Source organism: Microbacterium shimangi (genome assembly GCF_043556445.1).
Classification (GTDB): Bacteria; Actinomycetota; Actinomycetes; order Actinomycetales; family Microbacteriaceae; genus Microbacterium.
This window is the reverse complement of sequence record NZ_JBIGII010000004.1, coordinates 1,074,626-1,130,775: the sequence shown is the minus strand read 5'-3', so window position 1 is coordinate 1,130,775 and position 56,150 is coordinate 1,074,626. Positions and strand designations below refer to the sequence as shown.

General features: G+C 68.2%; 54 protein-coding genes (2 of these 54 running past the window's edge). 28 read left to right on the top strand and 26 right to left on the bottom strand.

The genetic code is table 11. From position 1 onward, the window contains the following. The 3 genes from ACFXQA_RS12455 to ACFXQA_RS12445 form a co-directional block, all read right to left on the bottom strand. On the bottom strand, window positions 1-158 hold the 5' portion of the coding sequence (locus ACFXQA_RS12455; RefSeq protein ID WP_394520164.1) for an aquaporin. 649 nt of this gene lie to the left of the window's left edge; 158 of the gene's 807 nt are visible here — the first part of the coding sequence; it begins with the start codon at window positions 156-158; the stop codon falls past the left edge of the window. Between the two features lie 128 nt (window positions 159-286). Further along, window positions 287-1,936, bottom strand: coding sequence for an MFS transporter (locus tag ACFXQA_RS12450; RefSeq protein WP_394520163.1), 1,650 nt, complete (start codon window positions 1,934-1,936; stop codon window positions 287-289). Beyond that, window positions 1,929-2,654 carry an alpha/beta hydrolase gene (locus ACFXQA_RS12445; protein WP_394520233.1) on the bottom strand — a complete coding sequence of 242 codons (726 nt, stop codon included), beginning with the start codon at window positions 2,652-2,654 and terminating at the stop codon, window positions 1,929-1,931. The genes ACFXQA_RS12450 and ACFXQA_RS12445 overlap by 8 nt, the downstream gene beginning before the upstream one ends. A gap of 261 nt (window positions 2,655-2,915) precedes the next feature. On the opposite strand from ACFXQA_RS12445, the gene ACFXQA_RS12440 reads away from it, so the two are divergent. The 3 genes from ACFXQA_RS12440 to ACFXQA_RS12430 all read left to right on the top strand — a co-directional run bounded on the left by ACFXQA_RS12440 (window position 2,916) and on the right by ACFXQA_RS12430 (window position 5,496). Continuing rightward, window positions 2,916-3,992 carry a helix-turn-helix domain-containing protein gene (locus tag ACFXQA_RS12440; protein ID WP_394520162.1) on the top strand — a complete coding sequence of 359 codons (1,077 nt, stop codon included), beginning with the start codon at window positions 2,916-2,918 and terminating at the stop codon, window positions 3,990-3,992. Between the two features lie 93 nt (window positions 3,993-4,085). Then, window positions 4,086-5,213, top strand: coding sequence for an FAD binding domain-containing protein (locus tag ACFXQA_RS12435; protein ID WP_394520161.1), 1,128 nt, complete (start codon window positions 4,086-4,088; stop codon window positions 5,211-5,213). Between the two features lie 22 nt (window positions 5,214-5,235). Continuing rightward, on the top strand, window positions 5,236-5,496 hold the full coding sequence (locus ACFXQA_RS12430) for a hypothetical protein (protein WP_394520160.1): 261 nt from the start codon (window positions 5,236-5,238) through the stop codon (window positions 5,494-5,496). Window positions 5,497-5,499: 3 nt separating this feature from the next. Here ACFXQA_RS12430 and ACFXQA_RS12425 read toward each other — a convergent pair whose 3' ends face one another. The 3 genes from ACFXQA_RS12425 to ACFXQA_RS12415 form a co-directional block, all read right to left on the bottom strand. Further along, the gene (locus tag ACFXQA_RS12425; RefSeq protein WP_394520159.1) at window positions 5,500-7,782 is read right to left on the bottom strand and encodes a helix-turn-helix domain-containing protein; all 2,283 of its coding nucleotides are present in this window, start codon (window positions 7,780-7,782) and stop codon (window positions 5,500-5,502) included. 93 nt (window positions 7,783-7,875) lie between these two features. Beyond that, on the bottom strand, window positions 7,876-8,382 hold the full coding sequence (locus ACFXQA_RS12420; RefSeq protein ID WP_394520158.1) for a DsbA family protein: 507 nt from the start codon (window positions 8,380-8,382) through the stop codon (window positions 7,876-7,878). Window positions 8,383-8,414: 32 nt separating this feature from the next. Beyond that, window positions 8,415-8,924: a redoxin domain-containing protein gene (locus ACFXQA_RS12415; protein WP_394520157.1), complete on the bottom strand. Its 510-nt coding sequence runs from the start codon at window positions 8,922-8,924 to the stop codon at window positions 8,415-8,417. A gap of 301 nt (window positions 8,925-9,225) precedes the next feature. On the opposite strand from ACFXQA_RS12415, the gene ACFXQA_RS12410 reads away from it, so the two are divergent. Beyond that, window positions 9,226-10,062: an alpha/beta fold hydrolase gene (locus tag ACFXQA_RS12410; RefSeq protein WP_394520156.1), complete on the top strand. Its 837-nt coding sequence runs from the start codon at window positions 9,226-9,228 to the stop codon at window positions 10,060-10,062. Between the two features lie 144 nt (window positions 10,063-10,206). After that, entirely contained in the window at window positions 10,207-10,401 is a 195-nt protein-coding gene (locus ACFXQA_RS12405; RefSeq protein ID WP_394520154.1) for a hypothetical protein, read from the top strand. A gap of 67 nt (window positions 10,402-10,468) precedes the next feature. Here ACFXQA_RS12405 and ACFXQA_RS12400 read toward each other — a convergent pair whose 3' ends face one another. Continuing rightward, a complete protein-coding gene (locus tag ACFXQA_RS12400) occupies window positions 10,469-11,089 on the bottom strand; it encodes a peptidase M23 (RefSeq protein ID WP_394520153.1) in 621 nt (206 codons plus the stop codon). A 321-nt stretch (window positions 11,090-11,410) separates the two neighbouring features. Between ACFXQA_RS12400 and ACFXQA_RS12395 the strand changes: the two genes are divergently transcribed. Together ACFXQA_RS12395 and ACFXQA_RS12390 are read left to right on the top strand one after the other, a co-directional pair. Next, window positions 11,411-11,569: a hypothetical protein gene (locus tag ACFXQA_RS12395; protein WP_394520152.1), complete on the top strand. Its 159-nt coding sequence runs from the start codon at window positions 11,411-11,413 to the stop codon at window positions 11,567-11,569. A 27-nt stretch (window positions 11,570-11,596) separates the two neighbouring features. Continuing rightward, on the top strand, window positions 11,597-12,436 hold the full coding sequence (locus ACFXQA_RS12390; RefSeq protein ID WP_394520150.1) for an aldo/keto reductase: 840 nt from the start codon (window positions 11,597-11,599) through the stop codon (window positions 12,434-12,436). Window positions 12,437-12,448: 12 nt separating this feature from the next. Here ACFXQA_RS12390 and ACFXQA_RS12385 read toward each other — a convergent pair whose 3' ends face one another. After that, window positions 12,449-15,019: an excinuclease ABC subunit UvrA gene (locus ACFXQA_RS12385; RefSeq protein ID WP_394520149.1), complete on the bottom strand. Its 2,571-nt coding sequence runs from the start codon at window positions 15,017-15,019 to the stop codon at window positions 12,449-12,451. 125 nt (window positions 15,020-15,144) lie between these two features. Between ACFXQA_RS12385 and ACFXQA_RS12380 the strand changes: the two genes are divergently transcribed. Both ACFXQA_RS12380 and ACFXQA_RS12375 read left to right on the top strand, forming a co-directional pair. Beyond that, window positions 15,145-16,074 carry a lipase family alpha/beta hydrolase gene (locus tag ACFXQA_RS12380; protein ID WP_394520147.1) on the top strand — a complete coding sequence of 310 codons (930 nt, stop codon included), beginning with the start codon at window positions 15,145-15,147 and terminating at the stop codon, window positions 16,072-16,074. Then, window positions 16,071-16,730: a DUF1345 domain-containing protein gene (locus ACFXQA_RS12375; protein ID WP_394520146.1), complete on the top strand. Its 660-nt coding sequence runs from the start codon at window positions 16,071-16,073 to the stop codon at window positions 16,728-16,730. The genes ACFXQA_RS12380 and ACFXQA_RS12375 overlap by 4 nt, the downstream gene beginning before the upstream one ends. Window positions 16,731-16,761: 31 nt before the next feature. Here ACFXQA_RS12375 and ACFXQA_RS12370 read toward each other — a convergent pair whose 3' ends face one another. The 13 genes from ACFXQA_RS12370 to ACFXQA_RS12310 all read right to left on the bottom strand — a co-directional run bounded on the left by ACFXQA_RS12370 (window position 16,762) and on the right by ACFXQA_RS12310 (window position 30,554). Beyond that, the gene (locus tag ACFXQA_RS12370; protein ID WP_394520145.1) at window positions 16,762-17,091 is read right to left on the bottom strand and encodes a PASTA domain-containing protein; all 330 of its coding nucleotides are present in this window, start codon (window positions 17,089-17,091) and stop codon (window positions 16,762-16,764) included. 41 nt (window positions 17,092-17,132) lie between these two features. Then, on the bottom strand, window positions 17,133-17,462 hold the full coding sequence (locus tag ACFXQA_RS12365) for a hypothetical protein (RefSeq protein WP_394520144.1): 330 nt from the start codon (window positions 17,460-17,462) through the stop codon (window positions 17,133-17,135). A gap of 13 nt (window positions 17,463-17,475) precedes the next feature. Then, complete coding sequence (locus tag ACFXQA_RS12360) at window positions 17,476-18,180, bottom strand: spermidine synthase (protein ID WP_394520143.1); 705 nt, start codon at window positions 18,178-18,180, stop codon at window positions 17,476-17,478. 73 nt (window positions 18,181-18,253) lie between these two features. After that, window positions 18,254-19,174 (bottom strand): ROK family protein, encoded by a 921-nt coding sequence (locus ACFXQA_RS12355; protein WP_394520142.1) that lies wholly within the window; start codon window positions 19,172-19,174, stop codon window positions 18,254-18,256. Continuing rightward, window positions 19,171-20,274: a Gfo/Idh/MocA family protein gene (locus ACFXQA_RS12350; RefSeq protein WP_394520141.1), complete on the bottom strand. Its 1,104-nt coding sequence runs from the start codon at window positions 20,272-20,274 to the stop codon at window positions 19,171-19,173. Before ACFXQA_RS12350 ends, ACFXQA_RS12355 begins: the two co-directional genes overlap by 4 nt. Window positions 20,275-20,291: 17 nt before the next feature. Continuing rightward, window positions 20,292-21,350 carry a Gfo/Idh/MocA family protein gene (locus ACFXQA_RS12345; RefSeq protein WP_394520139.1) on the bottom strand — a complete coding sequence of 353 codons (1,059 nt, stop codon included), beginning with the start codon at window positions 21,348-21,350 and terminating at the stop codon, window positions 20,292-20,294. Next, on the bottom strand, window positions 21,347-22,237 hold the full coding sequence (locus ACFXQA_RS12340) for a sugar phosphate isomerase/epimerase family protein (protein WP_394520138.1): 891 nt from the start codon (window positions 22,235-22,237) through the stop codon (window positions 21,347-21,349). Before ACFXQA_RS12340 ends, ACFXQA_RS12345 begins: the two co-directional genes overlap by 4 nt. 7 nt (window positions 22,238-22,244) lie before the next feature. Further along, entirely contained in the window at window positions 22,245-23,084 is an 840-nt protein-coding gene (locus tag ACFXQA_RS12335; RefSeq protein ID WP_394520137.1) for an ATP-binding cassette domain-containing protein, read from the bottom strand. After that, a complete protein-coding gene (locus ACFXQA_RS12330) occupies window positions 23,081-24,907 on the bottom strand; it encodes a dipeptide/oligopeptide/nickel ABC transporter permease/ATP-binding protein (RefSeq protein WP_394520136.1) in 1,827 nt (608 codons plus the stop codon). The genes ACFXQA_RS12335 and ACFXQA_RS12330 overlap by 4 nt, the downstream gene beginning before the upstream one ends. Beyond that, window positions 24,904-25,845 (bottom strand): ABC transporter permease, encoded by a 942-nt coding sequence (locus tag ACFXQA_RS12325; RefSeq protein ID WP_394520135.1) that lies wholly within the window; start codon window positions 25,843-25,845, stop codon window positions 24,904-24,906. The genes ACFXQA_RS12330 and ACFXQA_RS12325 overlap by 4 nt, the downstream gene beginning before the upstream one ends. A 58-nt stretch (window positions 25,846-25,903) precedes the next feature. Then, window positions 25,904-27,436, bottom strand: coding sequence for an ABC transporter substrate-binding protein (locus ACFXQA_RS12320; protein WP_394520134.1), 1,533 nt, complete (start codon window positions 27,434-27,436; stop codon window positions 25,904-25,906). A 65-nt stretch (window positions 27,437-27,501) separates the two neighbouring features. Then, window positions 27,502-28,638, bottom strand: a complete 1,137-nt coding sequence (locus ACFXQA_RS12315) for an ROK family protein (RefSeq protein ID WP_394520133.1) — start codon at window positions 28,636-28,638, stop codon at window positions 27,502-27,504. Window positions 28,639-28,796: 158 nt separating this feature from the next. Beyond that, complete coding sequence (locus tag ACFXQA_RS12310; protein ID WP_394520132.1) at window positions 28,797-30,554, bottom strand: DEAD/DEAH box helicase; 1,758 nt, start codon at window positions 30,552-30,554, stop codon at window positions 28,797-28,799. Window positions 30,555-30,672: 118 nt separating this feature from the next. Between ACFXQA_RS12310 and ACFXQA_RS12305 the strand changes: the two genes are divergently transcribed. The 4 genes from ACFXQA_RS12305 to ACFXQA_RS12290 all read left to right on the top strand — a co-directional run bounded on the left by ACFXQA_RS12305 (window position 30,673) and on the right by ACFXQA_RS12290 (window position 33,920). Beyond that, entirely contained in the window at window positions 30,673-31,863 is a 1,191-nt protein-coding gene (locus ACFXQA_RS12305; protein WP_394520131.1) for an OmpA family protein, read from the top strand. Window positions 31,864-31,955: 92 nt separating this feature from the next. Continuing rightward, window positions 31,956-32,459, top strand: a complete 504-nt coding sequence (locus ACFXQA_RS12300) for a cupin domain-containing protein (RefSeq protein WP_394520130.1) — start codon at window positions 31,956-31,958, stop codon at window positions 32,457-32,459. Next, entirely contained in the window at window positions 32,449-32,901 is a 453-nt protein-coding gene (locus tag ACFXQA_RS12295; RefSeq protein WP_394520129.1) for a ribosomal maturation YjgA family protein, read from the top strand. The genes ACFXQA_RS12300 and ACFXQA_RS12295 overlap by 11 nt, the downstream gene beginning before the upstream one ends. After that, window positions 32,898-33,920, top strand: a complete 1,023-nt coding sequence (locus tag ACFXQA_RS12290) for an NADPH:quinone reductase (protein WP_394520128.1) — start codon at window positions 32,898-32,900, stop codon at window positions 33,918-33,920. The genes ACFXQA_RS12295 and ACFXQA_RS12290 overlap by 4 nt, the downstream gene beginning before the upstream one ends. A gap of 13 nt (window positions 33,921-33,933) precedes the next feature. On the opposite strand, the gene ACFXQA_RS12285 is transcribed toward ACFXQA_RS12290, so the two are convergent. After that, window positions 33,934-34,572 carry a type 1 periplasmic-binding domain-containing protein gene (locus ACFXQA_RS12285; protein ID WP_394520127.1) on the bottom strand — a complete coding sequence of 213 codons (639 nt, stop codon included), beginning with the start codon at window positions 34,570-34,572 and terminating at the stop codon, window positions 33,934-33,936. Between the two features lie 236 nt (window positions 34,573-34,808). Between ACFXQA_RS12285 and ACFXQA_RS12280 the strand changes: the two genes are divergently transcribed. The 8 genes from ACFXQA_RS12280 (at window position 34,809) to ACFXQA_RS12245 (ending at window position 43,589) form a co-directional block, all read left to right on the top strand. Next, window positions 34,809-37,238 (top strand): purple acid phosphatase family protein, encoded by a 2,430-nt coding sequence (locus ACFXQA_RS12280; protein ID WP_394520126.1) that lies wholly within the window; start codon window positions 34,809-34,811, stop codon window positions 37,236-37,238. Window positions 37,239-37,317: 79 nt separating this feature from the next. Further along, window positions 37,318-38,388 carry a WxL protein peptidoglycan domain-containing protein gene (locus tag ACFXQA_RS12275; RefSeq protein WP_394520125.1) on the top strand — a complete coding sequence of 357 codons (1,071 nt, stop codon included), beginning with the start codon at window positions 37,318-37,320 and terminating at the stop codon, window positions 38,386-38,388. A 58-nt stretch (window positions 38,389-38,446) separates the two neighbouring features. Then, a complete protein-coding gene (locus ACFXQA_RS12270; RefSeq protein ID WP_394520124.1) occupies window positions 38,447-39,364 on the top strand; it encodes a L,D-transpeptidase in 918 nt (305 codons plus the stop codon). Between the two features lie 4 nt (window positions 39,365-39,368). Continuing rightward, window positions 39,369-39,668, top strand: a complete 300-nt coding sequence (locus ACFXQA_RS12265) for a DUF1905 domain-containing protein (protein WP_394520123.1) — start codon at window positions 39,369-39,371, stop codon at window positions 39,666-39,668. Then, window positions 39,665-40,162 (top strand): prepilin peptidase, encoded by a 498-nt coding sequence (locus ACFXQA_RS12260; protein WP_394520122.1) that lies wholly within the window; start codon window positions 39,665-39,667, stop codon window positions 40,160-40,162. The genes ACFXQA_RS12265 and ACFXQA_RS12260 overlap by 4 nt, the downstream gene beginning before the upstream one ends. 56 nt (window positions 40,163-40,218) lie before the next feature. After that, window positions 40,219-41,217, top strand: coding sequence for a YhjD/YihY/BrkB family envelope integrity protein (locus tag ACFXQA_RS12255; protein ID WP_394520121.1), 999 nt, complete (start codon window positions 40,219-40,221; stop codon window positions 41,215-41,217). Between the two features lie 20 nt (window positions 41,218-41,237). Then, a complete protein-coding gene (locus ACFXQA_RS12250) occupies window positions 41,238-42,827 on the top strand; it encodes a cellulase family glycosylhydrolase (protein WP_394520120.1) in 1,590 nt (529 codons plus the stop codon). 51 nt (window positions 42,828-42,878) lie between these two features. After that, on the top strand, window positions 42,879-43,589 hold the full coding sequence (locus tag ACFXQA_RS12245) for an NAD(P)H-hydrate epimerase (RefSeq protein WP_394520119.1): 711 nt from the start codon (window positions 42,879-42,881) through the stop codon (window positions 43,587-43,589). A gap of 21 nt (window positions 43,590-43,610) precedes the next feature. On the opposite strand, the gene glgP is transcribed toward ACFXQA_RS12245, so the two are convergent. Then, a complete protein-coding gene (glgP, locus tag ACFXQA_RS12240) occupies window positions 43,611-46,157 on the bottom strand; it encodes an alpha-glucan family phosphorylase (protein WP_394520118.1) in 2,547 nt (848 codons plus the stop codon). A gap of 77 nt (window positions 46,158-46,234) precedes the next feature. On the opposite strand from glgP, the gene ACFXQA_RS12235 reads away from it, so the two are divergent. Both ACFXQA_RS12235 and ACFXQA_RS12230 read left to right on the top strand, forming a co-directional pair. Next, window positions 46,235-46,462, top strand: a complete 228-nt coding sequence (locus ACFXQA_RS12235) for a response regulator (RefSeq protein ID WP_394520117.1) — start codon at window positions 46,235-46,237, stop codon at window positions 46,460-46,462. Beyond that, on the top strand, window positions 46,459-47,094 hold the full coding sequence (locus ACFXQA_RS12230) for a CYTH domain-containing protein (protein WP_394520116.1): 636 nt from the start codon (window positions 46,459-46,461) through the stop codon (window positions 47,092-47,094). Before ACFXQA_RS12235 ends, ACFXQA_RS12230 begins: the two co-directional genes overlap by 4 nt. A gap of 152 nt (window positions 47,095-47,246) precedes the next feature. Here the strand turns inward: ACFXQA_RS12230 and lpdA are convergent, their stop codons facing one another. Continuing rightward, complete coding sequence (gene lpdA / locus ACFXQA_RS12225; protein ID WP_394520115.1) at window positions 47,247-48,644, bottom strand: dihydrolipoyl dehydrogenase; 1,398 nt, start codon at window positions 48,642-48,644, stop codon at window positions 47,247-47,249. A gap of 9 nt (window positions 48,645-48,653) precedes the next feature. Next, entirely contained in the window at window positions 48,654-49,322 is a 669-nt protein-coding gene (locus tag ACFXQA_RS12220; protein WP_394520114.1) for a copper resistance CopC family protein, read from the bottom strand. Window positions 49,323-49,404: 82 nt separating this feature from the next. On the opposite strand from ACFXQA_RS12220, the gene ACFXQA_RS12215 reads away from it, so the two are divergent. The 3 genes from ACFXQA_RS12215 to ACFXQA_RS12205 all read left to right on the top strand — a co-directional run bounded on the left by ACFXQA_RS12215 (window position 49,405) and on the right by ACFXQA_RS12205 (window position 51,251). Then, window positions 49,405-49,905: an FHA domain-containing protein gene (locus ACFXQA_RS12215; RefSeq protein ID WP_394520113.1), complete on the top strand. Its 501-nt coding sequence runs from the start codon at window positions 49,405-49,407 to the stop codon at window positions 49,903-49,905. Continuing rightward, window positions 49,905-50,594: a transcriptional regulator FtsR gene (gene ftsR, locus ACFXQA_RS12210; RefSeq protein WP_394520112.1), complete on the top strand. Its 690-nt coding sequence runs from the start codon at window positions 49,905-49,907 to the stop codon at window positions 50,592-50,594. Before ACFXQA_RS12215 ends, ftsR begins: the two co-directional genes overlap by 1 nt. Window positions 50,595-50,705: 111 nt before the next feature. Continuing rightward, window positions 50,706-51,251 (top strand): MerR family transcriptional regulator, encoded by a 546-nt coding sequence (locus ACFXQA_RS12205; protein WP_394520111.1) that lies wholly within the window; start codon window positions 50,706-50,708, stop codon window positions 51,249-51,251. A 156-nt stretch (window positions 51,252-51,407) separates the two neighbouring features. Here the strand turns inward: ACFXQA_RS12205 and ACFXQA_RS12200 are convergent, their stop codons facing one another. Then, entirely contained in the window at window positions 51,408-52,217 is an 810-nt protein-coding gene (locus ACFXQA_RS12200; RefSeq protein WP_394520110.1) for a ParA family protein, read from the bottom strand. A gap of 74 nt (window positions 52,218-52,291) precedes the next feature. Between ACFXQA_RS12200 and ACFXQA_RS12195 the strand changes: the two genes are divergently transcribed. Further along, window positions 52,292-55,699: a pyruvate carboxylase gene (locus ACFXQA_RS12195; protein ID WP_394520109.1), complete on the top strand. Its 3,408-nt coding sequence runs from the start codon at window positions 52,292-52,294 to the stop codon at window positions 55,697-55,699. 47 nt (window positions 55,700-55,746) lie between these two features. Next, window positions 55,747-56,150, top strand: partial view of a MinD/ParA family ATP-binding protein gene (locus ACFXQA_RS12190; protein WP_394520108.1) — the 5' end (the start) only. It continues 1,339 nt past the right edge of the window; the window shows 404 of its 1,743 coding nt (coding positions 1-404); it begins with the start codon at window positions 55,747-55,749; the stop codon falls past the right edge of the window.

Sequence of the window (56,150 nt, the reverse complement as noted above, 5' to 3'; positions counted from 1 at the left end):
ACGCCCAGAATGCCGATGTTCAGCCCGCCGTCGCCGGAGTCGAACGCGGCGCTGAATATTGCCGCCCCGATGACGCCAAGGACCAGGAGGAACGTCCCGACGAACTCTGCCGCGTAGCGCAACGCGACTGCAGGTGGAGCGGGGATTTCAGTAGTCATCGCGGCGGCTCCTCAGGGGTGTCTGAGGCCGAATGTAACGACAACGCGAACTTCCGTTCTTCGACTTCCGTCGTGACGTTTTCCACGGGTTCTTCGCGAAACGCCCCAAGCCACTGTCGAACCTGCGCTCAGGCCTTGTCCGGATGCCGGTGAGAGTGAAGACCAGTGCGCTGTATCGCGAGAAGGTGCGTCGCGGTGGGGGCGACAGTGCTCAGAGCCCTGGCGCGGGAGATGAGTTCGCCGTCGAACTCGGTCGTGCGTCCCTCGTGTTGGCTGACATGCTCCCGCCAGGAACCGACTTGATAGGTCTCGACAACGACGTCTGGGTCATCCGCATCGGAGTAGACCTGCCATTCGCGAGCGCCAGTGCGAAAGCGTGTCTGTTGAACCTGCGACATCAAAGTCAGAAATTCAGTTCGTCGGTCCTGGGGGACGGTGTAGCGAATGAGGACGAGCACGGCCGCGTCATCATTGCCGTCCGCTCGCGGTTCGTCGTGGACCCCGGGGATCTCGACGATGTCTCGTCCTATGCCTGTCGTCTTGGGCAGGGGCCACAGGAGCAGTGAGAGACCACCTAGGCCGCAGAGAATCCCCGCGCCGACGACCACGAGTCCGGAATCCCAGACAGCCGCGAGCACGCCCGCGATGACGGATCCGGCCGCCGTGCACCCGTAGAGAACGAGCTGGTAGAAGGACAGGCCTCGCGTTCGCACCCAGACGGGAAGGAAGGCCTGAATGGTGCCGTTGATGGTTGCGATCACGCCGATCCACGCGAGGCCCGTGGCAACCAGCACGGGGAACGTCAACCACAACGTGGGCGAGATGACGAGAACGACGAGCCCCCCACCGAAGACGAGCGAGGACGCGAGGACGACTCCGTTGAAGGCGGCGACGCGCCGGGCCCAGGGGAGCACGAACGCGCCGATGATGGAACCTGCGCCGAGAGCAGCCAACAGGAGACCGTACCCGCTTGCGGTGAGCCCGAGGGAGTCGTTGGCAATGGTCGGAAGCAACGCCCAGAGTGCGTTTGCGGGGATGAGGAAGATCGCCAGCCGCATCAGGATGTGTCGCACGATTCGCGAGTGCAGGACATAGCGAGTACCCGCCCGGGTGGCGTCGACAAAGGGTTCATGTCGCGCCAGCGGTGGCTTGTAGGTCTTCCAGAACAGCAGTACGCCCAAGAACACGACGAAGGATGCCGCGTTGAGGAGGAAGACCGCCGCGACCCCGAACTGCGCGACGACGAGACCGGCGATAGCCGGTCCCACCGCCCGTGCGATGTTCACCCCGATCGAGGAAAGGCTTGCTGCGTCGACGAGGAGGTTCCGCGGGACGATGTCGGGCACCAGCGCCTGGAAGGCGGGGAGTTGGATGGCCGAGATGGTTCCGAGTACAAATGTCGACGCCAGCAGAATCGTTGTGGTCGTCTGACCGGTCCAGGTCAGGTAGGTCAGCGCGAGGACTACGAGGAGCTGAACCGCCTGCGAGTAGAGCAGCACAAGCCGGCGGTTGAGAAACTCGCCGATGACGCCTGAGGGGATGGCGAATATCAACACCGGTGCGGCGGAAGCCGTTTGGACCAACGCCACCAGCAAGGCGGAACTGTCTTCCTGTACCAGGAGCCACTGGGCGCCGACGGTCTGCATCCAGCTACCGATGTTGCTGATGATGGATGCGAGCCACACCAATCGGAAGATCGGAACGGCCAGCGGCGAGAACCCTGAGGCCCATTCGCGGCGGTTTCCGGTGCTTGTCGGTTTGATCTGCGGGTCAGCCATCCGCGGCTATCTCTCTGAGGATGGCGCCGATGAAGCTCACGATCTCAGCGGCGTGGGTTTGAACGACCAGGTGCGGCGCGTCAAACGCCGCCACCTCCCGACATCGCGCCCGCCGATACCCGAAGCGTTGCAGCTCGGGGTTGATCGTCAAGTCCTCCGTCGAAACCACCCCCCAGCTCGGTTTGGTACGCCAGGCCTCCCCGCTTGCACGTTCATTGAGTACGGAGACCGAGATCGGCCGTTGCGAAACAGCGAGCACGGACGCCTCATCTGCAGGTAATCCCTCGGCCAGAAGGTGTGGGAATTCTTCGGGGGCGACCGCGATCTCGGTGCCTGGTAGCCCGTCGTGGTCGTGGAACGTCGCTGCGACGAGGTATCGAGTGATCTCCGCCGCGGCGAACGAGTCCTGCATCTCGCTGATGCTCTCTCCCCTTTCGGGGGCGTACCCGGCGATGAAGAGCAGTCCCATGACGTTTGCCGCGTCTCCTGCGACCGTCACGACCGCCGCACCATAGCCATGACCGACGAGCAGGACCTGCCCATCAATGCGCTCGACGAAGGTCTTGATGTAATCGCAGTCGCTGTCGAAGCTGCGGCCGATGATGGGAGGGGCGAGAACGCGGTGTCCGGCGCCGAGCAGACGCAGAACCACCGGCCACCAGATGGATGCATCCGTGAACGCTCCGTGGACGAGGACGACCGTGATGCTTGTTGTCATGTGATTCCTCGTGGTCGTTCCATTGCGCTGCAACGAATCTAGGAACGAGTGCGGCAACAACCTTCCGACACCAGTCGGAGACGCCGTACGGGGCCGTGCGCTACTCGCCGTCCTGGCGGCGCATGCCGTCATTCCTGCCTGCTTTCTTCCTGGTCTTCACGCTCCAACAGCGGTCCCATGGTGTGACTCGATCTCGCTGGGCCTCCCTCGCAGCATTGGCTGGCGCTGGCGAATGAGCGACCCCGATCTAGGAGCGCACGCATGAAAATCAGCGATACCGTATCGGCCACCTCGCACCGGACGTTGCAGGGCATCGCTGAACAGCTCGCGGTCTCCGTCAACCGTCCGGTGGTCATCCGGGAGCAGGTCAGCTCCGAGATCGGCAGCGATGGGATGCGAACACGCCGCGCACCCGCATCCAAGGGGTTCTTCGAGGTGCCCGTTGAGAGCGAAGGCGCCGTCGTCGCCCACATCGTCTTGCCCACGAATGGACAGCCATCACTGACTGCGGCTGACTTCCAGGCCATCGATGCGGCGTCCGCCCTCGTGCGGAATTCTCTGCTCGCTGACCTCGCCGTTCACGGCACGGACCGCGAGTCAGTGCTGCGGGACCTGTTGAGCGACGACCAGATGGTTCGACGCGCGGCCTTCAGCCGTGCGGTCATGAACAGGTGGTTGCACCGCGAGCAGGGAACGGTCGTTCGCGCGCTCATCATCGACAATGCCGTGAGCGACATTCAAAGGGTCGCGTTCGCGCGGCAGCTGGCGCATCTGCGTCCCGTCCCCTCCCACTTCCTGACGCTGCGGGCCGGCATGGTGATGCTGGTCGGTCAGCCTGCAGACAGCGGCTACGAAGGCCTCATCTTCCAGGAGGCCGCCAAGCGCAGCATCCGGATCCTTGGAATCGGCTCGGCGTCGCCCTCGCGAGGCGCCGACGATCTCCGCGTCGCGGCCGACGAGGCGGCCATTGCGGCATCCCTCGCCGCTGCGCTGCCGCAGTTCCATCCGGTCGCGGACGCAAGTGAGCTGGGCGGATGGCTGCTGCTGGCTTCGGCGTCAGCGAACCCCGCGCAGTTGCACGTCATCTCCCCGGCCGCGCACGCCCTGTACTCGCGTGGTGACGAGAACCAACGTGTGACCATCGAGACGTATCTGGATGTGGGAGCGAATGTCGTGTCGGCCTGCCAGATCCTCTTCGTGCACCGGACCACTCTTTACTATCGCCTCGAGCGCATGCCCGAGGTCGTGAAGAGTGCTCTCAACGATGGCATCAAGCGCAGCACGCTGCACATGGCGTTGAAGCTCATCCGGCTCTGGGAAGCCACAGGGCGCGTCTGAACTCGCAGGCGGTGCGGACTTTCGGCGAATGTCGAAGCGCCGTCTGCGCACCGCTGGATACCGTCACCTCATGTACCGTCCAGGAGGCGCCCGATGATCATCACTCCTTTGCGCGTAGGGATTGTCGGAGGGTCCCTTGGGGGCCTCTTCACCGCGGCGCTGCTGCATCAGGCTGGCCATGAAGTGACGATCCTCGAACGGTCGCAGGTCGGGTTGGCGCGACGTGGGGCCGGGCTCGTCGGACAGCAGGACCTGTTCGACATCCTTGCCCGTTTGGACCTGACGGATGTCACAAGTTCTGGTGTCGAGGCCCGCGAACGCATCACACTAGACCGGCGGGGTGACGTGCTGTATCGCGATCCGACACCGCAGACCCAGTTCTCGTGGGACTACCTGTACGACGGGCTGCGGTCCCTCATCCCGGACAGCCGCTACCTGCTGGGAAACGCTGTCACCGCGGTTCGTTCCGAGGGTCGCGAAGCGGTTGCGTTCCTGGAGGAAGAGAGGGAGCTGACGTTCGATCTCGTCGTCGGCGCGGACGGCCTCAATTCTGTCGTCCGCGAGGCTGTCGCTCCCTTGCAATCCACTAACCGATACGTCGGATACGTGACGTGGCGGGGACTGGTCCCGGAGGACGTACTCCCGGAGACGGCGGCGGGTGTCCTCCTCGAGCGGTTCGCCTTCTACACGGCCGCGCGCGCACACATGCTGGGATACCTGGTGCCCGGGCCTGACGGCCAAACGACCCCGGGCCTTCGGCGATACAACTGGGTGTGGTACCGCTCGTTGTCCATCGCCGCTTTGGAACGCCTCATGGGCGAATGCGGGCACAGCGCCACGAGCACGTCACTCGCGCCGGGGGACCTGACCACGGATCTTCGAGAGTCCCTGGTGAAGGCGGCGGCGGCAGAGCTGCCGGAAGCGTTCGCGCAGGCGGTCGCGGCGGAGCCACAGCCCTTTCTCCAGGCGATCTACGACTACGTTCCTCCGCGGATGTCGACGAGTACTGTCGCGCTCGTCGGCGACGCTGCGGTTGTCGTCCGACCGCATACCGCGATGGGGGCAGCCAAAGCGGCGGGCGACGCCATGGCGCTGGCTGACCTCCTCAACAGAGAGCTCTCCGTCTCCGACGCGCTCGCCCAGTACAACCGAGACCGGCTTCCTGTCGGCCGATCCATCTCTCGATATGGGCAGCAGCTGGGCCACTCGCTTCCGCTATGAGCCGAACTAGGAGGACGAAATCATGGACACGACGCTGACCCACGACGCGCAACGCACACTGTTCCAGATCATTCACCACCCGACGTCGCACAACGTGAGCTGGGACGGGTTGGTTCGATTGCTCATGCAGGTGGCGGATGTCGAGAAAATACAGGACGGCGGACAGATCGTCGTCCGTCTCAATGAGGAGCGGCTCACCCTCCACCGCCCGAAAGGCACCGCCGTTCCCGAGCAGCCGCTTCTCGAGCTGCGCCGGATACTCAAGGACGCCGGTATTGCCTGACTCTCACCAATCGGGATACGGATCGAGCCGCTCTCCCGCTCGAATGCGGGGGATCTCTTTACGGAACCGGGAGAACACGAACGCTTCGCTGCTGCCCGGCCCGAGAAGCCGCAGAGCTTCTTCGACCTCAGCCATCGCTTCATCTGAGTTCCCGGCTTGGATGAGAGCGCGAATGTGGCGGCGCATCATGAGAACGACCCGCATGTCATCCTTCAGCGAGCGAGCGATACGTATGCCGATCCTGCCCGCGCGTACTGCGTCCTCGTTCCGGCCGACGGCGAGATACGAGTCGTTGAGATCGAAATACGCGCCGTACTGTGCGATGAGACTGAGGAAGCTGTCGGCATCCGGGGCAGATTGGAGTCGAGCCAGAGTGCCCTCCATCTTCTCAATGGCCGCAAGGTGCTCACCGCGCGTGTTCTGGATCATCGTCATCAGGAGCTGCGCGTTCTCCAACCCCGCCCTGTCGTTCGCGCCCGTGAAGGCGCGGATTGCGGCGTCGGCAGCCGCGGCTCCCTCGATGACCCGGCTGAGTAACCAACTCGCCCAGCCGATGTAGTAATTCGCCCAACCTTCTTGCGTGGTGTCACCGGCCCGCTGCGCCGCCGAGAGGGCTGCGTGTCCGGTCAGCACCGCGCGTTCGCGCTCTCCGGTTTCGACGATTTCGGCCCACGCGACGTATCCGAGTTGCGTGGCCTCCATCTTCGGGTCTCCCAGGTTCTGCGCGGCCGTCACGGCGAGGGAAAAGAACCTGTGCCAGTGTCCCCAGGTGACCCACACATCGGAGTACCAGTGCAGCGCATCGGCGACATCCACGACCACCTCGTCTTCGCCGAGTTCCGCCGCTTCCACATATGCCGACCACCAGTGCTCGGCGTCGGCGCGGATCCACGATGCCGCCGCATCCGCGCTGGTGAACCCGCGGCCCGCACGGCCGACCACCTGGGGGTCTCGCCGCGGCTCGTACCATGCACCCGCCCGCTCCAGGCTCCCCAGGAGCCAAGACCGGATGTGAGCCCGGCGCCGCTCCAGCTCATCGGCTCCGCTCGTCTCGCGGAGCTTGCTCAACCCGAACAAGCGCATCAGATCGTGAAGGCGATAGCGGTCGCCACCGTGCGCTTCGAGCAGCCCCAGGTCTGTCAAGTCATCCAGGCGAAACTCCACCTCCCCGTGGTCACTGGAGCGGACAGCCGCGGCCCCGAGATGCGCGTCGAAGGTCTTCCCGTCGATGAGTGATATCCATCGGAATAGAGCGGCGGTGCGAGGGTCCAGCTCCTCGTAGGAGAGGGATATGGCCGCTTCCACCGCCAAGTCGCCGGCGACCAGCAGCCGTAGTCGGCCCTCACTGGTACGAAGCCGACTCAACAGATCCTCGACGGTCCATGCGGGTCGGCTGGCGATGCGGTTACCGATGACGCGGAGGGCCAGGGGAACGTCATCGCACAGTCCGGCGATTTCGTCTAAGGCGGTGAGCTCCGTCCCTGCCTGCGGAATGAGGCGCCGGAGGAGTGTGATGCTTTCGTCGCGCTTCAGGGGTCCGAACCGCATGCGACGTACACCCTCGAGGCCGGCGAGACTGCGCCGGGATGTAACCACGATGACGTCACCGCCGCAGATGGCCAGTATGGGACGGACCTGAGCTTCGTTCGCCGCATTATCGAGGAGGACGCGAACCGGGATGACGTCGGCAGCGGCGCGCCACTGCTTCGCGGCCGCGTCGAGGTTGCCCGGTGGTTTCTGCTCGGTGCCAGGCAGTTGACGAAGCATCGCGGTGATGATCTGCAGGGGAGTGAGCGGAGAGGCGTTGAACCCGTCCAAACCCACGAAAATGGTGGGATTCGACGCTGATCGGCCGCGCGCGAGAATCTCGATTGCCCCGGTCGTCTTGCCGATGCCGGGAGCGCCGCTGATGACCAGCGCGGGGCGCTGGGATCCTCCAGGCAGTTCGCCCTCGAGGATGTCAACGGCTTCCGCAATCTCAGTGTCGCGACCGGAGAAGTCGAACACGCGGAGGGGTGTGACCGCCTGCAGTGCATCCGTCGAACCGATGGGCCGATTCTTTGAGCGCGCCGCGCGAAGGAAGGCATGTTGGGCGGCGACGTCGAGGCCGAGCCCGTCGGCAAGCGCATCGACCGTCCGACGTTGCGGGGAACTGCTCGCACCCCGTTCTAAGTCTCCGATGGTCCGGACGCTTACACCTGATTTGGCGGAGAGTGATTCGAGCGTCAGGTTCTGACCTAACCGAAGAGAACGAAGAAGCAACCCGAATGGTGACGGCTCGGTCACGACGCCCCCTTTCATTGTGGCCATCTTGGCAGGTGCGTCCTCAGGCTGCGCGGCTCGGCGCCGGCGAGGCAGCGGCCCGGCACGTCCGTCGAATCAGGCCCCGTCCGCAAGCTTGACCCGGATCGCATCCGCAAGGCCCGCTGTGCCGGCTTCGACGATGGCCCCGTCGAGGAAGAACGTCGGCGTCCCGTTCACTCCGCTGCGGATGCCGCCCTCTTCATCTGCCTTGATCCGGGCGGCGTAGGTGTTCTCCTTGGCCGCCGCTTGGAGGTCGGCGAAACTGAGACCGAGCGCCTCACAGATCTGCTGGTAGAGGTGCAGGCCCAGCTCCGCCTGGTTCTCGTAGAGCAAGTCGTGCGCCTTCCAGAACTCGCCATGCGCCGCAGCGAACTCGGCGACGAAAGCCGCATCGACGGCCTCGGGGTGGATCTCAGCGATGGGGAAGTTCCGGAAGATGAAGCGGATCTTGCCGTCGTACTCCGCGAGGAGCTGCTTCACGACGGGGAAAGCTTCGCCGCAGTAAGGGCACTGGTAATCGCCGTATTCGACGAGCGTTATCGGTGCGTCGGCGGGGCCGAAGGTGTGGTCGTGGTCGGACACGGGGACTCGAAGATGCGACATGGCTGGTCCAATCAGCTCGAGGGTGCGGTGTGGGGTTTCAGGGCATCAAGGGCATCCAGAACGCCGTCAACGCCCGGATTCACGTCGTTGGGCGACAGGTAGCTCCATGCGATGGCACCGAATTCATCGATGACGAAGAGCGCCCGCTTGCTGGTGCCCGTGTGGAAGTCGTATGCGCCGTACTGCTTGGAGACCTCGCCTTTCGGCTCGAAGTCGCTGAGTAAGTCGAATCGGAGCTCACGGTCGGCAGCGAATGCCTGGTGCGACCAGACGCCGTCGACCGAGATGCCGAGCACGACAGCCTTTTCGTCCTCGAGGAGCGATTGCGCCTCGTTGAAGACATTGAGCTCATCCCCGCAGACCGCGCTCCAGTCCGCGGGATAGAACACCAGAACCACGGGCTGTCCACGAAGGTCCGAAAGGGTAACGGTGTTCTCGGACGTGCGATGCAAGGTGAAGTTCGGCGAAGTGCTTCCTGCGCCCAGGATGTCCCTCGGATGGTGGTCGACATAACCGGTCACCGGATGCTCCCTCGTTCGCTGCGGCGCAGGTGCGCTCCGCGCGACGCTACTGGCAGACGTTCGTTGGGGCACAGGACAGATGTCGAAAGGATTCACACAGCGCAGCGGGGTCAGCCCAGCTGCATCGCCGGCCCCACAGATCTCTAATGTCCCGACGGGGTGCCGAGAGTTTGAACAAAAGTAGAAGCATCCGACATCGCGTCGGAGGTTATCGTGAACGCGCTTCCCGCTGAATCAGCGGTGGGAACGTCCGATAGTCGTCCTGAGAGCAGCTCGGAATGACACAACCTGGAGGTCGACCATGCCCTTTGTGACCACGGAAGATGGCGCGGAAATCTACTTCAAGGACTGGGGCCCGCGCGATGCCCAGCCCATCATGTTCCACCACGGTTGGCCGCTGTCGGCGGACGACTGGGACGCTCAGATGCTCTACTTCCTCGAGAAGGGGTTCCGGGTCATCGCCAGCGACCGCCGCGGCCATGGACGCTCGTCCCAGATCGAGACCGGCCATGACATGGACCACTACGCGAGCGACGCCAACGCCGTGGTCGAGTACCTCGACCTGTGGAACGCCATCCACATCGGGCACTCGACCGGCGGCGGTCAGGTGGCACGTTACGTCGCTCAGTACGGAGAGCCGCAGGGCCGCGTGGCGAAGGCCATTCTCGTCTCGTCGGTTCCCCCGCTCATGGTGCAGACCGAATCGAACCCCGAGGGAGAGCCCATGTCGGTGTTCGACGGCTTCCGAAGCGCACTGGCCGCCAACCGGGCCGAGTTCTACCAGGCCGTGGCTTCCGGGCCGTTCTACGGCTTCAACCGCCCCGGCGCGAAGGTATCCGAGCCCGTCATCGCCAACTGGTGGCGTCAGGGCATGACGGGAAGCGCCCAGGCGCATTACCTCGGAATCGCGGCGTTCGCCGAAACCGACCAGACAGACGATCTGCTGGCCATCTCGGTTCCGGTGCTGGTCACCCAGGGTGATGATGACCAGGTGGTTCCCTACAAGAACGCATCCCTCAAGCAGCACGAGCTCCTCAGCAACTCCACCCTCAAGATCTACGAGGGCTACCCGCACGGCATGCTCACCATCCACGCGGACGTCATCAACCCGGACCTTCTCGCGTTCATTCAGCAGTAACCGCTTACGGCGCAGCCGAGCAGACGGCGCCCTCAGGATCTCCCCGAGGGCGCCGTCTGAGTACGCGGATTCATTCGCTGATGAACGGCTCGCATGCTCTGGTGGCAGAGGAACAGTGGCACGACGGCGGCGCGGGAAGCGAAGATGACGCCCGAGGGTCAGCAGTTCGGCACGATCGACGTACGCAGGCGCGGTGGCGAGATCGTCTACCGCGCCCGGCTCGGCGAAGAGGTACTGGGTTACGCCAACTCCTTGAAGCTGGCGGCCCACCGGACGTACATGACCCACCTCCAGCGCGGTGCGAACCGCAATGGTCCGCCGAACGGTCTCGCCGGGTAGCGCCGTCGACGAGCGCGAACGGGTGAGGTTCTGAGCGCGGTTCAGAAGGCCGCTCTGGGAACAAACGTCATGTCGCCGGGCACCGCGGAATGCCGGTTGCGGGGTCATCGCCGATCGCTGTACCCGACACCGCGGCGACAGTGCGCACAGCGGCGTCCCAGTAGCGCGCGTAGTGCGACGGGTCGGCGTTGACCTGTGTGGTGTGCGCGACGATCGTGGGCTCGAGGGCGGCGCGGTCGGGGACGCGCGCGGCCATCGCTCGGTAGAACAGGGTCGCCGCGGTGTACGGGTCGAGGCGCTCCTCGCGCGTACCCCAGTTGTTCTGCTGTTGAAAGAGTCCGATCGACGTCGTCCGTGACCCGTCGGGGTTGGTGACCCCGCTCGACTCCCAGTCCCCGTAGTCGATGTTCCGCAGCGACGATTCGCCCATGGCAGTCATCACAGCGATCGTCTGATCACGGCCGTCGAAGCCGAGATCGCGCCCCGCGATCAGGATCGTGCAGGCATTGGCGAGCTGCTCCACGCCGTACCCGGCGATGTGGGGTCCGACCGGCGCCACCGGTTCGGGCGGTGACACGGGGCCGGCGTCGAAGACGGGCGAGTCGAGCGCATCATCGAAGGCTGCGGACAGCGAGGTCAGGGCGTAGTTGCCGCCCCAGATGAGCGTGACGCCGAGGAGGAGCGGCACGGCGACGCCGGCGGTGATCAGCCAGGCACGCCGGGTGCGCCGGCGCTTCGCACGGCGTGCGCGCGCTCGACGCGCGTCGGAAGCGGTGGGTTTCCTGGCACCGCGCCGCGCCGGTTTCGATCGGGGTTTTGGCCGCTGAGCGGGAGGACGTGCGTGCACGCGTTCCCCTCCGGTCTGTCTGTGGGCGGCGCGAAGCCAGCGTAGAGGGAACGGCTGGTCTCGCGCCGAGAGTCTGAGGGGCGACTCCGACCTCGAACTCGGGCGCCGCCCGATCGCGCACTATCCTCGCGACGAAGCGAACTCGTCCGATACGTTCGGACGATGTCGCCGCTCGATCCCACGCCCTTTCTCATCGTCTCCATCGCCGTGTATCTGCTCGGCTTCATCGTCGGGTGCTTGATACTCTTCCTCGTCATCCGCACGGCTGTCCTCGGTGCGATGAAGGCTCACACCCGATGGGTGGACGCCGGCAAGCAGTAGCCCGGCACCCGGGCGTACCGTGGAGCCATGACCGAACTCGCGCCCACCATCGCCCTGAACGACGGCCACCAGATCCCCGCCCTCGGGTTCGGGACCTACCCCCTGCGCGGGGAGGAGGGCGTCGAGGCCGTCGCCTCCGCCATCCGCACGGGCTACCGGTCGCTCGACACCGCCTTCAACTACGACAACGAAGGTGCCGTGGGCGAGGGGATCCGCCGCTCCGGTCTCGCCCGCGAGGAGTTGTTCGTCACCTCGAAGCTTCCGGGTCGCTACCAGGGCGAGCCGACGGTGGCCACCGTGCGGGAGTCGCTCTGGCGACTCGGCCTGGACTACCTCGACCTGTACCTCATCCACTGGCCGAACCCCAGCGTGGGGGAGTACGTGCGTTCGTGGGAGAACCTCGTGACCGCGCGCGATCTGGGACTCGTCCGCTCGATCGGCGTCAGCAACTTCACCGAGCGTCACCTCGCCGACATCATCGACGCGACCGGCGTGACTCCGGCGGTGAACCAGATCGAGCTGCACCCGTACTTCCCCCAGGTGGAGCAGAGAGCCGTGAACGCGCGCCTGGGTATCGTGACCGAGGCGTGGAGCCCCCTCGGAAAAGGCAGCGCGCCCTACGAAGAAGCACCCGTCGTGGCGGCAGCGGCTGCCCACCGGGTGACGCCCGCGCAAGTGATCCTGCGCTGGCACGTGCAGCTCGGCAGCGTTCCCATCCCGAAGAGCGCGACCCCATCGCGTCAGGCCGAGAACCTCGACGTCTTCGGGTTCGCGCTCGACGATGCCGAGATGGCAGCGATCACCGCACTGGGCCGACCCGACGGACGCCTCTTCGGCGGTGACCCCGACACCCACGAGGAGCAGTAGGGCCGCGCCCCGTCAGGAGCCTGCGATCCGCCGCGCCAGGTACGGAGCCGTGCGGCTGGCGGAGTTTGCCGCCACCGAAGTCGGGGTTCCCTCGGCGACGATGCGTCCTCCGGCGTCGCCACCCGCCGGACCCATGTCGATGACCCAGTCGGCTGCGGCGACGACGTCCATGTCGTGCTCGACCACCACCACGGTGTTGCCGGCATCGACCAGCGCTTGCAACTGCGTGAGCAGCAACCGCACGTCGGCGGGGTGAAGCCCGGTCGTCGGTTCATCGAGCAGGTACAGAGTGTGGCCGCGCCGCGCGCGCTGCAGCTCTGTCGCGAGCTTGATGCGCTGCGCCTCCCCACCCGACAGCTCGGTCGCCGGCTGCCCGAGTCGCAGGTAGCCGAGCCCTACGTCGCGCAGGGTGCGGAGGCTTCGGGATGCTGCGGGCACGGCCTCGAGGAACCCCGCCGCCTCATCGACGGTGAGCGAAAGCACCTCGGCGACGTTCTTGCCCCGGTAGGTGACGTCGAGCGTCTCTGCGTTGTAGCGCGAACCGTCGCAGGTGGGGCAGCGACCGTAACTGCCGGGGAGGAAGAGCAGCTCGACGGAGACGTAGCCCTCGCCCAGACAGGTCTCGCAGCGGCCACCGGCGACATTGAACGAGAACCGGCCGGCGGTGTACCCGCGCTCGCGAGCGAGGTCGGTCTCGGCGAACAGCGACCGCACCGCGTCGAAGAGGCCGGTGTAGGTCGCCAGGTTCGATCGCGGTGTGCGTCCGATCGGCTTCTGATCCACCCGGACGAGCCGGTCGATGTGCTCGAGGCCCGTCGCTCGTCGAACGACGACGGTGTCGACGGACGCATCGGGCAGGGTCGCCTCGGTGAGCTCGGGCGCGCGCGTCGCCGGTGCGGCATCGGCGCCCTCGTCATCTCCCTCGCCACTGCTGACGCCGCTCACGGCACCCCGGAGGTGCCCGTCGACCAGGTCGCTCAGGACGCGACCGACCAGGGTCGACTTGCCCGATCCGGAGACGCCCGTGACCGCGACCAGCGTCCCCAGCGGGATGGCCGTGTCGACGTCGGCGAGGTTGTGCAGTGAGACACCTTCCAGTGCCAGCCAACCCGAGGGGGATCGCGCCTCACGTGTCTCGACAGGCGCCTCGTCGAGATCAGGGAAGAGGAACGGGCGTGTCACCGACCCGGCGACGTCGGCGAGGCCGACCACCGGTCCGCTGTACAGCACCTCACCGCCCCCTTCGCCGGCTCCCGGTCCGACGTCGACGATCCAGTCGGCACCGCGGACGACGTCCATGTTGTGCTCGACGACGAAGACCGAGTTACCCGAAGCCGTGAGCTGCTCCAAGACGTCGAGCAGCGGCTCGGCGTCTGCGGGGTGGAGGCCGGCCGACGGCTCGTCGAGCACGTAGACCACCCCGAACAGGCCGGAGCGCAGTTGCGTCGCGAGCCTCAGTCGCTGCATCTCTCCCGGGGAGAGCGTGGTCGTCACGCGACCGAGGCCGAGGTAACCGAGTCCCAGGTCGGTGAGCACCTGGATGCGGGCGAGCAGGTCGGTGGTCAGCGCGACGGCGACGTCGGTGCGCTCGCCGGAGGCGGCCGTCGGGAGCGCCTGAGCCGCATCTTCGAGCTCGGTCGTGGGGCGGAGGATCTCGGCGAGCTCACTCATCGGCAGGGCGTTCAGCTCGGCGATCGTGCGGCCGGCGAAGGTGACCGCGAGCGCCTCTCGCCGCAGTCCGGAGCCCTTGCAGAGAGGGCAGACGCCCGTGCGGACGAACGCCAAGACGCGGTCGCGCATCGTGGCGCTCTTCGAATCGGAGAGCGTGTGGAAGACGTACTTCTTCGCGCTCCAGAACATCCCCTTGTAGGGCTTCGCGACGCGGTCGCGCTGCGGGGTGATCTCCACGACGGGTTGCTCGTCGGTGTAGAGGAGCCACTCCCGATCCGCGGGGTCGAGATCGCGCCAGGGCCGGTCGACGTCGTATCCGAGGGCGATGGTGATGTCGCGCAGGTTCTTCGCCTGCCAGGCGCCGGGCCAGGCGGCGACGGCGCCATCGCGGATGCTGAGCGACGGGTCGGGTACCAGGGTCTCCTCGGTGACGGTGTGTGCGACGCCGACGCCGTGGCATTCGGGACACGCCCCCGCCGCCGTGTTGGGGGAGAACGCATCGGAGTCGAGCCGCGTCGTGAAGCCCTCGGGGAACGTGCCCGCGCGGGAGAACAGCATCCGCAACGAATTGGAGAGCGTCGTGACCGTTCCGACGCTGGAGCGAGAGCTCGGTGCGCCGCGTCGCTGCTGCAGGGCCACGGCCGGGGGGAGCCCCGAGATGGATTCGACGTGCGGGTTGTGGCCCTGTTGGATCAGTCGGCGCGCGTAGGGTGCGACGGACTCCAGATAGCGGCGCTGCGCCTCGGTGAAGATGGTGCCGAACGCGAGCGACGATTTGCCCGAACCCGACACCCCGGTGAAGGCGACGATCGCGTCGCGCGGCACGTCGACATCGACGTTGCGGAGGTTGTTCTCCTGGGCTCCGCGCACACGGACGAAGGCGTCGGGGGTCGTGCGAGGGTTTTCGGGCATCGGGCCAGCCTATTCGTCGAGCGAACTCCGAGAGCTGCGAACCTCCACGCCGAATCCGCCGCCGATAGGGTGAGGCGCGTGATCGCCACCACACGCCCCGCTGCGTTTTCTCGAGGAACCCGCTCGTGACCGACGTCGTCCTGGTCTCGGGGGGAGCAGCCGTCACGCCATTCACAACCCCGGATGTTGCCGCCGACTCGGGGCTCGCCGCGGGCAACTCGGTGACCGCGCTCCGCGCCCACCTCCTCGCTCAGGGCGTGCGCGTCTTCACGGCACCGGCGCGCATCGGAGCGGGCACGGTGACAGAAGACCCCGGCTGGCAGGGGTTCGCCGGGGTCCCCCTGGTGCTCCCCGCCGAGCTCACGATCAACGCGGTCGGGACGATCGATCGCGCCGGTGAGGCTCTCGCCGCGTTCATGGATCATCTCGCCGAGCGCTACGACGTGTCGGAGGCCGTGCTCGTGGGCCACTCGATGGGGGGCCTGTTCTCGCGGGCGGCGATCGCCCGACTGGCGTCGTCGCCATCGGTCTCGATCCGCGGGCTCGTCACCCTCGGCACCCCGTGGACCGGTTCGCTGCTCGGCGATTACCTCACCGGCGCGATCACCGGTGCCGACGCTCACGGCGACGCGTTCACGTCGAGCGTGTTGACCGGGTCGGAGAAGTACGCGAGCGACAACTCGCAGGGCGCGGCTGACGAGGTCTCGGTCACGTACCTCGGCGGCCCCGAGGGGTGGAACTCCCGCCACGCGGGCCAGCTCGACAGCATCCCTGTCACGGTGATCGCCGGCGACCACTTCGCCGCGCACGATCAGCCGACCGCGCTCTGGCCCCACGACGGTCTCGTCGCCCTTCGGAGTGCCTCGGCCACCGACGTACCGGCCGCGGTGCTTCCCACGCCACAACGCCTCGTGCTCCCCGACGTGCACAGCATCTTCTTCGCCGACGCGGCCGGCCTTCCGTGGGAGAGAGCGCTCACGTGGGACCCCGACGCGCTCGCCGCCGTGGCTGCCGCCGTCGCCGCGAGCGCCAACCGCGAGGAAGGCCCACGGTGAGCGACCCGACTCGGAGCTTCGACGATCTGTGGCATCGCGCGGCGCTGCGGGTCGGGACCCTGTTCGGCATTCTGATCATCGTCACGGTGACGGTCGGTGCCATCGGATCCTGGGCCTTCGCACCGGCCGTCGGCTGGATCGCTGCGTGCGGAATGTTCCTCGTCTGGGAGTGGATCACCGTTCTCCGGCTCGGACCCGCTGACACGGCGAGCCACGCGACACGGGAAGATCCCACCCGAACCGTCGCCCAGACGCTGCTGATCCTCGCGAGCATCGCCAGCTTCGGGGCGATCGCGCTGGTGCTGGCCGAGTCGGGCTCCGTCTCCGGCGCGGACAAGTTCGGCCTGGTGGGCATCGCTCTGCTCACGGTCGCGGCATCGTGGTGCCTCGTCCACGTGCTCTTCACGCTGAGGTACGCGGCGATCTATTACCGCGACGGCGGTGAGGGAATCGATTTCAATCAGACGGCACCACCGCAGTACCGCGACTTCGCCTACTTCGCGTTCACCCTCGGCATGACGTACCAGGTGTCGGACACGAACGTGACGAGCAGCGCGCTCCGTCGAGAGGTGCTCCGTCACGCGCTGCTGTCGTTCGTGCTGGGGGTCGTGGTGCTCGCAGCGACGATCAACCTGGTGGCGGCGCTCGTCGCGTGAGGAGCGGTCTCGTGTCGAGCCCGCGGGAGCCTCAGAGGTGGCGAGGGCCGGACGGCGCGTCTGCTCGCGCGGAGTCGCGAGGAGGATCGCTCGGTTCCGCCGTGGGTGCCGGCTGCTGCGCGTCGCCGTGTTCGGTGATCTCCACCGCGACGGACGAATGGCGGGTCACCACGGCGCCGGGCTCGGGGCGCTGCGACGTGATGGAGAAGAGCCCCGGCCAGGCGAGCGCACCCACGGGAGGGCCGTCGGGGTCGGGGTTCGCCAGGGTCACCCCGTGTTCCCGGGCGAGGTCTCGCCCGACGTGGAAGGGCAGCCCCACGACGTTCGGCACGGTCACGAGATCGCCGACCTGTTCGCTCATGACGACGACGCTACGGGCGCCGGCCCGCGGGCGCCAGGCCCTCACTCCAGATCGGCGGGCGGGCGGAAGGAAACCACCGCCGAGATGATCGTGTGGGTGAGAAAGCCAGCCCCGGCGACGACCGCCGCCCACAGGATGGGGTATCCCGCTAGCGCACCCAGCACGCCGGCGAGCCCGAAGCCGAGGCTGAAGACCGCGCCGATCGCGTAATTCACCGCCGTGAGGCGCGGCTGCCCATTCGCGCTGAGCCATTCGTCTCGACGACGATCGGGGGTGCGGAGTCTCCAGAGCGTGACGATGGGGAGCGCCGCAGCGAGGAATGCCGCGAGGACGACGACGATCGTCGTCGCGATCTGCCCGCCCGTCCCCATGGCAGCGACGCTCTCAGCGCCGGGTGGCGGTGTAGACGGTGTTCGACGACGTGCCGCCGGTGAGGCGGTTGTCGAAGGACACGACGTGGGCCACGGTGTCGTCGAACACCGACGCCAGCGTGGTCATGAAGTCCTCGTCCGGCGGATCGTCCGACCACAGGGCGAAGACTCCGCGGTCGGCGAGGTGCCGAGCCAGGGCTTCGAGGCCGGCCGCCGTGTAGAGGTCGGCGTGACTCGGATCGAGCGTGTGGCGGGGCGAGTGATCGACGTCGAGCAGGATGACGTCGTATCGCGCCCCATCGGGCTCCGGAGCACTGCGCATCACGGCGAAGAAGTCGTCGTGGATCAGGGTGGTCCGGGGGTCCTGCACGAGCTCGGCGGAGACGGGCAGCAGCATCCGCTCGTGCCACCCGATCACCGCGGGAAGCGCATCGATGACGTGCAGCTTTCGCACCCGATCGTCGTGCAGAGCCGTCGCGGCCGTGTAGCCGAGGCCGAGTCCGCCCACGAGCACGTCGAGGTCGTCGGCGTCGGTGGCCGCGAGGCCGAGCGTCGCGAGCTCTCCTTCGGCCACGGTGAACAGGCTCGACATGAGGTACTCGTCTTTGAGCTTCACCTCGTAGATCAGCTCACCGGTCGCGGGGTCGGCACGGCGGCGGAGGGTCAGCTCGCCCATCCGCGTCTCTTGCCAGTCGAGTTCCTCGAATCGGGCGATCATGCGGGGCTCTCGTTCTTCGGCATCGGGGAGGTCGGTCAGCGATCGGTGTCGGCCGCTCCTCCATCCTCCCCGATCAGGTAGACGACAGCACGCCGGGTGTCGCCAGGTGAGCAGCACCGATCGCCGCCAGCGCCCCGGCGCTCGGGGCGTATCGCACCCTGCTCGAGAGTTCGAGCGAGTGGATGAACGGCGAACGGCTCGCCCAGACGTCGAGCACATCCTGCACCGCGGCGATGAGCGGACTCTCGGCCGAGATCATTCCCCCGCCGATCACGACGACGTCGACATCGATCGTGAGCACGAGCACGCGGACGGCGGCGGCGATATTCGCCACCAGGGTGTCCCGCGCGGCCGCGGCGTCGGCATCGCCGGCGGCGGCGGCGCCGAGGAGTGCCGGGAGCGCTCGATCGCCGGCACCGGGCCACAGGCGCGCGATGGCGGCCCCCGAGGCGCTGAGTTCGAGGCACCCGAACTGTCCGCAGGCGCACGGCGGGCCGTGAGGATCGACCGGGATGTGGCCGATCTCGCCGGCGGTGCCGCGTGATCCGCGGCGAAGACGCCCGTCGAGCACGAGGCCGGCCGCCAGCCCCGTGCCGAGGTTCAGATACGCCATCGACTCGAGGGTGGGGTCCGCCAGAAGATGCCACACCCCGACGGCGGCCGCGTTCACGTCGTTCTCGACGGCGACCGACGCGGCGAAGTGCGCGGCAAGCTCATGCCGCAGTGAGAGGCGGGTGAGCCCGAGATTGACGGCGTGCGAGACTTCGCCGGTCTTCGCATCGACCACCCCGGGTATGCCGATTCCGATCGATGTGAACGAACTCGACGGCACACGGCTCCGCTGGGCGAGCTCTTCGATGACCGCGATCGCGGTGGCGGCGACTTCGGCGTTTCCGCGCCCGGTCGGCATGCGGTGCGTCGCGAGGATCGATCCTCCGGCGTCGAGGACGACGCCGACGGTCTTCGTGCCGCCGATGTCGAGGCCGACCCTCATGAGGCGGCTCGATGATCGGTGCGCTCGCCGACGCGGTCGGCGAGTCGGATGACCGTGCCGCGGTTCTCGGCCGAGTCGTGGATCGCCGCGATGATCTCGAGGATCTCGAGACCGCGCTCGCCGCTGGCCGCGGGCCCCTCGCCCCGCCGCAGCGCACGCGCCATCTGGGCGACGCCGAGTCCGATGCGATTGCCGTCGCCGCCGTCTATGGGCACTTCGACGAACTCGGTCGAGCCGGCCGTGCGCACCCACGCAGGACCGCCCCACGAATTCGGTGCCGGGCAGATGAGCGAGCCGGTGGTGCCGTGGATCTCGAGGCGCGGAGTGCGGGTCGCGGGCACGTCGAAGCTCGTCACGAGGGTGGCGACGGCGCCGCGCGCGAAGCGCAGGAGGGATGCGACATGGGTCGACGTCTGCACGGGGAAGCTGCTTCCCGTCCGCTCGCCCGTGAGAATTTGCCGGCGTTCGTGCGCGCGGGTCGACATTCCGATGACGGATGCCACGGGGCCGAGCAGGCTGACGAGGGCCGAGACGTAGTACGGGCCGCCGTCGAACAGCGGGCCGGACCCCTCCTGGTAGAGGAACTCCGGCGCGGGGTGGAAGGCCTCGGGCCCCGGCGTCATGAGGAACGCGTTGGCCGAGACCGGGGTGCCGATCGCGCCGTCTTCGATGAGCTCGACGCAGCGGCGCAGGCCCGGGCCGAGGAACGTGTCGGGCGCGCAGCCGACGCGCACCCCGCGGGCAGCGGCTGCGGCGAGCAAACCCCGCGCGTCGGACACGTCGGTGGCGAGCGGCTTCTCGGTGTACACGTGCTTGCCGGCCTCGATCGCCGCCGCCGAGATCGACGAGTGCGACGCCGGCGTGGTGAGGTTCAGCACCAGCTCGACCTCGGGGTGCCGGATCAGTTCGGCGACGGTCAGCACCCGGGGGATCGAGAAGCGTCGGGCGAGGGCCTCGGCCTGCGGCGGGTACGCGTCGGCGCATGCCCAGAACTCGAGGTCTTCGGAGTCGGCGAGGTTCTCGAGGTACTGGCGACTGACGTTTCCGCAGCCGACGAGTCCGACGCGCACACGTCGAGGGGAGGAGGGTGGAGCTGACATGGTGCTTTCTTCGCCGCTCAGGCGAGCGAGATCTCGTGTCCGAGGGCCGCGGATTCGTAGATCGCCGTCAGCATGCGCATCATCTCGACGCCGTGCTCGACGGGGGCGATCAGCGGCGCTTCACCGAGACAGGTCGCCACGAAGGCCGCGATCTCGTTGTCGAACCCCTCTTCGAAGTCGAACGTGGCGAAGTCGACCTGGGGGCTGATGTTCAGCACGGTGTCGTGCTTCTCGGCCACGATGCGCAGCTCGGGCTCGAGTTCGGCGCCCCCGCGGTCGCCGAAGACCGCGACCTCGAGCCGGTCGTCCGTCGCGTGGAGCGAGTAGCTGGTCTCGAGCAGGAGCGACGACCCGTTCTCGAAGCGGATGAGGGCGGTGGCCAGGTCTTCGACGTCGCTCAGGTCGGGGTCGTAGTCGGCGACCTTGTACCGCTCGAGCGAGGTGATGTTGGCGCGGTTGCCGAGACGGGAGTCGGTGACGCCGCTGACGGTCACCGGGCGGGGGCACCCCATCATGAACCAGCAGAGGTCGAGCACGTGCACACCGATGTCGATGAGCGGACCACCCCCCGATCGCGCGCTGTCGGCGAACCATCCGCCCGGGTTGCCGATGCGGCGGAGGTTCGTCGCGCGGGCGTAGTAGATCTCGCCGAGCTCTCCGGCGTCGATGAAGGTCTTGAGCACCCGCGCGTTCGACGAGAAGCGCCGGACGAAACCGACCTGCAGCACCCGATCGCTATCGGCCGCCGCGGCGGCGAGGGCCTCGGCCTCGGCAACGGTCTTCGACAGGGGCTTCTCGACCAGCACGTGCTTGCCCGCGCGGAGCGCCTTCGCGGCGATCTCGGCGTGGCTGTCGTTCCACGTGCAGACGCTCACCGCGTCGATGGTCGGGTCTGCGAGAAGGTCGTCGAGCGAATCGAAGGCACGGATGCTGTGAGCCTCGGCGACCTCGCGGGTGCGCTCGGGGCGGATGTCGTAGACGCCCACGAGGGCAGCATCCGGTGTCGCCTGGTATGCCCTCATGTGCGAGGCCGCGATGCTCCCGGCACCGATGACCGCGACGTTGAGCCGGCTCATGCGGCGACCAGCTGCGCTTCGCTGAACAGGCGCATCGCGTTGGCGAGGCCGCGCTCAGCGCCGACGAGGGCGTCTTCGATGCCTTCGAATTCGATCGAGACGAAGCCGTCGTAACCCGACCCGACGATGCCCTGCACGATGCGGCGCATGTCGAGATCGCCGTAACCGACGATCGCGCCGAGCAGGTACTTGCCGCCCGGGGTGTGGTGCCACCCCTCACCGGGATAGGCGTCGCGGATGTAGAAGTCTTTCAGGTGCACGATCGAGGCGAGCGGCGCGTTGAGCGTCGCCGACACCACCGCGTTGTCGTCGACGGAGAGGAAGTTGCCCACGTCGAGCGTTGTCTTGAAGTTGGGTTCGTCGACGAGGTGGATGAGGCGTCGCACGCGCTCGCCGCCGTTCATCAGCAGTCCGTGGTTCTCGACGCTCGTCGTGATCCCCAACGGGGCGGCGTACCGCGCCAGTTCTCGAGAGGCGTCGACCATGCGGGGGAGCAGCTCCTCGAACTCCGCAGCATCCTTCGCCTTCATGCCCCACGGGGCCACGTCGTGCCGGAAGAGGGTGATCCCCAGCTCGGCGGCGACGTCGATGTGCCGCTTGAGCCTCGCCATCTGCTCGTCGCGGCGCGCGCCGAGCAGGTCTCCGGGGACGACGAGGTTCGAGAGGGTGACGCCGGCCGCGGCAGCGTGGCGGCCGATCGCCGCGACGAACTCGGGGTCTTGGTCGAGGGTCGAGGTGTCGTTCGAGATCTCGGGGGAGAGGGACACCGTGGCGATCTCCATGTGCGTCGCGTCGCTCGCCGCGATCCAGTCGATGACGTCGAAGAGCGACATCCTTCCGTCCCGCAGGTACTGGTAGAAGGAATAGGAGCTGAAGCCGAACTGCATGAGGACCTTACTTGTCGAGAGTGATCGGGGGGAGGGAATCGTAGTGCGCGCGACGTTCCGCCTGACGGGCGGGATCGGCGACCGGTGACGCGAGCAGAAGGCGCCGCGTGTAGGGCTCGGTCGGGGTGCTCGTGACGGTGTCGGCGTCGCCGGTCTCGACGATGCGCCCGCGCAGCATGACGCTTACGCGGTGGCTGATGTGGCGCACCACCGACAGGTCGTGGGAGATGAACAGGTAGGCCACGCCCGTCTCTTCCTGCAGCTCGATCAGCAGGTCGAGCACCTTCGCCTGCGTAGTGAGGTCGAGCGCCGAGACGGCTTCGTCGCACACGATCAGCTTGGGGCCGAGAGCGAGGGCGCGGGCGATGGCGATGCGCTGTCGTTGACCCCCCGAGAACTCGCGCGGCATTCTGCGCGCGGAGTCGGTGGGGAGGCCGACCTGTTCGAGCAGCTCCCGCACCCGCCGCTGGGCATCGGCGCGCGTCGAGCCGCCGGCCGACAGTGGTTCGGCGAGGATCTCCGAAACCGTCATCGCCGGGTTGAGCGACGAGTACGGATCTTGGAAGACCACCTGGATGTCGGTGCTGAGCGCTCGCCGCTGGGCGGGCTTGAGCTGAGCGATCTCGCGACCCTCGAACCGGATGCTGCCGGCCGCGACCGGCGCGAGTCCGAGGATCGCGCGGCCGAGGGTCGTCTTGCCCGACCCGGATTCGCCGACGAGTCCGACCGTCTCTCCGGGGGAGATCGACAGCGAGACGCTCTCGAGGGCGCGGAAGTCGGGGCGCCGCCAGCCTTTGACGGGATAGGTGACGTCGAGGTCGGTGACCTCGAGCAGCGGCCCGCTCACGAGGCGCTCCCTGCTGCGGCGCGCTCGCCGCGTGTCGGTGCGTCCTCGAGCGTCGAGGCCAGCAGTTGCCGGGTGTACGGGTGCGCGGGGTCGGCGAAGAGTTCGGCGACCGGTCGGGTCTCGACGATCTCGCCGGTGCGGACCACGGCCACGCGGTCGCAGATGTCCGCGACGACGCCGAGGTTGTGGGTGACGAGGATCATGCCCATGTTGCGCTCCTGCTGCAGTTCGCGCAGCAGACCGAGCACCTCGGCCTGCACGGTGACGTCGAGCGCGGTCGTCGGCTCGTCGGCGATCAAGAGCTCGGGATCGCACGAGACGGCCCCCGCGATCAAGACGCGCTGCGCCATGCCGCCGCTGAGCTCGTGCGGGTAGGCGCGCATGGTGCGGGCCGGGTCGGGGATGCCCACCCGCTTCAGCAGATCGAGGGCGCGTTGGTGGGCCTCGGAGCGCGACAGGCCGAGCTTGTACCGGATCGGCCGCATCAGTTGGCTGCCGACCGTGAACGAGGGATCGAGGTTCGACATCGGCTCCTGCGGAACGTAGGCGATCTTGGTACCCCGAACGGCTTGCAGCGCACGTTCGGAGCGACCCAGCAGCGATGCGCCGTCGAGGGTCACCTCGGCCGCGGAGACGATCGCCTCGGGCGGCAGCAACCCGAGGATGCCGAACGCGAGCTGCGACTTGCCCGAGCCCGATTCGCCGACGATCCCAAGGACTTCGCCGCGTTCGACGTGAAGGTCGGCGCCGTAGAGCACCACCTTCTCCGACCCGTCGGCGCCGGGGTACGACACGCGCAGCCCCTCGACACGCAGCAGCGCGTCGTCGGTGCCGGCGCGGACGGTGCCGGTGGCGGTGGATGCTGCGGCGGTGGATGCTGCGGTGACGGATGCTGCGGCGACGGCGGGTGTCTTCGCGGTGCCCCGTGTGGCGCGAGGCCGAGGGGCGGCGGCGCGATCGGTACCGAGCGCGTCGGCCACCGCCGCGCCGAGGACGACCAGCGACATCACGGTCAGCCCGATGGCGGCACCCGGTGCGAAGACGAGCTGCGGCGCGCGGTAGAAGGTCTGGAATGCTTCGCTGAGCATGCCGCCCCAGCTGGGTCGGGTCGGGTCGCCGAACCCGAGGAACTCCAGTCCCGACTGGACGATGATCGCCAAGCCGAAGACGAAGCTGGCACGCACCAGCACCGGGCCGAGGACCACGCCCAGCACATGTCGGAAGATGATGCGGCCGTTGCGGAGCCCCGAAACGCGGGCGGCGTCGATGTAGAGCTCGGAGCGGACGTTGACGACGACGCTGCGGGTGAGTCGGAACAGGTCGGGCGACGCCAAGATGCCGAGGGTGACCATGGTGGGGACGAGTCCGCTGCCGAGCGACGTGATGACCACGACGATGATCAGGATCTCGGGGAGCGACATCAGGAGATTCGCCACCCAGCTCGAGATGCCGTCGATCCACTTGGAGTAGTAGCCGGCGAGGAGCCCGAACGGGATGCCGATGACCGTGGCGGTGACGATCATGATGGCCCCGGCCTCGAGGCTGACCCGTCCGCCGTAGAGGAGGCGGCTCAACACGTCGCGACCGCTGGCGTCGGTGCCGAGGGGGTGGTCGGCCGTCGGGCCGAGAAGCGTCTGCGACAGCACGATCAGGTTGGGATCGTGCGGGGACAGCAGCGGGGCCAGGAGCGAGCTGATCGTGATCACGGCGAGGATGAGCGCGGCGCCCATGCCCAGCGGGTTGCGCACGAACCGTCGCAGTCGACGCAGCGACGCGGGAGCGGAGGTGTCGATCGACACGGAGGCGGGTTCGGGGATGCTCATGCGGCACGCACCTTCGGGTTCAGCGCACTGTAGGCGATGTCGATCACGAGATTGACGGTGACGATCAGCAGAACGGTCAGCAGCAAGACGCCCATGATCACGGGGATGTCGCTGTTGCCGCTGGCGTTGATGGCGACCGAGCCGATTCCGTTCAGACCGAAGACGCGCTCGATGATCGCGGCGCCGCTCATCGCGGCGATGAACTGCAGCGAGAGCATGGTCAGCGCGGGGGGCGAGGAGTTGCGGAGCACGTTGGTGAGCAGAATGCGCCAGCGGGGGAGCCCGCGGCTGCGAAGAGTGCGGATGTAGTCCTGCGACGACACGGTGATCACCGAGGTGCGCAGCTGTTGGGCGATGGCGGCGATCGACCCGATCGAGAGCGCGATCACCGGGAGCACGATGCTCTGCAACCACCCCGCGGGCGAGGAGAGGAAGGGAACGTACCCGGTCGCGGGGAACCAGCCGAGCTGCACGGCGAAGACCAGGGCGAGGATCATCGCGATCCAGAAGTTGGGGAGTCCGAAACCCAGCACCATGAAGATCTGGAGGGCGCGGTCGGTGATCCCGGGGCGGATGGCGGCCAGGATGCCGAGGGTGGCGCCGATGACCGCGGCGACGATGACGGCTCCGAGGGCGAGCGAGACCGTGACCGGGAGGCGGGTGGTGAGCAGCTCGAGCACGCCCGTGTTCTGCGAAGACGACGTGCCGAGGTCTCCGCGGACGGCGTGGCCGAGCCAATCGAGGTACTGCTCGATGATGGGGCGATCCAGTCCCAGCTGAGCGCGTTTGGCCGCGACCTGGTCGTCGGTCGCGTACAGACCCACCGCGCCGCGCGCGGGGTCTGCGCCGGTGAGCATGAGGAAGAAGTACATCCCCGTCACCACGACCCACGCGAGGAACAGGCCCGCGACGAGTCGCTTGATCACGAAGCGCAGCATGTCGGACTTCCTTTCAGGGATGGGGGCGGGCCGGAGCCCGCCCCCATCGTCGTGTGGCTTACTCCGCGGGGGCGAAGAAGCGCAGGCTCGGCACGAGCTGTGCCTGCTGCATCGTCACCGAGATGTCGTCGCTCGAGAGGTAGACGTTCTGCTGCAGCACGATCGGTGCGAACCAGGCGTCCTCGACCAGGTGGGTGTTGAGCTCCTGGTAGAGCGCGGTCTGCTCTTCGCCCTGCGTCAGCGGAATCTCTTCGAGCAGGCCCGTGACGGTGTCATCGGTATAGCCGAAGTTGTTCCACAGCGACGTCGGCGTGAGCTTGTTCAGCACGTCGGTCCACGCCGGGATGTTCGTCGAGAACGACAGCATGAAGGCGGGCTGGCCCTTCAACGTCTCGAGACCGCCGTTGGCGAACCCGTTGATCGGAACCGGGGTCATCGTGATCCCGACCTCGGCCAGGTACTGCTGGACGATCGGAACGAGGGGCGACATGAAGCCCTCGGAGTACGAGATCGGAATCTCGAAGCCGTCGGCGTATCCCGCCTCGGCCAAGAGGTCCTTGGCCTTCTCGGGGTCGTACGGGTACTCCTCGTTCAGCTCTTCGATCCAGGCCTGCGATGCCGGGTTGAACGTCTGGGTCGACACCTGTCCGAACCCGTTGTAGTAGGTCTCGAGGATGGTCTCGCGGTCGATCGCGTGGTTGATGGCCTGGCGCACCGCCACCTCGCCCAGCGGAGCGGAGAGGGTTCCGGCGCGGTCCTGCAAGATGATGCCCTGCCACTCACCGGGCACGGTCTGAACCGTGAGGCCACTCGCCTCGGCCTGCTCGACCATGTCGGCCGTGCCGTACATGAACTGGATCTGGCCCGTGGAGAGGGCGTTGAAGCGGGCGGTGAAGTCGGTGAACGGCTTGATCACGACCGTCTCGAACGGGTACGCCTCGGCGTTCCAATACTCGGCGTTGCGCGCGAAGGCGTAGCTGGCCGCGGCTTCGGTCTTGGATTCGTCGAGCACGTACGGACCGGAACCCACCGGGTCGGTGCCGATCGTTCCCGCCTCGATGGCCGCGGGGCTCGCCATGAAACCGAGGTAGGTCGCGAGCGCCGAGAGCAGCCCGGGGTTGGGGGCCACGAGGTCGAGGACCACGGTGTAGTCGTCGGAGACGACGACCTCTTCGATCGACTTCGCCGCCTCTGACGCGCTGCCGGTACCGGCCTTGCGGGCGTCGACGTTGGCCACCACCGCGGCGGCGTCGAACGGCTCACCGTCGGTGAAGGTGACACCCTCTTTCAGGGTCAGCGTCAGCTCGGTGAGGTCGTCGTTGTAGACGAACTCGGTGGCGAGGTTCGGTTCGATCTCGCCCTCCGACGTCTTGCGCAGCAGCGGGTCGTAGACCGCTTCTGCGTAGCTGATGATCGCGCCCTCTTTCATCTCGCCCGGGTCCCACGACAGAACGTCGCCGTTGTTGCCGAGGACGAGCTCTTGCGGTCCTTCGTTCGTTGCCGTCCCGCCGTCCGTGCCGCCCGCGCTGCATCCGGCGAGGATGAGTGCTGCGGCAACGACGGCGGAGCCGGTCTGCAGGATTCTCTTCATGGTCTTCTTCTCTGTGGCGAGCCACGGTCGGTGGTGAGCATGGTGCGTCGGGTGGTGCGGGTCGATCACGACACCCCGATCTCGCGCGAGAGCACCATGGCTGCGGCTCCCCGCATCACGATGTCTTCTCCCAGCGATGTCATCCGCACTTTCACGGAGCCGTGGTACTCGGCCATCGTGCGGCTGCGGAGGGTGTCGGTGAGCTCCTCGACGAGGGGGCCGTCGAGCAAGCGGACGGGGCCGCTCAAGACGACCTCGGTGAGGTTGAGGGCGCCGACCACGGGTGCAAGCGCGATGCCCGCCCAGTGGCCGGCTTCGCGCAGCACGGCGTCGTGCGATTCGGGGGTGTCGGAAGACGCGAGCAGAGCGTCGAGGCGGGGGGCGCCGAGTCGTGTCTCGAGGCAGCCGTGCTTGCCGCACACGCACAGCGACCCGCCGTCGCCGACGACGACGTGACCGATCTCGCCCGCGGCGAACGCGCCGCCGAAGATGGCGGTGCCGGCCACGACGAGGCCGGCGCCGACCCCGTGGTCGATCTTGACGAGGATCATGTCGGATGCCCCGCCGCCGAAGCTGTGCTCGGCCAGCGCAGCCGCGTTCGCGTCATTGGCGACCACCACGGGCACTCCGGTTCGTCGGGCGATGATGCTCTCGACGGGCACGTCGGCCCAGCCGAGGTTCGGGGCCGTCAGTACGACACCGGCGAGGTCGACGATGCCGGGTGAGCCGATGCCGATGCCGAGGAGGGGCCGCGTCGCGGCGGCGACCAGCTCATCGACGAGACCGCCCACGAGCTCGGTGACGCCGTCGCCGGTTCGTCCGCGCAGCGACACGGACGCGCGCTGCACGACCTCGCCGCCGAGAGTCATGAGAGCCCCTCGAAAGACGGAGTGACCGCTCAGATCGACGCCGATGATCTGAAAGGCGGTGGTGTCGAACTCGAGCACGGTCGCGGGCTTTCCCGGTCCCTGTCGCCGGGTGAGTCCCGCTTCGACGATGAATCCGCTCGTGATCAACTCGGCGACGAGGTCGGACACCGTCACCCGGGTCAACCCGGTCTCGCGAGAGACGTCGGCTCGGCTCAAACCGGCGGAGGTGTACACCGTCTGCAGCACGAGAGCTCGATTGTGACCACGCGCTTCCTCGGGCAGCACCTTGCGCGTGGGGCGCAGGGCACGTCCGGAGGATTTTTCGAGGCTCACAAAGGTTAGTAAAGCCTACGAACAAATAGGAGGGAAGAGGAAACGCCTCTTGTCACGCCCCCGAAACACTGTTTTTACAGGACGCGCGATTTAGTTCGTCGTCGCACACAATCCCAGGTCCACCGGCGCTGCGAGTCGAACAGCGCCGGTGAAGCAGGTCAGCGTCGAGGCGTGAAGTCGCGGTCGGGCCGGGCGGCGGAGCCGCCGCGGTCGACGCGCATCTCGATGAGCTTGCCGCCGATGCGGGTGCCGCTCAGACGGTTCAGCGCATCGTCGGGCAGGTCGGCGGGCAGCTCGACGAGCGAGAAGTCGGGCCGGATGTCGATCTTGCCGAAGTCCCCTCGACTCAGGCCGCCCTCGTTCGCGAGCGCGCCGACGATCTGGCGGGGCTCGACCTTGTGACGCTTGCCCACCGCGAGGCGGTACATCACGAGGTTCGCCTGCGAGGGGCGGCTGCGACGCTCGGCGCCCCCGCTGCCCCCGTCACGGCTGTCGCGCGACGAGGTCTGTCGCTCGGGGCGGTCGCGGTCGAACTGCGGGGCGCGGCGTTCGTCTGCGGGGTCGAGCAGCAGTGGGGTCTCGCCCTGCGACACCAGAGCGAGCGCGGCGGCGACGTCGGTCTCGGGAACGTCGTGGTGATCGACGTAGTGCGCGATGATCTCGCGGAAACGATCGATGCGAGCGGTCTGCTCGAGCGCGGCCGTGATGGCCTCGTCGAAGCGTGTCAGCCGGGTCGCGTTGACGTCGTCGACACTCGGCAGCTGCATCTGGGTGAGGGGCTGTCTCGTCGCGCGCTCGATGTTCGACAGCATCCGACGCTCACGAGGGGTGACGAAGCTGATCGCGTCGCCCTTTCGACCGGCGCGGCCGGTGCGGCCGGTGCGGTGCACATACGACTCGGTGTCGATCGGGAGGTCGAAGTTCACGACGTGGCTGATGCGGTCGACATCGAGACCGCGGGCGGCGACGTCGGTGGCCACGAGGATGTCGAGCTTGCCCGACTTCAGCTGGTTCACGGTCTTCTCGCGCTGCGCCTGGGCGACATCTCCGCTGATCGCGGCCGCGGTGTATCCGCGAGCCCGAAGCTTCTCGGCGAGCGTCTCGGTCTCGTTCTTCGTGCGGACGAAGACGATCATCCCCTCGAAGTTCTCGACCTCGAGGATGCGGGTCAGCGCATCGACCTTCTGCGGGTACGACACGAGCAGGTAACGCTGGGTGATGTTCGACGACGTCGCGGTCTTGTTCTTGACCGTGATCTCTTGCGGGTCGTTCAAGTACTTCTGCGAGATCCGGCGGATCTGCGCCGGCATCGTGGCCGAGAAGAGCGCGACCTGCTTCGTCGAAGGGGTGTCGGCCAGGATCGTCTCGACGTCTTCGGCGAAGCCCATCTTGAGCATCTCGTCGGCCTCGTCGAGCACGAGGAACTTGAGCTCCGAAAGGTCGAGCGTGCCCTTGACGAGGTGGTCCATGATGCGGCCCGGTGTGCCGACGACCACGTGCACGCCGCGGCGGAGCGCCGACAGCTGAGTGCCGTAGCCCTGTCCGCCGTAGATCGGCAGCACGTTCACGCCGCGCAGGTGCGAGGCGTACCGCTCGAACGCCTCGCACACCTGGAGCGCGAGCTCACGGGTGGGGGCGAGGACGAGCGCCTGGGGCTTCTGCTGCGTCGGGTCGAGCCGCGAAAGGATGGGCAGTGCGAACGCCGCCGTCTTTCCGGTTCCGGTCTGCGCCATGCCGATGACGTCGCGGCCGCTGAGAAGAGGCGGGATGGTGGCGGCCTGGATCGCGGAGGGCGTCTCGTAGCCGACGTCTTTCAACGCCTTGAGCACCGCAGCGTCGAGCCCCAGATCGGAGAAGGACTGCTGCTCAACGACCTCGTCGGCTGGTGCGGACGTGTCGGATTCGGATGCTGTCATTGCTCTACGGTACCGCGTGCGAGCCCGTGACCGTGGGCGCAAGGGGGTCGCGCCGTGGGCGGGTCATCGCTGTGGCGACGAGATGCGGCTGCGACGGGCGTCTGGATACGCTCGGAGCATGAGTGTTTCCGCCCGCCCCGTGACGGCTCTGACCGCCCCGCTCCTGATCGGCGCGTTGCTTCTGAGTGGGTGTGCGCCCGAGGTACCCACCCGCTCTGTCGAGCAGACCGCCGCCCCTCAGCCGACGGTCGAACCGACCTCCCCGAGCGTCGAGACCGTCGCCGGGTACGACATCGGGGACTTCCCGCCGGTGCCGCTGTTCCAACTGCCCGATCTGTCGCTCCTCGACACGTCGGCGTCGGCCTTCACGATCGAGACCGGCGAAGCGTTCCGCGACATCCCGGGCGTCACAGTCGAACCCGCCCACTGCGACGAGAGCGGTGCGGTCATCGCGGGGCGGGGGACCGCCTACCTCTACGGTGACGGCTCGGGCAACTACACCGGCCCCGACGGCACGATCCAGAACTTCGGCGACGGGTCGGCGAACACGACGATCAACGGCGTGACGATCCAGAATTTCGGTGACGGTTCGGGCAACTACACCGACGGTGCGGTCACGATCCAGAATTTCGGCGACGGTTCGGGCAACTACACCGACGGGACGAAGACGGTCCAGATCTTCGGTGACGGTTCGGGCGACTACACCGACGGTGCGGTCACGATCCAGAACTTCGGCGACGGTTCGGGCAACTACACCGACGGCGCCGTCACGATCCAGAATTTCGGTGATGGGTCGGGGAGCTACACCGACGCGGGTCTCACCATTCAGAACTTCGGTGACGGCACGGGACAGGTGAACGGCGCACCGGTCGAGGTCGACCCCATCGCGCAGGTGCCGCGTCTCGGGGTCTTCCCGCCGCTCGGAGCGATCGCGCCCCTCACCTCGTGCGGCACGACGATCACCTTCCGCGATGGCGTGCTGTTCGACTTCGACAGCAGCGACATCCGCCCCGACGCCGCGGCCACCCTCGCCTCGGTCGCCCGTGTGCTCACCCAGGCGGGTGTTCCCGCAGCGCGCGTGTCGGGCCACACCGACGCGATCGGCACGGATGCGGCGAACCAGACGCTCTCCGAGTCGCGCGCCGCTGCCGTGGTCGAAGCGCTCGAGGCGGAGGTCTCGACGCAACTCACCGCCGAGGGGTTCGGGGAATCCCGTCCGGTGGCGGCGAACGAGATCGACGGGGCCGACAACCCCGCGGGCCGGCAGCTCAACCGCCGCGTCGAGATCTTCATCCCCGCCGCTCTCTAGCTCGGGCTCCTTCGCTTCCGGGGAGGGCGCAACACCGCTAGCGTGCAAGTGACGCGCCGCAGCGTCTTCGTGATCGAGCCGTGGGGGCCGCCGTGCATCGAGGATTCCGAATCTCCGCTCTGGTGCTGTGCGCCCTGGCGGTCGGAGGTCTGGGCGGCTGCAGCATCCCGTCGTCTCCGGCCGCCTCCCTCGCCGCCGAGCCATCGACATCGGCCACGACCGAAGCGCCCGTCCGCGCCGTCGACGTGGCAGAGGGAGACCAGCCCGAGCCGGTCGACGTGCGCGTAGACGGGGGAGCGGACGGCGTCGGGGTGACCTTTCGCGAGATCACCATCGAGCCGGGAGCAGGAACCGGCGAGCACTGCCACTACGGCCAGTTGATCGCCGTCGTCGAAGAAGGCGTGCTGACCCACTACTCGGACACCCACCCGGGCGGTGTGCACGTCTACGAGACGGGCGACTCGATCATCGAGGGCGCGGGATACCCGCACCAGGGACGCAACGAGGGCGACGAAGACGTCGTGCTCTGGGTCACCTACGTCGTTCCCGAGGGGAAGCCACTGGCCGAGACCGACCTGGCTCACTGTGAGGGGTGACGGGAAGGGCGCGCCTCGACGTCGCCACGCCGCGCCTCGGCGTCGCCTCGCCGCGGCCGTAGCGCTCGCCGCCGTCATCGCTGCGGGGCTCGTGGTGCACGCGCTGCTTCCCGACTCTGCGGGCGCAGACGTCGCCGGCGACGCCCTCTACGCGGTCGCCGTCTATGCGGGTCTGGTCGTGCTCTTTCCGGCGCCGCGTCCGCCCCTGATCGGCGCGATCGCGGCGGCGTGGTGTCTTTCGATCGAGCTGTTCCAGTTGACCGGTGTGCCGCTCGCGCTCGCCGCGGCGTTCCCGCCGATCGTGCTGGTGCTCGGCACCGGTTTCGACGCCCGCGACCTCGTCGTCTACTCCGCCGCCGCAGCAGCTGCCGCGGCTATCGACCTCGCCGTCGCACGTCAGCGAGGAATGACCGCCGCCGACCAGAGGTTGGAACCGACATGAGAGCCATCGTTTACTCCCGCCGAGGTCCTTCGTCGGTGCTGTCCGTCGCCGACCGCCCCGTCACCGATCCAGGCCGCGGCGAGGTACGCGTCAAGGTCGCGGTCTCGGGCGTGAACCCGACCGATTGGAAGGCCCGTGCGGCGGACCGCGACATGGAGTTCGACGAGATCGTTCCCAATCAAGACGGGGCAGGAACGGTGGATGCTGTGGGCGAGGGCGTCGACGACCTCGCGGTCGGCGATCGGGTCTGGCTCTACCTCTCGCAGTACGGCCGTACGAGCGGCACCTCCCAGGAGTACACCGTGGTGCCCTCGATACGGGCCGTTCGCCTGCCCGAGGCGATCGACTTCGACACCGCCGCGAGCCTCGGTGTTCCGGCGATGACCGCGCACCGCGCCCTCACCGTGCACGAGCACGGGCCGGCGCGCCTGGGCCCCGGCGCACTCGAGGGCCGCGTCGTCCTCGTCGCCGGCGGGGCGGGCGCCGTCGGGCACGCGGCGATCCAACTCGCCGTCTGGGCGGGCGCGACGGTGATCACGACCGTGAGCTCTCCCGAGAAGGCGGCGCTCGCGCGCTCGGCCGGTGCGCACCACATCATCGACTACCGCACCGAAGACGTGGCGGCCGAGGTGACCAAGGTCGCGCCCGAGGGCGTCGACCACATCGTGGAGGTATCGCTCGCGACCAACATCGGGCTCGACTTCGAGGTCATCGCCAACCACGGCTCGATCGCGTACTACGCCGACAACGGCGGAGACGAGTTCACCGGCACGGTGCGCGCCTCCTTCGCCAAGAACGTGCGCCTGCAGGGCCTCCTGCTCTACACGGTCGGAGACCACGCGCTGTTCGCCGCCGCCGACGACATCACGCGCGCTCTCGAAGACGGCGTGCTCGCGGTGGGGGACGACGCGGGGCTGCCCCTGGTGCGATTCACACTCGCCGAGACCGCCGCGGCCCACGATGCTGTCGAATCGGGTGTCACCGGCAAGGTGCTGATCCGCGTCGCCGACGACGCCTGACCGGGCCGAGTGACTACGGAAGAGAAACGACGACGCCGGTGACCCCGAGGTGGATGCTGGCGTAGCCGGCCGCCACGGCTTCGCGGGCCTTGTCGGGGGTGACGGCGGCCGGGTCGGCGTCGGCCTCGGGGGTGATGCCGGTGCCGCGGAATCCTGCGCCCGGCCAGACGACGGCCGTGACGTTCTCGGTGGGCTCGGCGAGCTTGGCGCCAACCACGAGAAACTGCTGGTCGAGGAACTGCGAGGTCAGCAGGGCGAAGACGTCGACGATGCCACCGCCGGCGCCCACGATCAGGTCCGGTCGTTCCTCGGCCGCGGCCACGAGCTGCGCCTCGACGTCGTCGGGGTCCGTCCCCGACCGCATCTCGAACTCGGCTCCGTTCTCGGTCGCCCATTCTTCGACCGCGGCCACCAGCACGTCGGCCGTGGGGTCGTCGACGGAACGGATCGCGATGACGCGGTAGCCCTCGGCGACGGCGACGTCGTCGTACGTTCCCGCCTCGGGGGCGATCGTCGCCTCCGAGATCGGGGCCGGGGCTCCGCCGAGGAACGATGAACGCTGATCCTCGACGTTCGGTTCTGCCGCGCTGCAGCCGGCGAGCAGCCCGCCGATGAGGGCGAGCACCGCGAAAGTCGTTCTTTTGGATGCCACGAGCACCTCCGGCGGACGACGTTGCCACGATGGCCGACAGCATCCGTTTCGCCCCGCCGCCCGCCGGGTGAACGACAGACGAACGTTCGTCTGCGGGGTGACCTCGACGCGAACGCTTCCGCCTGGGGATAGGGCTACAGCCACAACCATTCACCTGCCGGTCACCCGCGCTGACGAGCCTCAGCGGGTGCCCGCTTGGGCGACTGTCATCCGTGTGATCATCCCGAAAGAAGCAGATGCTGGAAAACACCCCTCGGACCCGCTCGGGCCGACGGACGACCCGCGCGGCCATCGCCGCTCTGGGCGTCGCGTCGGTGATTGCGGGTTCTTTCGCAGCGACGGCTCTCCCCGCCGCCGCCGCCGACCTCCCCGCAACGGTCCTCGACGCCACGGCGACGTGGAAGTTCTCGGACAACAACACCGATCCCGCCGCCGGTAACGCCGACCGCCTCGTCTGGACCAAGGCCGGCTTCAACGACAGCGCCTGGAAGACCGGCACCACCGCCTTCGGCGCGAAGGGCGGAGCGGCCACAGGGATCGGCGCGAACTTCCCGATCACGACGCTCGTCAACCAGTACATCGACCCGACCGCCACCTCCAAGGTCGACGTGCCGACGATGCACTTCCGCTCCACCTTCTCGGTGACCGCCGACACGCTCGGCCAGATCTCGGGCCTCGACGGCACGGTCCGTTACGACGACGGCGCCCAGGTGTTCGTCAACGGCGTCAAGGTCGCAGGCCTCTCCGACGACCGCGTCGAGGCGCCCGGCGTGCCCGACGCCCAGAAGAACCTGATGTACGCGGGGTCCGGTTCGTCCGACCCGGCCACGTCGACGTTCACGGTGCCCGCGTCGGTCTTGACGGCGGGCGTCAACACGATCGCCGTCGCCCTCTACCAGGACCGCGCGACGTCGAGCGACATCTACCTCGACGTGCAGAAGCTCGTTCCCGTCGCCAAGACTGCGGCATCCGCCAACGTCTCCGACATCATCCTCGGTGTCGGCGCCGACGAGTCTTCGCGCAACCTCACCTGGTACTCGAAGACCGACACCGCGCAGGTCGCAGAGTTCGCCCCGGCCTCGACCGTCGTCGACGGAGTGTTCCCGGCGAATTCGACCAAGGTGACCGCCACGGGCGGCCTGACCACCAGCGGCGAGTTCAACCGCAAGGCGACCCTCTCGGGCCTCCAGGAGAACACCGCATACGTCTACCGCGTCGGCGCTGAGGGCGCATGGTCGGCGACGCAGTCGTTCGTCACCCGCACCTTCGACGGCGACTTCGAGTTCTTCTTCGTCGGAGACCCGCAGATCGGCGCGTCGGGCAACGTCGCGAACGACCGCGCGGGCTGGGTCGACACGATGAACGTCGCGGCACAGGCCTACCCGAACGCCGAGATGATCTTCTCGGCCGGCGACCAGGTCGACCACGCCGCCAACGAGACCGAGTTCGACGCGTTCCACGCGCCCGAGCAGATGCGCTCGCTGCCGGTCGCCGTCACCAACGGCAACCACGACGTCGGCTCGAAGGCGTACCTCCAGCACAACAACATCCCGAACCTCGACGAGACCGCGGGCGCGGCGACCTCGGGATCGAGCTCGGGCGGCGACTACTGGTTCTTCTACAAGGACGTGCTGTTCGTCAACATCAACTCGAACAGCCGTGACTACGCCGCGCACAACGCCTTCATGGAGAAGGTCGTCGCCGAGCAGGGCGCGAAGGCCAAGTGGAAGGTGCTGGGCTTCCACCACTCGATCTACTCGGTCGCCGCGCACCAGAACGACAGCGACATCATCGACCGTCGTGCCAACATGCCGGCCAAGATCTCGGAGCTCGAGTTCGACCTCGTGCTGCAGGGTCACGACCACAACTACACCCGCAGCTACCTCGTGAAGAACGGCGAGCTCGCCGACAAGACCGAGGTCAAGGGCGCCGCCGAGGTCACCGCCGGTGCGGGCGAAGTGCTCTATGTCACCGCGAACTCCGCCAGCGGCTCGAAGTACTACGACTTCGACGACCGCAACGCCTGGTACGCGTCGGTCACCAACCAGGAGAAGGTGCGCAACTACTCGGTGGTCAACGTCACCGACGGCGATCTCAAGATCACCACGCTCCGCAGCCAGGCGAACGGCACCTCGGCGCCGGTCAACAGCATCGTCGACGAGGTCACCCTCAAGAGCGAAGCCAAGGCCGACACGCAGCAGCTCGAGGTCACGGTCCCCGAGGGTGCTCCCGGGGAGTTCTCGTGGAACATCGACGGCACCAACGGTCTCGTCGACCTCGGCACCGCCGTCGAAGAGGGCGACCACTTCGGCGCGACCGGTTCGATCAACCCCATCAAGGTGACCGACACCCGCGCGGGCGGCCCGGTCTGGTCGGTCTCTGCCCAGGTGAGCGACTTCCGCTCGGGCGACGAGACCTTCTCGGGCAAGTACCTCGGCTGGACGCCCCGCGTCATCGAAGAGGGAGCCGGTGCGCTCGCCGGCGCCAAGGTAGCCTCGGGTTTCGACAGCGGTGACGGACTCTCGAAGTCGGCCACCCTCGGCAGCGGCCCGCTCGCTCACCCGCGCGGTACCGCGAAACTCGGCGCCGATCTGGATCTGAAACTCCCGATCGACATCGCCGACGGCACCTACCAGGCGACGCTCACGCTGACCGCGCTGAGCTGACCCTCGTCGAGTCGGGGTGGGTGCCTGCGGGCGCCCACCCCGATTCCGGCGTTTACCCCGAGTACGAGGAACCCCCGAAATGACCCGAACCCCCCGCCGTTCGTTCCGTGCCTTCGCCGGCGCAGCCCTTGTCGCCGCCTTGGCCTTCTCGCCGCTCGTGGTCTCCCAGGCCGCGACCGCAGCAACAGCCGAACCCCCGACCGACACCGACGTCACCTGGGGGGTGCGCACGGCCGAGAACGCGCAGGGCGCCGCTCGTCAGAACTTCGCCTACACGGTGTCGCCGGGCGGTCGCCTGGACGACGCCCTCGTCATCTCGAACCACGACGACGCCCCGCTCGACCTCGACATCTACGGCGCCGACGCCTTCACCACGCAGAGCGGACAACTCGACGTCCTACCCCGCGCCGAAGAATCGGTGTTTCTCGGCACCTGGATCACCGTCGGTCAGGGGCGCGTCTCCATTCCGGCGGGGGAGTCGGTCGAGGTGCCGTTCACCGTTGCGGTGCCCGCGAACGCGACGCCCGGCGACTACGCGGGCGGCATCGTGAGCTCGCTGCCCCAGCCCGAGCAGAGCGACGGCATCGCCGTCGATCGGCGGCTGGGCATTCGCGTGCAGCTGCGGGTCGAGGGCGACCTCATGCCCGGCCTGGCGGTCGAGAACGTCACGGTCGAGTACGCGCCCACCCTGAACCCGTTCGGGCCGGGTGCGGCGACCGTCGACTACACGGTGCGCAACACGGGCAACACGCGTCTGACCGCGCAGCAATCGGTCGCGCTCAGCGGGCCGTTCGGCCTGCTGCGCTCCGACATCGCCGGGGTCGAGCCCGTTCCGGAGTTGCTGCCGGGGGAGTCGTGGACCGTCAGCGCCCACACCGACGCCTACGTTCCGCTGTTCTGGATGAACGTCGACATCACCCTCGCCCCGGCTGGGCCTGCGGGCTTCGACGGCGCGGGCGATCCGCCGATGTTCGTCACGACCGCCGGAACCCTCGCCATTCCGTGGGCCCAGCTCGTGCTGCTCGTCGTCCTCGCGGGTGCGGTCGTTCTGATCGTTCGCACCGTTCGTCGCTCGCGGCGTCGACGGAAGGCGGCCGAAGAGGCACGGGTGAAGGCGGCGGTCGAAGAGGCCCTGAAGACCCGAGAATGACGGATGCGGCGGCAGCACCTGACTTGCGCTGTCGCCGCCTCGTCCGGACGATGAGAACATGACTTCCCCTGCGCCCGCCACCCGTCGTCCGACGGCGCTGTGGATCGCGCTCGCGGCCATCGTGCTGATCGTCGGAGGCCTGCTGTTCTGGTGGTGGGCGGCATCGCAGAACACTCCCGCGCCCGCAGCATCCGCCGCGCCTTCCACCTCGACGCCCACCCCCACCCCGACTCCGACGCCCACCCCGACGCCGACGGGGTTCGCGGCGAACACCGTGACCTACCCGCTCGATGCTCTGCCGCAGGTCGACGTGTACGCCGTGATCCCCGCGCTTCCGGTCGACAGCGATCCGCAGGGCGCGATGACGGGTGACACCGTACGCGCGTTGACCGATCGCATTCCCGTGTTCGCCGATCCGACGGCAGAACCCGTGGCCTTCTTGCCGCGCGACTACAAGTTCGACGGGACGACGGTGCCGGTCGTCGAGCGTCAAGAACACTGGGTGCGCGTTCTGCTGACAGGGCGCGAGGCGGTGCCCTCCGCCGGCAACCCCGCCCAGCTGAGCGGGTGGCTGCGCGTGCAAGACGTCGAGTTCTCGCGGGCCGACGCCTCGGTCGAGGTGGGGCTGACCAGCCGCACGATCGACATCGTGCAGCCCGACGGCACACGGGAGCGGGTCGCCGACGACTTCGGGTCGGGCACGGCGTTGACGCCCACCCCCGTCGGTCGCACCTTCGTCATGATGGTGCGGGTCGAGCCGTCGTTCGGGTACACCCGCGGGCATCCGCTCGTCTATCTCGGGGTGCAGTCGCCGACCCTCGACGGGTTCGCCGGGGCTCCCGTCGCGGTGACCGCGTTCCACTATCACGACGCCCGGTCGGGAGCGATCTCGAACGGTTGTCTGCGCCTCGGGCCCGAGGCCATCGACCGGCTCGCACAGCTGCCGCTGGGCACGCCCGTCTTCGTCTACGCGTGAGCGCATGATCGTCGAGTTCGAGACCGAGATGTACCGGTGGGCGGCGCGCGCCGACACCGACTGGTTCTTCGCCGCGGTCCCCGAAGATCTGAGCGGCGAGATCCGCGAGCTGCAGGGCCCCCTGCGGCGCGGTTTCGGCGCCGTACGCGTGCAGGCGACGGTCGGGTCGTCGACCTGGAGAACGTCGATCTTCCCTGGCGGCGACGGGCGCTACTCGCTTCCGCTCAAACGCGCCGTTCGCGAGGCCGAGAGCCTGCACGAGGGTGGCCCGCTCGCCGTCAGGCTCGAGATCGCCACCGCATGAGCGCAGCCGCCGTCGCTGTCGCCGTGGAGATCACCGCCTACTCCGCCTTCGCTGCCTTGAGCGTCGTGTTGACGGTGATCGACGTGCGGACGCACCGCCTGCCAGATCGGCTCGTGCTCCCGGCCTACCCGGTCGCCGCCGTCCTGCTCACCGCCGCAGCGGTTCTCCGGGGTGAACCCGGCCGTCTTCTCGTCGTGATCGGAGGTGCCGTCGCGATGTTCGTGTTCTACCTGGCGCTGCGGATGCTGCGCCCCGGCGCCATGGGCGGCGGAGACGTCAAACTGGCCGGAGTCATCGGTGCGTTCCTCGGCTATCTCGGAGGGGAGGCGGTGCTGACGGGCACGCTCGCGGGCTTCGTCTTCGGCGGATTGTTCGCCGTCGTGCTCGTTCTCGCGCGGCGGGCGCGGGTGACCAGCGGGTTGGCCTTCGGGCCGTGGATGCTGCTCGGCGCATGGGCCGTGATCATGGGCGAGCTCGTTCGGCGACTCGTCTGAGCTTGCCGCTGCGTCAAGCCCCGGATCGGTGGCTGCCGCGGCGATAACCTGACCGGATGACCGATACCGTGATCTCTCGTGCCACGGCGTGGGCACTCGCTCGCCGACCGGTGCGCGCCTACCTGCTCTACGTCGGATCCCGCGGCCCGGTCCTCGCCGACAGCGTCACGTATCGCACGCTGTTCAGCCTCTTCGCCGGGGTCTTCCTCGGCTTCTCGATCGCCGGGGTCTGGCTCGCGGGCAACCCCGAGGCGCTGGCCGCGCTCGCTCGGTCCGTCGACTCGGTGATCCCCGGGCTGGTGGGCGAAGAGGGCCTCATCGACGTCACCAAGATCGAGCCACGCGACTTCAACATCGCGGGGATCATCTCCTTCATCGGACTCATCGGTGCCGCGATCGGCGCCATCGGAACACTCCGCGCAGCCCTCCGGCAGATCGCCGCGCAGACGACCGACGACACCCTCATCGTCTGGGTGCTGCTGCGGAACCTCTTGCTGGCGATCGGTTTCGGCGGCGCGCTCGCCGCAGCGGCGGTCGCCACGTTCCTCGCGACCGCGGGGCTCGACCTCATCCGCGGGTGGTTCGGCATCTCGCTCGACGACGGGTGGACGGGGTTCCTCGCCTGGCTCGTCTCGGTCGTCGTGGTGCTCGCCCTCGACACCGCCGTCGTCGCCGCGCTGTTCGCGGCGCTCTCCGGCGTTCGCGCGCGGCCCCGCACGCTGTGGAGCGGCGCCCTCTTCGGCGGAGTGGGCCTGACCGTGCTCCAGCAGCTCTCGGGTCTCTTCATCGGCGGGGCAGGCTCCAATCCGCTGCTGGGTGCATTCACCTCCTTGATCGCGCTCCTGCTGTGGCTCAACCTGTCGAGCCAGGTGATCCTCATCGCTTCGGCCTACATCGTCACCGGGATGGAAGAAGACGAAGACCGTGTGCGCGCCAAGCACGGCGCGTCGACCCTGGTGCAGTTCCGCGTGCACCAGGCAGAGCGAGCGGTGCAGGCCGCAGCATCCGAACTCTCTGCCGCCCGCGACGCCGAAACGAAGGAGCGGCAGGGATAGCATGACCGCGAGGAGGCGCCATGATCGGTGTTCGTTCATCAGGATTCGGTAGGCGCTGGGCGGCCGTGGCGCTCGCGGCGGCCTTCGTGATGTCGGCGGGCGTGGTCGCGGCACCGACCACCGCCCGCGCTGCGACGGGCTCGGGCTGGCTGCACACCGAGGGCGCGCGTATCGTCACCGCGTCGGGGGCGACGCACACCATTCGTGCGGTGTCGTGGTTCGGCATGGAGACGTCGAACTGCGCGCCGCACGGGCTGTGGACGATTCCGCTCGACGACGGTCTGCGTCGGATCGCCGAGATGGGTTTCAACACCATCCGGCTGCCCTTCTCCAACGAGTGTCTCGCGGCACGATCGAGCACCTCGATCGACCCGCAGGCGAACCCCGGGCTCGTCTCGCTCAGCCCCCTGCAGCTCATGGACACGGTGATCGCCCGGGCGAAGACCCTCGGGCTCGACGTCATCCTCGACCGGCACCGGCCGGGCTCCGACGCGCAGTCCGAGCTCTGGTACACCGGCGCGTACTCCGAGAAGCGCTGGATCGACGACTGGAAGATGCTCGCGGCCCGCTACAAGAACGAGCCGGCCGTCGTCGGCGTCGATCTGCACAACGAACCGCACGGCAACGCGTGCTGGGCCTGCGGCGACCCCGCGACCGACTGGCGGGCGGCGGCGACGCGCGCCGGCAATGCCGTTCTGGCGGTCAACCCGAAACTGTTGATCATCGTCGAAGGAGTCGAACGCCAGCCCGGCGGCGCGTCGACCTGGTGGGGCGGCGGCCTCGCCGGTGCGGCGGCGTCGCCGGTGACACTGGCTGTTGCGAACCGCGTCGTGTACTCGCCGCACGACTATCCCGCGAGCGTGTACGCCCAGACGTGGTTCGGTGCGGCGGGCTACCCGTCGAATCTCGAGGCCGTGTGGGAGAAGAACTGGGGCTTCCTCGTGACGAAGGGCATCGCCCCCGTGCTGCTCGGCGAGTTCGGCACCCAGCTCGAGACAGCCAGTGACAAAGCCTGGCTCCAGACACTCGTGGGGTATCTCGGCAAGAAAGGCATCAGCTTCGCCTACTGGTCGTTCAACCCCAACAGCGGTGACACCGGCGGCCTCGTGCAAGACGATTGGCGCACTCCGCAGACGGCCAAACTGACGGCTCTCGCGCCGCTCTTGAGGCCCGCCGTCGTCCCGACCCCGAAGCCGACCGCGACCCCGAAGCCGACGGCGACCCCGAAGCCGACGGCGACCCCGAAGCCGACCGCGACCCCGAAGCCGACCGCGACACCCAAGCCGACGGCGACCCCGGCTCCACCCACCGGGGCGGGGATCACCGCCGCGTGGACGTTGCAGAGCGCGTGGGGCGAGGGGTACGTCGCCGACATCGTGCTGACGGCCGAGACCGCGCGCAAGAGCTGGACGGTCAGCTGGTCATCGCCGGGTGCGACGTCGATCGTCAACGCGTGGGGGATGGCCTGCACCCTGAAGGGCACCGTCATCACCTGCACCGGGTCCGGATGGGCGGCGGCGCCGCAATCCGGCCAGATCCTCCGCGTCGGGCTGCAGGTGGCGGCGTCGCGGGCGCCGTCCGCTCCGTCGCTGACCGTTAGCTCCTCCTGACGCGAACAGCAAGGTCCGTTCCCGTCGAGGGCGTTCGGCTAAGTTGACGAGATGAGCACCATTCAGGTCATGGGCGCCTACACCGCCTCCGCCGTGCGCGCGGCCGAAGCCCCGCTGCTCGAGGCCGGGGCTCCCCTCATGCAAGAGGCGGCCGCGGCGTTGGCCGAGGTGATCCGCGCACAGCTGGTACAGCATCCGGGAACGGTTCTCGTGCTCGCCGGCGCCGGCGACAACGGCGGTGATGCGCTCTACGCGGTGGCCGGTGTGGCCGCTCTCGCGCCCGTCGACGTGGTGCTGACGTCGGATCGCGTGCACCGCGCGGCGCTTGCGGCGGCCATCGCCGCGGGCGCGACGATCCGCAACGCGGCCGATGTCAGCTCGCGACCCGATACCTACGCCCTCGTGATCGACGGCATCCTCGGCATCGGCGCGGCCGCCGACTCCCGGTTGCGGGGTGTCGGACGCGCTGTCGTCGAGACACTGCTCGTCGCCCTGAAGGGCTCCCGCACCGCCGTCATCGCGGTCGACGTGCCCAGCGGGCTCCACCCCGACCACGGCTCCGCAGACGCGGCGGTTCTTCCCGCAGACATCACGGTCACCTTCGGAGCGGTGAAGGCCGGTCTCGTGCGCGGTCGCGGTCCGGAACTGGCGGGGGAGGTGCGGGTCGTCGACCTGGGCCTCGGGCCGGGTCTTGCCCGCGTGCACCCCGCGGTCACGGGTCCCGTCGCAGCCGTGAGCATCCCTGCCCGGGTCCGCACCTGACGGCGCGATCGAGCCCCCGCGTCAGACGGCCACCGCGACGAGACCGAGTTCGACGGCGGAGACCAGCCGAGGATGCTGCGGCACGACACGCACCGCGTACCCGAACGGTCCGGTCGCGTCGAGGTCGAGGTCTCCTTCGAACACCGTCGCCCCGTCGGCCTCGCCCACGGCCGCGAGGACGACGACTCGGCGGTCCGCGCCGAGTCGTCCCTCGCCGTCGATGGCTCCCGAGATGAGCTGCACGGCGACGTCGTCGGACGAAAGCCCCGCGAGGTCGACATTCGCCCGCACCGTGAGACGGTCGCCCGCGCGCGCCTGTGCCGAGATCGCCGTCGCGTCGACCGCGCGCACGCCTACGTGCGGCCATGCCTGGCGCACCCGCGCGATGAAGCCCGCGAGCTCAGCCGCTCCCGCGAAACCGTCGGCGCTCAGCGCCCGGTCGTTCTCTGCGGCCGGAGCGTACAGGCGCAGAACGTAGTCGCGCACCATGCGGTCACTCGTGGCCTTCTGACCGAGATCGGTCATCGTGTGACGCACGCGCTCGAGCCATCCGAGCGGAATCCCGCCCTCGCGCTCGTAGTACATGGGCACGAGCTGGTGTTCGATGAGGTCGTACAGAGCGGATGCTTCCGCGTCGTCGCGCTCATCGTCGTTGGCCGCGGTGTCGGCTGTCGGGATCGCCCACCCGTTCTGGCCGTCGTACCACTCATCCCACCAGCCGTCCAGGATCGACAGGTTCAGGGCGCCGTTGAGCGCAGCCTTCATGCCCGAGGTGCCGCTCGCCTCGAGCGGACGCACGGGGGTGTTGAGCCACACGTCGCAGCCCGGGTAGAGGGTTTTCGCGAGGGTGATGTCGTAGTCGGGGAGGAACACGATGCGCTCTCGAACGCGCGGGTCGCGGCTGAATCGCACCAGCTGCTGGATCAGCGTCTTGCCCGAGTCGTCGGCGGGGTGCGACTTGCCGCCGATGACGATCTGGATGGGCCGCTCGGGGTCTGTCAGCAGGCGGGTGAGACGCTCGGGGTCGCGAAGCATCAGCGTCAGGCGCTTGTAGGTCGGCACACGGCGCGCGAAGCCGATGGTGAGAACCTCGGCGTCGAGAACGCTCGCCGTCCACGAGGCCGTCGAAGACGAGGCCGCCGCGCTCAACCGCCGCCGTGCTTCGGCGACGAGCTCCTGCTTCATCTCGGCGCGCACGCCCCAGAGCGCGCCGTCGGTGACCGCGTGGCTGTCGCGCCAATCGTGGTCAGCGGTCAGTGCATCGCCGAAGCCCCTCTCGCTGAGCGCCTTCAGCGCCGGGTGCACCCAGGTCGGAGCGTGCACACCGTTCGTGATGGAGGCGATCGGAACCTCGTCCGTGTCGATGCCGGGCCACAGGGCGCCGAACATCCCACGGCTCACCTTCCCGTGAAGAAGCGAGACACCGTTGGCATGCTGCCCGAGGTGCAGCCCCAGCACAGCCATGTTGAACACCTCGGGGTCGCCGCCCTCGTAGTCCTCGAGTCCGAGGGCCAGGGCACGGGCGCCGTCGAGACCGACCAGCAGGTCACCCGAGAGGTAGTCGGCGACGAGCGCGCGGGAGAAACGGTCGATGCCGGCCGGAACGGGCGTGTGGGTGGTGAAGACCGTGGAGGCCCGCACCTGGGCGAGGGCGACATCGAAGGAGAGGCCCTTCCGCGTGACCAGTTCCGACATGCGTTCGAGGCCCTGGAACCCGGCGTGGCCCTCGTTCGTGTGGTACACGTCGGGGGTCGGGCGACCCGAGAGTCGGCTCCAGGCGCGCACGGCGCGAACCCCACCGATCCCGAGGAGCAGTTCCTGATGCAGGCGGTGCTCGCCGCCGCCGCCGTAGAGCCGGTCGGTCACACGGCGGAGGTCTTCGGTATTCGACGGTGTCTCCGCATCCAGAAGCAGCAGCGGGATGCGTCCGATGTCGGCGACCCAGATGCGGGCGAAGAGCGTGCGACCGGCGGGCAGCGCCAGCGAGATCTCGACGGGTGAGCCGTCCGGCTCCTGCAGGGGCCGCAGGCCGAGGCCGTACGGGTCGAGCACCGGATAGCTCTCACGCTGCCACCCGTCGTCGCCGATCGACTGACGGAAGTATCCGGCGCGGTAGAAGAGTCCGACACCGGTGAGCGGAACGCCGAGGTCGGAGGCGCTCTTGAGGTGGTCGCCGGCGAGGATCCCGAGACCGCCCGAGTACTGCGGCAGAGAACCGTCGACGCCGAACTCGGGCGAGAAATAGGCGATGTGCGCGGGCTTCGGCTCGGGGAGTCCCTGGAACCACCGGTCGCCCGTCAGGTAGGTCTGGAGTCTCTCGTCTTCAGCTCGAACGCGCGACACGAACTCTTCGTCGGCCGCGAGCTCGTCGAGTCGGGACTGACCGATCGTGCCCAGCAAGCGCGAAGGGTTCTCCTCGACGCGAACCCAGAGGTCGGGGTCCATGGTGGCGAACAGCGAGGCGGTCGCACGGCTCCACGACCACCGCCAGTTGGTGGCCAGCCGGTCGAGCGGCGCGAGGGCCGGTGAGAGGACGGGACGAACGGTAAACGTGCGGAGAGCCTTCACGCGAGCGATTGTAGGGGATCGCCCCGAACCCCACGAGGCCTGATCAGCGGGCGGATGCTTCGGACTACGCTGGCGTCATGGCACTTGCACGATTGACTGGCGGGCCGCTCGACGGCCAGGTGATTCCCCTCGAAGACGACGTCGATGACTCGATGATCGTTCCCTACGGCGAAGGACAACTGGTCTACCGCCGCAGCGGTGACCTCGCGAACACGGGGGAGTCCGATGGCCCCACCGAGGCCGTCTTCACCTACGACGAAGCGACCCAGGACATCAACCCGAACGAAGACGGACGCGACGATTGACCGCTCCGGCCTCGTCCGAACCCACCCGTTCCATCGAGGTCGAGCGTAAGTACGACGTCGTCGCCGACACGGAGTTACCCGACTGGTCGGCTCTGCCCGGCGTCACGCGGGTCGGTTCCCCGGAACTCCGCGAGCTCGACGCACGATACTTCGACTCCGCGGAGCTCGATCTGGCGCGTGCGCGCGTCGCGGTCCGTCGCCGCGAGGGCGGGCCCGACGCGGGCTGGCACGTCAAGGCCTCCGCCGCCGAGGGTCGCTCCGAATGGGGATGGCCGTTGGACGCGGGCGAAGAGTCCGCGGTGCCGGCCGCGATCGAAGAAGCCGTGGCCGAGTGGGCGCGACCCCCGTTCACCCCGCTGGCGCGCATTCGCAACACGCGCACGGCATACGCCCTGCTCGACACCGACGGCGGCGAGGTCGCTGAGTTCGTCGACGACCGCGTGCGCGGTCGCGCCGAGCGCACGGGTGCCGAGACCTCGTGGCGCGAGTGGGAGGTCGAGCTCGGCCCCGCGGCGCCCACGAGTGAAGCGGACCGCGAAGCCTTCTTCGCCGCGGTCGACGCGGCGGTGGCGGCTGTCGGCGGTCGGCCCGCGGCATCCGAGTCGAAGCTGGGCCGCGTGCTGGGCCACTGACCCGGTAACGCACCGGACCCTTCGACGAGGTCAGGGACCGGTGCTCACTGACCTCGGTCGCCGAGCCTGTCGAAGCGTCCGAAGACCGACACCCGGAAACACCGCGACGCCGCCCCCGGCTTCGTTGGGGCGGCGTCGTGGTGTGTCCAGTGTCAGATATTGATCATGTGTCCCGCAAGACCGTGGAACGCTTCCTGCACTGCTTCCGACAGGGTCGGGTGGGTGTGCACGTTGCGTGCCGCCTCGAGAGCGGTCAGGTCCCACTTCTGCGCGAGCGTGAGCTCGGGGAGCAGTTCTGAGACGTCGGGGCCGATGAGGTGGCCGCCGAGGAGCTCGAGGTGCTCCGCGTCGGCGATCAGCTTGACGAAGCCGATCGGCTCGCCCAGACCGTTCGCCTTGCCGTTCGCCGAGAACGGGAACTTGGCGACCTTCACGTCGTGGCCCGCGTCGCGCGCCTGCTGCTCGGTCAGACCGAAGCTCGCAACCTGCGGAGAGCAGAACGTCGCGCGCGGCATCATGCGGTAGTCGCCCAGCGTCTGCGTCTCGGCCTTGCCGATCGTCTCGGCCGCGACGATGCCCTGGGCTTCGGCGACGTGCGCGAGCTGCAGCTTCGCGGTGACGTCACCGATCGCGAAGATGTGCGGCACGTTGGTGCGCATGTAGTCGTCGATGGCGATGGCGCCACGCTCGGTGAGTTCTACGCCGGTTGACTCGAGGCCGTAGCCCTCGACGCGCGCGGCGAACCCGATCGACATGAGCACGCGGTCGGCCTCGATCGAGCCCTGCGCACCGTCTTTCGCGGTGTACGTGACGGTGACCTTGTCGCCCGAGTCGACCACGGTCTCGACCTTGGTCGAGGTGAGGATCTCGACGCCGAGCTTCTTGTACTGCTTCAGGATCTCCTTCGAGATCTCGATGTCTTCGTTCGGAAGCGCACGGTCGAGGAACTCGATGATCGTGACCTTGACGCCGTAGTTCGTCAAGACGTAGGCGAACTCCATGCCGATCGCACCGGCGCCGACGACGACCATCGACTCGGGGAGGTCGCGGTTGAGGATCTGCTCCTCGTACGTCACGACGTTCTTGCTCAGCGTCACGCCCGGAAGCAGACGCACCGTCGAGCCGGTCGAGATGATCGCATTGTCGAAGGTGACCCGCTCGGTCGACCCGTCGGTCTTGGCCACGTCGATGGTGTTCGCATCGGCGAAAGTGCCACGGCCGTCGTACTCGGTGACCTTGTTCTTCTTCATCAAGTAGTGGATGCCCTTGACGTGCGTCTCGGCCACCTTGCGGCTGCGGTCCCACGCGACGCCGTAATCGAACGAGACGTCACCGGAGATGCCGAACAGATCGGCCTGCGAGTGGAAGGTGTGCGCCAGGTTGGCGTTGCGGATGAGAGCCTTCGAGGGGATGCAGCCGACATTGAGGCAGACACCGCCCCAGTACTTCTCTTCGATGACTGCGACCGACAGACCGAGCTGGGCGCTGCGGACGGCCGCAACATACCCGCCGGGGCCGGCGCCGAGGATGACGACGTCGTAATGAGGCATGGTTCCAGCCTAGTCGTCGGTGCTGGTGCCGGAGCCTGCCGAGGCGCTGCCGCTGCGGCTGCGCGGGCGGATCACGAGCAGGTACAGGACGACCGCGATCACGGCCACGAGAACGATCGCACCGACGACCCACGGCAGCGGGCCGGCTGCGGAGGCGTCGGAGCCGGGGGCGGCCGTCGCCGACGGCTCCGGCGTCTCGGCGGGCGTCGTCATGGTCGTCATCGTGGGCTCGGGGCTCGCCGACGGTGTCGTTTCGGTCGGCTCGGGGGTCGGAACCGCCGCCCCCTCCACGGTGAACGCGAATTCGCCCGAGATGGGGTGACCGTCACTCGAGACGACACGCCAGAGAACCGTGATGGGGCCGGATGCTGCGCCCGTCAGGGCCTGCGTCACGAAGGTTCCGTCGACGACCGCCGGGCCGTCGGCGAGTGCCGTGCCCGCAGCATCCGTCACCTCGACGACATTCGCGCCACCGTCGCCGAGCAGCTCAGCGCTGAAGCCGAGAGTGATCTCGGACGGGAGGGCATCGAGGACGGCATCAGCCGAGGGGTCCGTCGAAACCAGCTGATCATGCGCAGAAACCGCCGAGACGGGGGCGAAAACGGCGAAGAGGGTCAACAGGCCGGCGGCCAGCACCCAGGGGGCCCGGCGGCGGGTGTGGGAAAGCAGAGAAGTCACCCCTCCAGCGTATCCGGGCGGTTCTCGCGGGTCTCGGCGCACTACTGTCATCCGATAAGGTTTGGGGAGCGAAGGAGGAGCTGTGGACGAGACCCGTCGACCCGAGCCGGAGGACGTGCGCCGCGGCTCAGACGAGAACGCTTCCGAGCGGCCCGCGCACGACATGACGCAGACGTTCGGACACGATTCCGACCTGTCGTTCATTCCCTTCGGTGCTGATCTGAGCGAGGCCGAACTCGAGGCGATCGGTTCGCTGCCCTCGCGCGCGGCTCTGCTGATCGTCCGTTCCGGTCCGGCTGCGGGTGCCCGCTACCTTCTCGACACCGACGTGACGACCGTGGGCCGTCACCCCGAGGCCGACATCTTCTTCGACGACGTGACCGTCTCGCGCCGCCACTCCGAGATCACCCGCGACGCGACACGGTTCGACATCGTCGACCAGCGTTCGCTGAACGGCACGTACGTCAACGGCGAGCGTGTCGATCGCTCCGCGCTGGTGAACGGCGCCGAGGTGCGGATCGGCAAGTTCCGCCTCAACTTCTTCGTTTCGCCCGCCGACCTGCAGCGGGCGGCCGACGCCTGATGCCGGCCGCATCCGCCCGTGGCCGGTCCACGGCGACCGCGGGTCTCCTCAGCATCGGCCAGGTTCTCGCCCGCCTCACACCGGATTTCCCGGCCCTGACGTCGAGCAAGCTGCGCTTTCTCGAAGTGCAGGGCATCGTCACGCCCACGCGTACCGAGTCGGGGTACCGCAAGTTCTCATCGGCCGACCTCGAGCGGCTGCGACTCGCGTTGACGCTGCAGCGCGACCATTACCTTCCGCTGTCGGTCATCCGCGAGTATCTGGCCGACGTCGACGCCGGCCGCGAACCGGCCTCCCCCTCGTCGGTGCCGTCGATCGTGCCGGCCCCGCGCCGGTACCGCCGCGACGAGCTGCTCTCGGCCGCCGGAGCGGCTACCCAGCTGCTGAACGACGCGATCTCGACGGGTGTCATCGTGGGGTCCGATTCGTACACCGAGCAGACCGTCACCCTGCTGCGGGCACTGGTCGCCCTCGACCGCCACGGAATCGAACCGCGCCACATGCGTTCGCTGCGCCAGAGCGCGGAGCGCGAAGCAGCGCTCATCGAGTCGGCGCTCTCGGCGCTTCTCCGCCGCACCGACGCGGCGTCGCGTGCGAGAGCGAACGAGCTCGCACCAGAGCTCGCGAAGCGGCTCGACGAGGTGCGGGCGATCTTCGTCCGCGGGGCTGTCGAGCGTCTGCTGCCGTGATGTTCTCGTGACCTTTGCGACACGCCGGAGCGCCCCGAGTGGATGTCATTGCCCGAGGCGCAGGGCTGTTCTAGCGTGGGGAGAAATCACATGGTGAGGAGGCACGACGGCATGGATGCTGGCAAAGCTGTCGGGGAACCTCGGTTCGCCGAAGACCTCCTCTTCACCGACGGTCTTCCCGAGATGGACGACGAGGTGGGCTACCGCGGTGCGGTGGCCGCTCGTGCCGCCGGGATCACGTACCGTCAGCTCGACTACTGGGCGCGCACCGAACTCGTCGAACCGACCGTTCGCGGGGCGAGCGGCTCAGGGTCGCAGCGCCTCTACGGATTTCGCGACATCCTCGTCTTGAAACTCGTCAAGCGCCTCCTCGACACCGGAATCTCGCTGCAGCAGATCCGCACAGCGGTCGACCAGTTGCGAGCATCCGGCATCCGCGATCTCGCGGGAACGACGCTGATGAGCGACGGGGCCTCGGTCTACCTGTGCACGTCGAACGATGAGGTCATCGACCTCGTCAGCCGCGGCCAGGGCGTCTTCGGAATCGCCGTCGGCAAGGTGCTGCGCGAGGTCGAGACCACTCTCGTCGACTTCGACGCCACCGCGATCGATGCGGTCGACGAGCTCGCTGCACGCCGCACGAAGCGCACGGCCTGACGACGCTTCGCCGGGTCAGCGTCGGCGACGCATGCCCCCGGCGTCGGCCTGCGGCCGGCGCCTCCCGCCAGTCTCGATGCCAGCGTCGCCGACGCTGACCCGGCTCCGGAAACGAGTGATCCCTGAGCTTGTCGAAGGGCCCGCGGGCCGTGGCCTCTACGCTTTGGCGTCGCCGGGGACGGGGATGCGCCCGGTGCGCATGATGCGATCGAGCAGTGCGTCGAAGTCGGCGGCGAGCTCCTGAGCCGAGTCGCCGGGCCAGACGTGCAACGGCTTCGCAGCGCCTTGAGCCTGCTGCAGCGACGTGCGCTCGGGAAGCTGAGGGTTGAGGACCAGCGGACCGAACATGTCGCGCAGTTCTTTGATGCGGAACTGATGCTCGATCGACTGCGGGCGCACGCGGTTGACGACGACGCCCAACGGCTGGAGGCGGGGGGAGAGGCCTCGGCGAATCTCCTCGATCGCTCGAAGCGCACGGTCGGCCGCAGCGACGGAGAACAGCCCGGGTTCGGTGACGACGATGACGCGGTCACTCGCGGCCCAGGCCGTGCGGGTCAGCGCGTTGAGCGAGGGGGCGCAGTCGATGAGCACGAGGTCGTAATCCGCCTCGATGGTCGCGAGTGCCTCTTCGAGCTTCCAGACGTCGCGCACGCTCGGGTGCGGGCCGTCGAAGTTGATGGCCGACGGGCTGCCGATGAGGACATCGATCGTGCCGGGGTGCACCTTGGCCCACCCCGAAGAGGTGATCGCCTGACGGACTACCTTCTCGCGCGGATTCGCCAAGACGTCGGCGACGTTGAGGCGCCCCGCGACCTGGATATCCATGCCGGTGGAGACATCCGACTGGGGGTCGAGGTCGACGACGAGGGTCCGGACTCCACGAGCGAACGCCGCGGAAGCCAGCCCGAGCGTCACGGTGGTCTTGCCGACCCCGCCTTTGAGCGAGCTGACCGAGAGAACATGCACGATCCCTTACGTTACCTTCCCCTAGGCTGTGAACACACTTTGCCTCGTTCCGTCGGCCGCTCAGTGAGGTGCGCATGTTCCGGAAGATCCTCGTCGCCAATCGCGGAGAGATAGCGATCCGCGCGTTCCGTGCGGCCTACGAAGTGGGTGCGCGGACCGTCGCGGTGTTCCCCTATGAGGACCGCAGTTCGCTTCACCGGCTGAAGGCCGACGAGGCATACCTCATCGGCGAACGCGGTCACCCCGTGCGCGCTTACCTCGACGTCGCCGAGATCATCCGCGTCGCGAAAGAAGCCGGCGCCGACGCGATCTACCCCGGCTACGGCTTTCTCTCCGAGAATCCCGAACTCGCCGAGCAGGCCGCCGCATCCGGCATCACGTTCATCGGTCCTCCGGCTGCCGTGCTCGAGATGGCGGGCAACAAGGTCACCGCGAAAGAGCACGCCGTCGCTGCGGGTGTCCCCGTGCTGCGGTCCACCGCTGCATCCGACGACATCGACGTTCTCGTGGCTCAGGCCGACGAGATCGGCTTCCCCCTGTTCGCGAAGGCCGTGGCCGGTGGCGGCGGGCGGGGAATGCGTCGCGTGGCGGATGCGGCCGAGCTCGCCCCCGCTCTGGCCGAGGCCATGCGCGAGGCGCAGAGCGCATTCGGTGACGCGCGCATGTTCCTCGAGCAGGCCGTGCAGCGCCCGCGTCACATCGAAGTGCAGATCCTCGCAGATCAGGCGGGCGAGACCGTTCACCTGTTCGAGCGGGACTGCTCGGTGCAGCGACGTCACCAGAAGGTGATCGAGATCGCGCCGGCGCCGAACCTCGACGACGGCGTCCGCAACGACCTGCACCGCTATGCCGTGGCCTTCGCCCGATCGATCGGCTACCAGAACGCGGGCACCGTCGAGTTCCTGCTCGAGACGGCCGGCCCTCGGGCGGGCGAGGTCGTCTTCATCGAGATGAACCCCCGCATCCAGGTCGAGCACACCGTGACAGAAGAAGTCACCGACGTCGACCTCGTGCAGTCGCAGATGCGCATCGCGGCGGGTCAGACGCTCGGCGAACTCGGTCTCAGCCAGGGCGAGATCCGCCTGCGCGGTGCGGCCCTCCAGTGCCGCATCACGACGGAGGACCCCACCCAGGGCTTCCGCCCTGACACGGGCAAGATCACGACCTACCGGTCGCCCGGGGGAGCAGGCATCCGTCTCGACGGCGGCACGACCGCCGCCGGCTCTCAGGTCAGCCCGCATTTCGATTCGATGCTCGCCAAACTCACCTGCCGGGGTCGCGACTTCCCGGCGGCTGTGGCCCGTGCCAGACGCGCACTGGCGGAGTTCCGCATCCGTGGCGTCTCCACCAACATCCCCTTCCTTCAGGCGGTTCTCGATGACCCGGCGTTCGTCGCCGGCGACGTCAGCACCGCCTTCATCGAAGAGCGCCCCGACCTGCTGCGCGGGCGGGAGTCGAAAGACCGCGGCACGAAGATGCTGAACTGGCTCGTCGACGCGACGGTGAACCGGCCGAACGGCGAGAACCCGCTGACCGTCGAACCGCGAGCGAAGCTGCCGACCCTCGACCTGACGACGCCGCCACCCGCCGGATCGCGGCAGCGGCTGCAGGAGCTCGGCCCGGCGGGGTTCGCTCGTGCCCTGCGCGAGCAGACGGCGCTGGCCGTCACCGACACGACGTTCCGCGATGCCCACCAGTCGCTGCTCGCCACGCGTGTGCGCACCCGCGACCTCGCCACCGTCGCGCCCTACGTCGCCCGGATGACCCCTCAGCTGCTCTCGGTCGAGGCGTGGGGCGGCGCGACGTACGACGTCGCGCTGCGCTTCCTCGGTGAAGACCCGTGGGAGCGGCTCGACGCGCTCCGCACCGCACTGCCGAACATCGCGCTGCAGATGCTGCTGCGCGGGCGGAACACCGTCGGCTACACGCCCTACCCGACCGAGGTCACCGATGCGTTCGTGGCCGAGGCGGCAGCATCCGGGGTCGACATCTTCCGCATCTTCGACGCGCTGAACGACGTCTCGCAGATGCGCCCCGCCATCGATGCCGTCCTCGCATCGGGCACGGCGGTCGCCGAGGTGGCGGTCTGTTACACCGGCGACCTGCTCGACCCCGCAGAAGAGCTGTACACGCTCGACTACTACCTGCGGCTGGCCGAGCAGATCGTCGATGCCGGCGCGCACGTGCTCGCGGTGAAGGACATGGCGGGGCTCCTGCGCCCGGCCGCCGCATCGCGCCTGGTCTCGGCGCTGCGCGAACGTTTCGATCTGCCCGTCCACGTGCACACGCACGACACCGCCGGGGGCCAGCTCGCGACCCTGCTCGCCGCCTCGGCTGCGGGGGCGGATGCTGTGGACGCGGCGGCCGCGCCCCTCTCGGGCACCACCAGCCAACCCTCCCTCTCGGCTCTCGTGGCCGCGATGGCCCACACCGAGCGAGACACCGGCCTCGATCTGGGCGCGGTGTCCGACCTCGAGCCGTACTGGGAAGCGGTGCGCCACCTCTATCGCCCGTTCGAGTCGGGCCTTCCGGGGCCCACCGGTCGGGTCTACCGCCACGAGATCCCCGGCGGGCAGCTGTCGAACCTCCGCCAGCAGGCCATCGCGCTCGGGCTCGCCGACGACTTCGAACTGATCGAAGACATGTACGCCGCGGCGAACCGCATTCTCGGCCGCGTGCCCAAGGTCACGCCGTCGTCGAAGGTGGTCGGCGACCTGGCGCTGCACCTCGCGGCCGTCCGGGCCGACCCCCGCGACTTCGAGGCGCACCCCGAGAAGTACGACGTGCCCGATTCGGTGGTCGGATTCATGGCCGGCGAGCTCGGCGATCTGCCGGGGGGCTGGCCCGAACCGTTCCGCACCAAGGTGCTCGCGGGCCGCGACGTCAAGATCGGCGTCACACCGCTGAAGCCGGAGCAGTCCCGCGCACTCGGCGGCTCATCGGACGACCGGCGCGGCGCGCTCAACGCACTGCTGTTCCCCGGTCCGTCGCGCACCTTCCGCGAGCTGCGCGACGCGTACGGCGACCTCAGCGTGCTCGACACGGCCGACTACCTCTACGGACTCGTTCCGGGGGCCGAGCACGTGGTCGAGATCGAGAAGGGCGTGCAGCTGTTCGTGGGGCTCGAAGCGATCGGCGAGGCCGACGACAAGGGCATGCGCACGGTCATGACCACGTTGAACGGTCAGTTGCGGCCGGTGTTCGTCCGCGACAAGTCGATCTCGGTCGACGCGCGGCAGGTCGAGAAGGCCGACACCTCGAAGCCGGGCCAGGTCGCGGCGCCGTTCTCGGGTGTCGTGACCGTGAAGATCGCCGTCGGAGACAAGGTCGAAGCCGGACAGCCCGTCGCATCGATCGAGGCGATGAAGATGGAGGCGGCCATCACCGCACCCGTCGGTGGAGTGATCGAACGGCTCGCGATCGGTGCCACTCAGCAGGTCGACGCTGGCGACCTTTTGGTCGTCATCCGCCCCGCGCAGTAACCTGAGGGGATGGGCGCTCGCGCCCTATCCCCGTTTGGAGACCCGCAGTGACGCCCGATCGACACGACGAGAACCCGCCGGAAGACGCCGAACACGGCGTTCTCTCCGACGCTGGCAGCCTCGATTCCGCCGGCATCGGCATTCTCGGAACAGCGACCGCGCAGTTGCGCGTGAGCCTCCCGCTCACCTCTGACGACGACCTCGACGATGACGACGACGTCATCGGAGACGAGATCGAGATCGACCAGATCCCGACCGCCGACGTCATCCTCGAAGACCTGCCGATGGCGGTGTCCGACGGTGTCGACGACGTCCACGACGCGGAAGAGGTGAACGACGAGGCCTCCGATGAGGTCGAGTCCGACGCATCCGAGTCGTCCAGGTCGGTGTTCTTCAGCCCAGCGCCGCTCGACGACGCGGTGGACGTAGAAGCGGTGGACCACGGCCATCA

Coding starts and splice junctions, on each gene's coding strand:
- ACFXQA_RS12270 (WP_394520124.1), top strand. CDS start 38,447: ATGACTTCCCCTGCGCCCGCCACCCGTCGTCCGACGGCGCTGTGGATC.
- ACFXQA_RS12245 (WP_394520119.1), top strand. CDS start 42,879: ATGAGCACCATTCAGGTCATGGGCGCCTACACCGCCTCCGCCGTGCGC.
- ACFXQA_RS12260 (WP_394520122.1), top strand. CDS start 39,665: ATGAGCGCAGCCGCCGTCGCTGTCGCCGTGGAGATCACCGCCTACTCC.
- ACFXQA_RS12385 (WP_394520149.1), bottom strand. CDS start 15,019: ATGCCCGAAAACCCTCGCACGACCCCCGACGCCTTCGTCCGTGTGCGC.
- ACFXQA_RS12290 (WP_394520128.1), top strand. CDS start 32,898: ATGAGAGCCATCGTTTACTCCCGCCGAGGTCCTTCGTCGGTGCTGTCC.
- ACFXQA_RS12275 (WP_394520125.1), top strand. CDS start 37,318: ATGACCCGAACCCCCCGCCGTTCGTTCCGTGCCTTCGCCGGCGCAGCC.
- ACFXQA_RS12330 (WP_394520136.1), bottom strand. CDS start 24,907: ATGAGCATCCCCGAACCCGCCTCCGTGTCGATCGACACCTCCGCTCCC.
- ftsR (WP_394520112.1), top strand. CDS start 49,905: ATGCCGGCCGCATCCGCCCGTGGCCGGTCCACGGCGACCGCGGGTCTC.
- ACFXQA_RS12430 (WP_394520160.1), top strand. CDS start 5,236: ATGGACACGACGCTGACCCACGACGCGCAACGCACACTGTTCCAGATC.
- ACFXQA_RS12365 (WP_394520144.1), bottom strand. CDS start 17,462: ATGGGGACGGGCGGGCAGATCGCGACGACGATCGTCGTCGTCCTCGCG.
- ACFXQA_RS12280 (WP_394520126.1), top strand. CDS start 34,809: ATGCTGGAAAACACCCCTCGGACCCGCTCGGGCCGACGGACGACCCGC.
- ACFXQA_RS12370 (WP_394520145.1), bottom strand. CDS start 17,091: ATGAGCGAACAGGTCGGCGATCTCGTGACCGTGCCGAACGTCGTGGGG.
- ACFXQA_RS12450 (WP_394520163.1), bottom strand. CDS start 1,936: ATGGCTGACCCGCAGATCAAACCGACAAGCACCGGAAACCGCCGCGAA.
- lpdA (WP_394520115.1), bottom strand. CDS start 48,644: ATGCCTCATTACGACGTCGTCATCCTCGGCGCCGGCCCCGGCGGGTAT.
- ACFXQA_RS12265 (WP_394520123.1), top strand. CDS start 39,369: ATGATCGTCGAGTTCGAGACCGAGATGTACCGGTGGGCGGCGCGCGCC.
- ACFXQA_RS12205 (WP_394520111.1), top strand. CDS start 50,706: ATGGATGCTGGCAAAGCTGTCGGGGAACCTCGGTTCGCCGAAGACCTC.
- ACFXQA_RS12250 (WP_394520120.1), top strand. CDS start 41,238: ATGATCGGTGTTCGTTCATCAGGATTCGGTAGGCGCTGGGCGGCCGTG.
- ACFXQA_RS12305 (WP_394520131.1), top strand. CDS start 30,673: ATGAGTGTTTCCGCCCGCCCCGTGACGGCTCTGACCGCCCCGCTCCTG.
- ACFXQA_RS12340 (WP_394520138.1), bottom strand. CDS start 22,237: ATGCAGTTCGGCTTCAGCTCCTATTCCTTCTACCAGTACCTGCGGGAC.
- ACFXQA_RS12440 (WP_394520162.1), top strand. CDS start 2,916: ATGAAAATCAGCGATACCGTATCGGCCACCTCGCACCGGACGTTGCAG.
- ACFXQA_RS12355 (WP_394520142.1), bottom strand. CDS start 19,174: ATGAGGGTCGGCCTCGACATCGGCGGCACGAAGACCGTCGGCGTCGTC.
- ACFXQA_RS12325 (WP_394520135.1), bottom strand. CDS start 25,845: ATGCTGCGCTTCGTGATCAAGCGACTCGTCGCGGGCCTGTTCCTCGCG.
- ACFXQA_RS12320 (WP_394520134.1), bottom strand. CDS start 27,436: ATGAAGAGAATCCTGCAGACCGGCTCCGCCGTCGTTGCCGCAGCACTC.
- ACFXQA_RS12255 (WP_394520121.1), top strand. CDS start 40,219: ATGACCGATACCGTGATCTCTCGTGCCACGGCGTGGGCACTCGCTCGC.
- ACFXQA_RS12360 (WP_394520143.1), bottom strand. CDS start 18,180: ATGATCGCCCGATTCGAGGAACTCGACTGGCAAGAGACGCGGATGGGC.
- ACFXQA_RS12195 (WP_394520109.1), top strand. CDS start 52,292: ATGTTCCGGAAGATCCTCGTCGCCAATCGCGGAGAGATAGCGATCCGC.
- ACFXQA_RS12410 (WP_394520156.1), top strand. CDS start 9,226: ATGCCCTTTGTGACCACGGAAGATGGCGCGGAAATCTACTTCAAGGAC.
- ACFXQA_RS12390 (WP_394520150.1), top strand. CDS start 11,597: ATGACCGAACTCGCGCCCACCATCGCCCTGAACGACGGCCACCAGATC.
- ACFXQA_RS12445 (WP_394520233.1), bottom strand. CDS start 2,654: ATGACAACAAGCATCACGGTCGTCCTCGTCCACGGAGCGTTCACGGAT.
- ACFXQA_RS12350 (WP_394520141.1), bottom strand. CDS start 20,274: ATGTCAGCTCCACCCTCCTCCCCTCGACGTGTGCGCGTCGGACTCGTC.
- ACFXQA_RS12435 (WP_394520161.1), top strand. CDS start 4,086: ATGATCATCACTCCTTTGCGCGTAGGGATTGTCGGAGGGTCCCTTGGG.
- ACFXQA_RS12405 (WP_394520154.1), top strand. CDS start 10,207: ATGACGCCCGAGGGTCAGCAGTTCGGCACGATCGACGTACGCAGGCGC.
- ACFXQA_RS12310 (WP_394520132.1), bottom strand. CDS start 30,554: ATGACAGCATCCGAATCCGACACGTCCGCACCAGCCGACGAGGTCGTT.
- ACFXQA_RS12345 (WP_394520139.1), bottom strand. CDS start 21,350: ATGAGCCGGCTCAACGTCGCGGTCATCGGTGCCGGGAGCATCGCGGCC.
- ACFXQA_RS12235 (WP_394520117.1), top strand. CDS start 46,235: ATGGCACTTGCACGATTGACTGGCGGGCCGCTCGACGGCCAGGTGATT.
- ACFXQA_RS12395 (WP_394520152.1), top strand. CDS start 11,411: ATGTCGCCGCTCGATCCCACGCCCTTTCTCATCGTCTCCATCGCCGTG.